Origin of the sequence: Chryseobacterium wanjuense, assembly GCF_900111495.1 — a bacterium.
GTDB lineage: Bacteria > Bacteroidota > Bacteroidia > Flavobacteriales > Weeksellaceae > Chryseobacterium > Chryseobacterium wanjuense.
Map to the genome: position 1 here is coordinate 2,075,138 of NZ_FOIU01000001.1, position 57,671 is coordinate 2,132,808.

52 protein-coding genes (1 of these 52 cut by a window edge) are annotated in these 57,671 nt (G+C 36.5%); 29 read left to right on the top strand and 23 right to left on the bottom strand.

Annotated elements, in window-relative coordinates:
- The first annotated feature begins 257 nt into the window (after positions 1-257).
- The 6 genes from BMX24_RS09260 (at position 258) to BMX24_RS09285 (ending at position 5,204) form a co-directional block, all read left to right on the top strand.
- Positions 258-1,202, top strand: coding sequence for a helix-turn-helix domain-containing protein (locus BMX24_RS09260; protein WP_089791824.1), 945 nt, complete (start codon positions 258-260; stop codon positions 1,200-1,202).
- 322 nt (positions 1,203-1,524) lie between these two features.
- Positions 1,525-2,796: a hypothetical protein gene (locus tag BMX24_RS09265; RefSeq protein ID WP_089791826.1), complete on the top strand. Its 1,272-nt coding sequence runs from the start codon at positions 1,525-1,527 to the stop codon at positions 2,794-2,796.
- 138 nt (positions 2,797-2,934) lie between these two features.
- Positions 2,935-3,165 carry a hypothetical protein gene (locus BMX24_RS09270; protein WP_089791828.1) on the top strand — a complete coding sequence of 77 codons (231 nt, stop codon included), beginning with the start codon at positions 2,935-2,937 and terminating at the stop codon, positions 3,163-3,165.
- 69 nt (positions 3,166-3,234) lie between these two features.
- The gene (locus BMX24_RS09275; RefSeq protein ID WP_228404763.1) at positions 3,235-4,173 is read left to right on the top strand and encodes a glycosyltransferase family 2 protein; all 939 of its coding nucleotides are present in this window, start codon (positions 3,235-3,237) and stop codon (positions 4,171-4,173) included.
- A gap of 222 nt (positions 4,174-4,395) precedes the next feature.
- Positions 4,396-4,821: a transposase gene (locus BMX24_RS09280; protein ID WP_089791830.1), complete on the top strand. Its 426-nt coding sequence runs from the start codon at positions 4,396-4,398 to the stop codon at positions 4,819-4,821.
- A 203-nt stretch (positions 4,822-5,024) separates the two neighbouring features.
- Complete coding sequence (locus BMX24_RS09285) at positions 5,025-5,204, top strand: helix-turn-helix transcriptional regulator (protein ID WP_228404809.1); 180 nt, start codon at positions 5,025-5,027, stop codon at positions 5,202-5,204.
- A 28-nt stretch (positions 5,205-5,232) separates the two neighbouring features.
- On the opposite strand, the gene BMX24_RS09290 is transcribed toward BMX24_RS09285, so the two are convergent.
- Positions 5,233-5,571, bottom strand: a complete 339-nt coding sequence (locus BMX24_RS09290; RefSeq protein ID WP_089791834.1) for a nuclear transport factor 2 family protein — start codon at positions 5,569-5,571, stop codon at positions 5,233-5,235.
- 115 nt (positions 5,572-5,686) lie between these two features.
- Positions 5,687-6,046, bottom strand: a complete 360-nt coding sequence (locus BMX24_RS09295; RefSeq protein ID WP_089791836.1) for a prevent-host-death protein — start codon at positions 6,044-6,046, stop codon at positions 5,687-5,689.
- Between the two features lie 315 nt (positions 6,047-6,361).
- Between BMX24_RS09295 and BMX24_RS09300 the strand changes: the two genes are divergently transcribed.
- The 4 genes from BMX24_RS09300 (at position 6,362) to BMX24_RS09315 (ending at position 9,423) form a co-directional block, all read left to right on the top strand.
- Positions 6,362-7,018: a CPBP family intramembrane glutamic endopeptidase gene (locus BMX24_RS09300; protein ID WP_089791837.1), complete on the top strand. Its 657-nt coding sequence runs from the start codon at positions 6,362-6,364 to the stop codon at positions 7,016-7,018.
- A 178-nt stretch (positions 7,019-7,196) separates the two neighbouring features.
- The gene (locus BMX24_RS09305) at positions 7,197-8,243 is read left to right on the top strand and encodes a glycosyltransferase family 9 protein (protein ID WP_089791839.1); all 1,047 of its coding nucleotides are present in this window, start codon (positions 7,197-7,199) and stop codon (positions 8,241-8,243) included.
- 13 nt (positions 8,244-8,256) lie between these two features.
- Positions 8,257-9,018 carry a lipopolysaccharide kinase InaA family protein gene (locus BMX24_RS09310; protein ID WP_089791841.1) on the top strand — a complete coding sequence of 254 codons (762 nt, stop codon included), beginning with the start codon at positions 8,257-8,259 and terminating at the stop codon, positions 9,016-9,018.
- 69 nt (positions 9,019-9,087) lie between these two features.
- The gene (locus tag BMX24_RS09315; RefSeq protein WP_089791843.1) at positions 9,088-9,423 is read left to right on the top strand and encodes a hypothetical protein; all 336 of its coding nucleotides are present in this window, start codon (positions 9,088-9,090) and stop codon (positions 9,421-9,423) included.
- A gap of 187 nt (positions 9,424-9,610) precedes the next feature.
- On the opposite strand, the gene BMX24_RS09320 is transcribed toward BMX24_RS09315, so the two are convergent.
- Positions 9,611-12,610: a LamG-like jellyroll fold domain-containing protein gene (locus BMX24_RS09320; protein WP_089791845.1), complete on the bottom strand. Its 3,000-nt coding sequence runs from the start codon at positions 12,608-12,610 to the stop codon at positions 9,611-9,613.
- 522 nt (positions 12,611-13,132) lie between these two features.
- On the opposite strand from BMX24_RS09320, the gene BMX24_RS09325 reads away from it, so the two are divergent.
- The 7 genes from BMX24_RS09325 (at position 13,133) to BMX24_RS09355 (ending at position 27,173) form a co-directional block, all read left to right on the top strand.
- Positions 13,133-20,545, top strand: a complete 7,413-nt coding sequence (locus tag BMX24_RS09325) for a non-ribosomal peptide synthetase (RefSeq protein WP_089791847.1) — start codon at positions 13,133-13,135, stop codon at positions 20,543-20,545.
- Between the two features lie 19 nt (positions 20,546-20,564).
- Positions 20,565-22,277 (top strand): hypothetical protein, encoded by a 1,713-nt coding sequence (locus BMX24_RS09330; RefSeq protein ID WP_089791849.1) that lies wholly within the window; start codon positions 20,565-20,567, stop codon positions 22,275-22,277.
- 108 nt (positions 22,278-22,385) lie between these two features.
- Positions 22,386-23,744 (top strand): cytochrome P450, encoded by a 1,359-nt coding sequence (locus tag BMX24_RS09335; protein WP_089791851.1) that lies wholly within the window; start codon positions 22,386-22,388, stop codon positions 23,742-23,744.
- 21 nt (positions 23,745-23,765) lie between these two features.
- A complete protein-coding gene (locus tag BMX24_RS09340) occupies positions 23,766-24,911 on the top strand; it encodes a tryptophan dimethylallyltransferase family protein (RefSeq protein ID WP_089791853.1) in 1,146 nt (381 codons plus the stop codon).
- The gene (locus tag BMX24_RS09345; protein WP_089791855.1) at positions 24,901-25,641 is read left to right on the top strand and encodes a glucose 1-dehydrogenase; all 741 of its coding nucleotides are present in this window, start codon (positions 24,901-24,903) and stop codon (positions 25,639-25,641) included. Before BMX24_RS09340 ends, BMX24_RS09345 begins: the two co-directional genes overlap by 11 nt.
- Before the next feature lie 29 nt (positions 25,642-25,670).
- Positions 25,671-25,865, top strand: a complete 195-nt coding sequence (locus tag BMX24_RS09350; RefSeq protein WP_089791857.1) for an MbtH family protein — start codon at positions 25,671-25,673, stop codon at positions 25,863-25,865.
- A 228-nt stretch (positions 25,866-26,093) separates the two neighbouring features.
- Positions 26,094-27,173: a YncE family protein gene (locus BMX24_RS09355; RefSeq protein ID WP_089791859.1), complete on the top strand. Its 1,080-nt coding sequence runs from the start codon at positions 26,094-26,096 to the stop codon at positions 27,171-27,173.
- Positions 27,174-27,241: 68 nt separating this feature from the next.
- On the opposite strand, the gene BMX24_RS09360 is transcribed toward BMX24_RS09355, so the two are convergent.
- Positions 27,242-27,880 carry a 4'-phosphopantetheinyl transferase family protein gene (locus BMX24_RS09360; RefSeq protein WP_089791862.1) on the bottom strand — a complete coding sequence of 213 codons (639 nt, stop codon included), beginning with the start codon at positions 27,878-27,880 and terminating at the stop codon, positions 27,242-27,244.
- A gap of 189 nt (positions 27,881-28,069) precedes the next feature.
- Here BMX24_RS09360 and BMX24_RS09365 point away from each other — a divergent pair, with 189 nt between their 5' ends.
- The 5 genes from BMX24_RS09365 (at position 28,070) to BMX24_RS09385 (ending at position 35,553) form a co-directional block, all read left to right on the top strand.
- Complete coding sequence (locus BMX24_RS09365; protein ID WP_089791864.1) at positions 28,070-28,558, top strand: RNA polymerase sigma factor; 489 nt, start codon at positions 28,070-28,072, stop codon at positions 28,556-28,558.
- An 83-nt stretch (positions 28,559-28,641) separates the two neighbouring features.
- Positions 28,642-29,478, top strand: a complete 837-nt coding sequence (locus BMX24_RS09370; RefSeq protein WP_089791866.1) for a FecR family protein — start codon at positions 28,642-28,644, stop codon at positions 29,476-29,478.
- Positions 29,479-29,566: 88 nt separating this feature from the next.
- Entirely contained in the window at positions 29,567-32,689 is a 3,123-nt protein-coding gene (locus BMX24_RS09375) for a SusC/RagA family TonB-linked outer membrane protein (protein ID WP_089791868.1), read from the top strand.
- Between the two features lie 11 nt (positions 32,690-32,700).
- Positions 32,701-34,434, top strand: coding sequence for a RagB/SusD family nutrient uptake outer membrane protein (locus BMX24_RS09380; protein WP_228404765.1), 1,734 nt, complete (start codon positions 32,701-32,703; stop codon positions 34,432-34,434).
- Positions 34,435-34,449: 15 nt separating this feature from the next.
- Entirely contained in the window at positions 34,450-35,553 is a 1,104-nt protein-coding gene (locus BMX24_RS09385; RefSeq protein ID WP_089791872.1) for a metallophosphoesterase, read from the top strand.
- A 96-nt stretch (positions 35,554-35,649) separates the two neighbouring features.
- Here BMX24_RS09385 and BMX24_RS09390 read toward each other — a convergent pair whose 3' ends face one another.
- The gene (locus tag BMX24_RS09390) at positions 35,650-36,633 is read right to left on the bottom strand and encodes a quinone oxidoreductase family protein (protein WP_089791874.1); all 984 of its coding nucleotides are present in this window, start codon (positions 36,631-36,633) and stop codon (positions 35,650-35,652) included.
- A gap of 154 nt (positions 36,634-36,787) precedes the next feature.
- Here BMX24_RS09390 and BMX24_RS09395 point away from each other — a divergent pair, with 154 nt between their 5' ends.
- Both BMX24_RS09395 and BMX24_RS09400 read left to right on the top strand, forming a co-directional pair.
- Positions 36,788-37,384, top strand: a complete 597-nt coding sequence (locus BMX24_RS09395) for a Crp/Fnr family transcriptional regulator (RefSeq protein ID WP_228404767.1) — start codon at positions 36,788-36,790, stop codon at positions 37,382-37,384.
- A 138-nt stretch (positions 37,385-37,522) separates the two neighbouring features.
- Positions 37,523-37,885 (top strand): nuclear transport factor 2 family protein, encoded by a 363-nt coding sequence (locus BMX24_RS09400; protein WP_089791877.1) that lies wholly within the window; start codon positions 37,523-37,525, stop codon positions 37,883-37,885.
- Between the two features lie 530 nt (positions 37,886-38,415).
- Here the strand turns inward: BMX24_RS09400 and BMX24_RS09410 are convergent.
- The 8 genes from BMX24_RS09410 to BMX24_RS09445 all read right to left on the bottom strand — a co-directional run bounded on the left by BMX24_RS09410 (position 38,416) and on the right by BMX24_RS09445 (position 44,603).
- Complete coding sequence (locus tag BMX24_RS09410) at positions 38,416-39,276, bottom strand: hypothetical protein (RefSeq protein WP_228404770.1); 861 nt, start codon at positions 39,274-39,276, stop codon at positions 38,416-38,418.
- Positions 39,277-39,333: 57 nt separating this feature from the next.
- On the bottom strand, positions 39,334-40,182 hold the full coding sequence (locus BMX24_RS09415; protein WP_089791883.1) for a hypothetical protein: 849 nt from the start codon (positions 40,180-40,182) through the stop codon (positions 39,334-39,336).
- Between the two features lie 9 nt (positions 40,183-40,191).
- Positions 40,192-41,106 carry a hypothetical protein gene (locus BMX24_RS09420; RefSeq protein ID WP_089791885.1) on the bottom strand — a complete coding sequence of 305 codons (915 nt, stop codon included), beginning with the start codon at positions 41,104-41,106 and terminating at the stop codon, positions 40,192-40,194.
- Between the two features lie 76 nt (positions 41,107-41,182).
- Positions 41,183-41,551: a transposase gene (locus BMX24_RS09425; protein WP_089791887.1), complete on the bottom strand. Its 369-nt coding sequence runs from the start codon at positions 41,549-41,551 to the stop codon at positions 41,183-41,185.
- Positions 41,512-41,958: a transposase gene (locus tag BMX24_RS09430; protein WP_089791889.1), complete on the bottom strand. Its 447-nt coding sequence runs from the start codon at positions 41,956-41,958 to the stop codon at positions 41,512-41,514. The genes BMX24_RS09425 and BMX24_RS09430 overlap by 40 nt, the downstream gene beginning before the upstream one ends.
- Before the next feature lie 84 nt (positions 41,959-42,042).
- Positions 42,043-42,843 (bottom strand): hypothetical protein, encoded by an 801-nt coding sequence (locus BMX24_RS09435; protein WP_139176806.1) that lies wholly within the window; start codon positions 42,841-42,843, stop codon positions 42,043-42,045.
- Between the two features lie 20 nt (positions 42,844-42,863).
- Entirely contained in the window at positions 42,864-43,769 is a 906-nt protein-coding gene (locus tag BMX24_RS09440) for a hypothetical protein (RefSeq protein ID WP_089791893.1), read from the bottom strand.
- Between the two features lie 18 nt (positions 43,770-43,787).
- Entirely contained in the window at positions 43,788-44,603 is an 816-nt protein-coding gene (locus BMX24_RS09445; protein WP_089791895.1) for a hypothetical protein, read from the bottom strand.
- A gap of 502 nt (positions 44,604-45,105) precedes the next feature.
- Here BMX24_RS09445 and BMX24_RS09450 point away from each other — a divergent pair.
- A complete protein-coding gene (locus BMX24_RS09450; protein ID WP_089791897.1) occupies positions 45,106-46,716 on the top strand; it encodes a tetratricopeptide repeat protein in 1,611 nt (536 codons plus the stop codon).
- Positions 46,717-46,721: 5 nt separating this feature from the next.
- Here the strand turns inward: BMX24_RS09450 and BMX24_RS09455 are convergent, their stop codons facing one another.
- Both BMX24_RS09455 and BMX24_RS09460 read right to left on the bottom strand, forming a co-directional pair.
- Complete coding sequence (locus tag BMX24_RS09455; RefSeq protein WP_089791899.1) at positions 46,722-47,525, bottom strand: helix-turn-helix domain-containing protein; 804 nt, start codon at positions 47,523-47,525, stop codon at positions 46,722-46,724.
- A gap of 81 nt (positions 47,526-47,606) precedes the next feature.
- Positions 47,607-48,650, bottom strand: coding sequence for an SDR family oxidoreductase (locus BMX24_RS09460; protein ID WP_089791901.1), 1,044 nt, complete (start codon positions 48,648-48,650; stop codon positions 47,607-47,609).
- 289 nt (positions 48,651-48,939) lie between these two features.
- Between BMX24_RS09460 and BMX24_RS09465 the strand changes: the two genes are divergently transcribed.
- The 4 genes from BMX24_RS09465 (at position 48,940) to BMX24_RS09485 (ending at position 51,646) form a co-directional block, all read left to right on the top strand.
- Entirely contained in the window at positions 48,940-49,728 is a 789-nt protein-coding gene (locus BMX24_RS09465) for an SDR family oxidoreductase (protein ID WP_089792865.1), read from the top strand.
- 6 nt (positions 49,729-49,734) lie between these two features.
- Positions 49,735-50,181, top strand: a complete 447-nt coding sequence (locus BMX24_RS09470; protein ID WP_089791903.1) for a DUF2147 domain-containing protein — start codon at positions 49,735-49,737, stop codon at positions 50,179-50,181.
- Between the two features lie 306 nt (positions 50,182-50,487).
- Positions 50,488-50,730, top strand: a complete 243-nt coding sequence (locus tag BMX24_RS09480) for a hypothetical protein (RefSeq protein ID WP_228404772.1) — start codon at positions 50,488-50,490, stop codon at positions 50,728-50,730.
- Between the two features lie 13 nt (positions 50,731-50,743).
- On the top strand, positions 50,744-51,646 hold the full coding sequence (locus BMX24_RS09485) for a helix-turn-helix domain-containing protein (protein WP_089791908.1): 903 nt from the start codon (positions 50,744-50,746) through the stop codon (positions 51,644-51,646).
- Positions 51,647-51,822: 176 nt separating this feature from the next.
- Here the strand turns inward: BMX24_RS09485 and BMX24_RS09490 are convergent, their stop codons facing one another.
- The 8 genes from BMX24_RS09490 to BMX24_RS09530 form a co-directional block, all read right to left on the bottom strand.
- Positions 51,823-52,575: an SDR family NAD(P)-dependent oxidoreductase gene (locus BMX24_RS09490; protein WP_089791910.1), complete on the bottom strand. Its 753-nt coding sequence runs from the start codon at positions 52,573-52,575 to the stop codon at positions 51,823-51,825.
- 206 nt (positions 52,576-52,781) lie between these two features.
- Entirely contained in the window at positions 52,782-53,372 is a 591-nt protein-coding gene (locus BMX24_RS09495; RefSeq protein WP_089791912.1) for a Crp/Fnr family transcriptional regulator, read from the bottom strand.
- A 136-nt stretch (positions 53,373-53,508) separates the two neighbouring features.
- Entirely contained in the window at positions 53,509-54,759 is a 1,251-nt protein-coding gene (locus BMX24_RS09500; protein WP_089791914.1) for a hypothetical protein, read from the bottom strand.
- Between the two features lie 582 nt (positions 54,760-55,341).
- A complete protein-coding gene (locus BMX24_RS09510; RefSeq protein ID WP_089791918.1) occupies positions 55,342-55,704 on the bottom strand; it encodes a hypothetical protein in 363 nt (120 codons plus the stop codon).
- Between the two features lie 29 nt (positions 55,705-55,733).
- Positions 55,734-56,681, bottom strand: coding sequence for a caspase family protein (locus BMX24_RS09515; RefSeq protein WP_089791920.1), 948 nt, complete (start codon positions 56,679-56,681; stop codon positions 55,734-55,736).
- Positions 56,681-57,082 (bottom strand): TIR domain-containing protein, encoded by a 402-nt coding sequence (locus BMX24_RS09520; protein ID WP_089791922.1) that lies wholly within the window; start codon positions 57,080-57,082, stop codon positions 56,681-56,683. The genes BMX24_RS09515 and BMX24_RS09520 overlap by 1 nt, the downstream gene beginning before the upstream one ends.
- An 11-nt stretch (positions 57,083-57,093) precedes the next feature.
- Entirely contained in the window at positions 57,094-57,651 is a 558-nt protein-coding gene (locus BMX24_RS09525) for a TIR domain-containing protein (RefSeq protein ID WP_089791924.1), read from the bottom strand.
- Positions 57,652-57,661: 10 nt separating this feature from the next.
- A protein-coding gene (locus tag BMX24_RS09530) for a hypothetical protein (RefSeq protein ID WP_139176808.1) crosses the window boundary here: on the bottom strand, positions 57,662-57,671 show its final stretch. Its footprint extends 764 nt past the window's final position; 10 of the gene's 774 nt are visible here — the last part of the coding sequence; its start codon lies off the right edge, out of view — the gene reads right to left on this strand; it ends in the stop codon at positions 57,662-57,664.

Sequence of the window (57,671 nt, forward strand, 5' to 3'; positions counted from 1 at the left end):
TGCAATATACATAGCCAATGAAATATCTTCTACAAGGCCATTGACAAGATGTAATACCTGTGTAATATCAGCTTTTTTTGAGAAAAAGAAAACTCATGATAGTTTTGCCAACAACAAATCATTAAGAAGAGTTTTATGCAACTCAGATTGGAATAAGAATTTTAAATCAGAATATGCCTTGTAATTTCGGAATTCGGATGCAGTCAAATTTCTCAAAACATTTTTAATTGAAAACTAACTAATCATTAATTTCATTCATGAATAAGCAATATATCACCTATCAGGAAAAAGAAAGATTAAAAAGAGAATTTGTTCATAAGTATCTCCTGCTTATGATCATCATTTTTCTTATATATATGTTGATTTATACATTTATTCAATACAATAACTTCCTGGCTTACTACATTGCCGGAGGGTTGGTTCTCACTTCTACAGCTTATCTCATCGCCCGAAAAAGCAACAGTCTGGATAAGTTTGTGCGCTGTTATTTCATCTTATCTCCCATTTATATCATATTCATCATGGTGTATTTCTGGAATGTCTCCGTCATGAGTTTTGTGTGGCTTTTACCCCTCCCGCTTGGTGTTTATATATTTTTCCCTACTAAAAAAGATATCATTGCATTCACTTTATATGGTCTGTTCATCATCATTGCGGAATATATTATTGTCTATTTCTTTAGTTTTTCACTCACCATTTCCAGGCAAAGTATTGTCCTTACCGACACATTATTAATAGTTTCCAATATACTTATCATCTTGCTAGAAATTTATTATACCGATAAAATAAGAAAAGCAGAGTTCTTCCTGCAATTTGAAAAAAAATATCTGGTAAGAACAAAGAATTCAGAATCTGAAAGTTATCATCAGTTATTTGAAAAAATAGAAGAAGTTGTGAAAGGAAAAATGCTCTTTAAAGATGACAAGTTTAATATTTCAAAGCTATGCATCGAATTGGACGTCAACAGCAAATATATCGCTAAAGCCCTGAGAGCCAACAACTACTCCAACTTCAATACCTTTTTGAATTTCCACAGGATTAATCATGTTAAAAAGCTTCTGGAAGAAAGCAACCTGCAAAGAATCACTTTAATGTATATCTACACGGAAGCGGGATTTTCTAACCAGTCTACTTTCAACCGGGTTTTCAAGCAGTTTGAAAATATGACTCCCTCAGAATACATCGCTATGAAACACGGGTAGATTTCTGTTTACTCTCATATCATTTGAAATAAATATTTACTACTGATTTTAAATAGTTTATTCAAGTTGATCATACAAACAATTAAACTACAAATTACATACATTTTAATAACTTAATTAAAAAATTGATTACCAGCACTTTAAAAGATAAAATGATTTCTGAAATTGATTACCAGTCGCCGATTTTGATTTATTGTACAGAATAAATTTGCAACAGTAATTCAAACACAAATCTTCTATGACACATCCGCCTTAAAATTTTTAAAAAACAAAAAAACTCAACGAATAAACATTCATTAAAAATTAAAAAAATCATCAATACATGAAAAAAATAAAATTATTATTACCATTTAGCGTATTATCAGTTGCTGCATTTGGGCAAGTAGGAATAAACACTTCAAACCCTCAAGGTATCTTTAATATAGATGCAGCAAAAGACAATGCAACTACCGGAGTTCCTACAGCAGCACAGCAAGCCAATGACTTCACCGTAATGCAAAATGGAAGTATAGGAATCGGAACAACAGCTCCCCATGCTTCTGCAATTTTAGATATTACTTCTACCAACAAAGGAATCTTGGCTCCCAGAATGTCATTGTCATCACGTACAGATGTCACTACGGTTCCAAATCCTGCAGTAGGATTATTAGTATACAACCTGGGTACCCAGCCTACTTTTACTTACAAAGGATATGTTTTCTGGAACGGAACAGAATGGAGATCATTCGATAATTCTTCTCTGGATGTTGGTACTGTAGGAGCATTAGCATGTAATTCGGTTTCCCTTACTCCCAATACCTATGCATCCGGTGTTCCGTATACGGGAACAATGAGCATTCCGTATACCGGTGGTAACGGCGGTGTATATCAGAGCCAGACGATAGGACCTGTAAACGGACTTACTGCTACGTTAAACGGAGGAAATTTTGCAAACGGCTCAGGAACCCTCAATTATACCATTTCCGGAACCCCTACTGTCAGCAGCCCTTCTACGACTACTTTTACGATTACTATTGGAGGTCAGACCTGTAGTACTACCATTGGCGCAGGCAGCTCAATTTCCGTAGGACAAGAGGTAAACTGGTCTGGAGAAGCACCTGCAAATATCGGTAGCGGAGGACTAGACGAAACTGCATCTATTCCAACGAACTACCTTAGTAATTATGCAGCGGATGTTCCTGTAATGGATGGAATGAGATTTGATTTTTATTTTATAAACAATGTCACAGGTGCTGGTACAATTTCGGCTATACCGCGTCTGGTAAACGTTTCCGGAGGTAATTTAAAAGTTAACTTTTCTGCAATGTCTAGTGTTCAAAACTATGGATCCAATAACGTATTACTAGGACCAAATCAATTTATTAACCTGGATGACGGTATCTACAACGGATATGGATTAAATATGACGACAAGCAGTGTCCCTGCGAGCTATACATCACCTTCTACAAGTCATACAGAAATAGAAACTGTGGATCTATGGGTAAATAATCATTGGTACAGAGCCAATTATTATCCTGTGATAGATAACAATAATACAACCACACCATCCGATGATATCAGGAGAATAGCTATTTCTATCAAAAGACTTAAATAGATCATTCATAGACAAGCCCCCAAGAAGATTCCTGCTATACAGTATTTAGATTCTGTACAAGCTTGGTTCCGACGTAGAATGGTCTGTTGTGCCCCCATAACAGACCATCTACAATCTTCATGACCAGAAGGAAATAATATGAAAAAGAAAAACCACTATCAACATTTAATGGGTAGAGATAAAAAACAAATTGTTTACGAAATGGGACAAGAGTTTAACTTTTATCCGAATAATATCTGGACTTATATCATAGATAATGGCTGGTTCGGGAGAAAAACAATGTTATTATTATTTTTTAAAAGTGAAAAAGTTTACGAAATCAAAGTAAAAAATTTCTATGGAAAAATTGCCCGGTTATCGGAAGATTAATTGCAGATTATTCCCAAAAAAACATAATAATCATATCACGAAATTCAATCAGTTCCCACTTTTTTATTGATGAAAATGAAAATCTCTGTAGTCATTCCTGTTTATAATGCCGAAAAATATGTTGCCAATGCCGTAGAATCGGCCTTACAGTTTCAGGAAGTATGTGAAGTGTTATTAATAGAAGACGGATCACCGGATAATGCCTTGCAGGTTTGCCATGATCTCGCGGAAAAATACGACAGAGTAAGATTATTTCAGCATCCCGATAAAAAAAATCACGGCCCCGGAGAAAGCAGGAATTTAGGAATAAAAAACTCTACAGGAGATTTCATCGCTTTCCTGGACGCTGATGATTATTACCTTCCCAACCGGTTCAACGCTGAAAAAGAACTTTTCAAAGAACCGAAAGTAGAAGGTGTCTACGGAGCATTAGGAGTACAGTATTATACGCAGAAGGCAAAGGAGCAGTATTACAGCATTTTTAAAAATCGCCTGACAACGGTCTATAGGAAATATCATCCAAAGGATGTTTTGCCGGGACAGCTGAATATGCTGGGAAGTTTTGGACTTTTCACGCTTGATGCCTTAACGATCCGGAAAGAAGCTCTGCTGAGGAAAATAGATTCTCTATTCAAACCTCATCTGAGATATCATGAAGACACAGAATTCCTTTTCCGATTGTCCTTTTATCTGGATCTCTATCCCGGTATTTTAGACAAAGCTATTGTCGTAAGAGGTGTTCACGAAAATAATAGAATTACCAAAGTAGATACCAAAAAAATAAACCCCGCTTCTACCAGAATTTTATTATGGAAAGAGATCAGGGATTGGGTGGAAAAAGAAAATGAAATTCACGATGATATCAAACTGCACATCAGAAGAATGCACCGCAGCTTTGAGATCGCCAATGCACCGACATTAAAAAAGTGGAAAATGATTATAAAATTTATTTTTAAAGACTATTACAGCATTCGTTCAGGTCTTTATAATATCAATTTCAGACAATAATTGATTTTCTTATTTAATAAAAACAGAAAGGTTAAAAGTACTTTTCATCTGAAACAACACAAATTATGATTTCGCAAATTTTACGATTCTAAAAACACAACAGGTGAAAAGAAAGGAGCCGTATTCCCTGACGGCTCCCTTAATCTTTGAAAGGAATTTTAAACTTTTTCCTTAGCATTTGTTCAAAAAAAAGTCAGAAAATATCAAACCTCAGTCTATATTATGTTATTTAAAAATATTCATATCGGTGAACTCATAGATAAAAGAGTGAAAGAAACAGAAACTTCTATTGATAGAATTGTTAATTTTTTCCAATGCAATGAAGAAGATATCACAAAAATGTACCTCAGCAAGTCTATAGATTCGGAATCTCTTCTAAAATGGAGTAAACTGCTGGGTTATGATTTTTTCAGGATCTATTCGCAGCATCTTTTATTATACTCGCCTCCATCTTCTCCCGATTTCCATCAAAAGACAAAACAAAAGGAAACCGAACTTCCAACGTTCCGGAAAAACATTTATACCATTGAAATTATTGAATTCATCTTAGAACTATTAAAATCTGAAGAAAAAACAAAAAAACAAATAATAGAAGAATATAAAATCCCTAAAACAACACTTTACAAATGGATTAAAAAGTATTGGTAGTTTCAAATTTTACTATCCAACTTCGTTCGACTGTTTACTAATCATCCCTGGGTAAACAGCTTTCAAATAGTCATTTTCAACTATTTTATTTGACGTGTTATTAGTTGGAGCCCTTTAAATCTTTGTATTTAAAGGGTTTTTGAATTTAAAAAAGCATTCTTAAAGTATTTTAACAGTAATAATGATATATTAAAAGACCACAGATTCTTACCACCAACGATCTTCGAATTTGTGCATTGATTAAATTAAATCTCACCAACAAGGAAATCGTACAGTATGAAAATATTTCTGTACGTACCATAGAAACAAAAAAATACAGAATTAAAAAGAAATTAGGACTCGACACCAATACTGATCTTAATAAATGGATTATGGATTTGTAAAATGTAATGGTTCCGAATCTCAAAATCATTATTTTTCGACAACGAAAGCTTTCAATTCAGCCATCAGTCCGTTTTCAAACTTCCAGACGTCGCAGTAATCGTATTCTGTCCATTTGTCATTTTCACTTAGGCTTATTTTGCCTACAGCCGTTACGTAATCTCGTTCTGCAATCATCAAATCAACGTCAAACTTTGGCGGTATTTTGTAAGTTTCGGACAAGTATCGGCGTACTTCTTCTTTTCCCGAAAGTACTCTGTCTCCGACGAATATCCATTGTACCGAATCTGTGCAGAATGTAAGAAAGGTTTCATGATCACCCCGCGATATTGCGGCATTTGCTGTTTCAAGAACTGTTTTGTTATTCATAAGGCTGGTATTAATGGTGAAAAATCATTTGATAAATGAATACCAAATAATCCTGCCTGTAAACGTTCAAAGGCTATGCCGATTTTATTTATAAAATTTCCTGGCTAATAAAAAATTAGGTAAGCTGATAATTGGCGATCACAAGGCTTAAAATAAAATGAACATAATTCTGCTCGGCTTCCTGCCTGTTGATCAGTTTATTTTTATATTCATAAGAATTCAGAACCTGTACCAATTTCTGGTAAACGTCAAAGTCTTCCCCTTTAATTTTCACCCTTACATTACCGTCTCTTTTGTGAATAAGGTTGTTGTCAAGCGTCCTTACCTTAAACAAAACGTTGTATAATGTAGGGTTGAAATTCATCCGCCCCAAGTATCTTTCAATTATATTAACCTTGAAAGCATCAAATACGATTGTATTAAAAACAATATTAGATCCGGGTTCCTGCGTATTGAGCTCAAGAGTATAGTTCATAAATTTAAATTTACTACAAATTTAGTCAGAAGATGAAAACATACAAAACAAAAATGCCCCTGAAATGTACCATTTATTTTAAATATATGGTAAAGCCTTTACTATTAGGCGAATATAGAGAGAAAAAAAGATATTATGCTTAGACTATTATTTTGAAAATGTTTTCGTTTTAGCTCTTTATTTTTTTTAATTTTATTGAATTATAAATAGTAAGATATTAATTTAGAACATGTTTAACGAATAAGCGCGGTTAAAAAACGCGCGGCAAATATAATAATTTGCTTAAGACATTAATTCAAAAATTATAAAGTAAATATGAATAATAAAATACTTAGAACAATCAAAGATGTGAGCGTAATAGGTTTCCTATTGCTTTTTCCTCATTTTGTTCCTTTACCTTTTTATTCATATGCTGTTGTCTGCTTTCTTTTCATCTGGTTTTTGCTGCGTAACGAAGGAAATACATTTCAGGATATCGGACTTTCCGGAAACGGATTTACCGGAAAAGCTGTTCTAATAGGCATAGCTTCGGCTTTATTCTGGCTCGGTTTCATGCAATTGGCTTATATTCCTTTTATAAAACATTTCTTTGTTGTTCCGGATTATACGGAATACAATTTTATCAGAAAAAGCATTTCAAATCTGCTCATGGTCATCGCTGCGGCGTTGCTCATAGGCGGGTTTTATGAAGAAGTTGTGTTCCGCGGATACATTCAGAATCTGTTGGAAAAAAGATTTTTCAGGAAATTTGCTGTGCTGTGGAGCATCATTATCACAAGCGTATTGTTCGGGCTTTATCACTGGCAGCAGGATATTTTCGGTATCGTATCGGCTGTTTTAGGGGGACTTTTCTGGAGTATTTTATATAAAAAATTTAATAATAATCTTTGGATTACTATCGTTTCACATGCCATTTTCGACACAATATCATTGATTCTTATCTATATAGACAAATTTGGAAATTGGTATTGACATATTCACTCCATGATAACTCACGAAATATCCATTATTAAAAGGTTAATCAACATCTTTTTCAATAATTAATATCTATCACTCATATAAACAATTGTGATTAAAATTTACGTTTAAATAACTAATTCGTAATATAATTTTAACTAAATTGTCCTCTTTTTACTTAATATTCTATTTTATGAAAGTTCCTAAGAGTGTTAACGCTATTAGAAGGTCTGTAATGCGGAATTTGACCAAAAACATTGGAAAATCAAATTTCGATATCAATAATAAAAATGATGTTGCGATAAAGAAGATATTGATATCCAGACCCAATCACAGGCTGGGAAATTTACTTCTCCTCACGCCACTGGTACAAGAAGTCATCAACACTTTTCCGGATAGTAAAATCGATCTGTTTGTGAAAGGGGGCATCACTCCCATCATTTATCAAAACTACTCCAATATTGACAAGATTATCCAGCTTCCCAAAAAACCCTTTAGCAATCTTTTAAAATATATAAAAGGCTGGTTTGTCATTAAAACAAAAAAATATGATCTGGTGATCAATGCCAATTTTGGTTCATCATCGGGAAGATTATCGACCCTTTTTGCCAACTCAAAATACAAGCTGTTTGGTGAATTTGATGAAGCTTTTTCCACGAAACATCCAGATTATCATCATTCTGCTAAAAATACAGTCTACAATTTAAGACAATTTTTATTACAACTCGGAATGCCAGAAAACACCGGTGAAATCCCGTCTTTGGATTTGAAATTAACTGATGCAGAACTGGAAGCCGGCAGGAAAAAACTTGCTGACCTGGTGAAAAACGACAAACCTACGATCTGCCTTTTTACCAATGCTACGGGAGAAAAATGCTATTCCGAAGAATGGTGGGGAAAATTTTACAGTCAATTGAAACAGGAATTTCCGGATTACAATATTGTGGAACTTTTACCTGTTGAAAATATATCGAAACTCAATTTTACGATTCCGTTTTTTTACAGCACGGATATCCGTGAGATGGGTGGTTTTATTGCTGCTTCTGCCCTATTTATCGCCGCTGATAACGGGGTAATGCATTTGGCAAGTGCCTCCGGAACACCTACGGTCGGGTTGTTTTCAGTGACTGATGAGCGTGCTTATCAACCTTACGGCAACAGAAGCTTTTCCGTGAATACAGGCCAGGTAGACAATAATGCTATCATGAATTTACTGCGTCAGACTATAAACCATATTTAATTTTAATAAAGATATGAAATCGATTTTTGCTGAAGATTTATCTCAATTCAAATATGATATTCTCCGTATTTTAGAAAACTTCAAAAACGACGGAACCCTTATTGGAAACGGCTCCAGGAATATTATTAAATTCTTTGATTTTAATGGTTTGATTTTAAATTTCAAATCCTTTAAACAACATAATATTATCAACCGTCACGTCTATAAATTTTACCGAAAATCTAAAGCCAGACGTTCGTTTGAATATGCGCACCTTCTTTTAAGTAAAAATTATTACACGCCAAAACCTATCGCGTATGTTGAAAATCATGATTTTATTGGTTTAACATCCAGCTTTTACATCAGCGAACAACTGAAGGATTCATGGACACTGACAGAGGTTTTGGGCAACCATTCGTTTCCTGACAGGGAAAGAATTATTAAAGAATATACGCTGCTGCTGTATCGTCTGCATAACGATGGCATTCAGTTTCTTGATAATTCTCCCAACAATTTTTTGATCCGAAAAGAAAATGATAAATACTGCATTTACATGGTAGATTTGAACAGGATGAATTTTCACGAAAATATTCCTCTCGACAAACGCCTGAAAAATTTTGCCAGATTAACTACCGATCCGGATATTATAAAAATCATTGCTGATGAATACGCCCGGTTATCCAACAACTCCCCTGAATACTGCTCTAAAAAGATCATCGAAGCAAGTAATAAATTGCTTTTGAAACGCAAGGTCAAAAAGGTGTTGAAGTTGTATAAGCGGGTGATAAAAATATAGGAACTCTGAGGAACACAATAAAGAAATTTTCTACCTTTAACGCTAAATCAGGTTTAAAAACTTATCATTGTGGATAAAGAAACAGCAATTTATATCAGAAATTACTTTAGTAACTTAATGACTGATCGTGAAAAGTTTGCGTTAAAGCATCATATGTACACTTTCAAATCAGCTGACAATCATATTATGCGAAATCTGATGTTAGAAAAAGGATGGATTAGTTCTGATCCTGAAGTAGTCAGCCTTTTACAAAACGGCTACGAAGAATTTGAATTAAATGTGGCAAAACGAATCATGACCGACACACCGGAAAAAGTATTTTTCAACAATTGTCCCAAATGTAATAAGCTTGCACGCACACCTTATGCAAAACAATGCAGGCATTGCGGATATGATTGGCATTAATAATTTGATTTCAAAAGATTTAATTATAATAAAAAAAGCTGCCTCATTTTTGAGACAGCTTCTTTTTTACAAATATAAATTATCTAGATTTTTGATTTATTAATCTAAGTTTAAAGTTTCGTCAGTTCGAGTGTTTTTCGCAATGAAATGACACTCGTTATTATCAATAGAGCCTTCCGAAATCAAATTATTTACCAATAACTTTAAAATTACTATTCAAATTTTCTCCTGAAACATTGAGTATGTAGTTTCCTGATATTTTTTTGTTGGCAATATTTAAATTAAAAACTCCCTGTCCGTTGGAATTTATTTTTTCCTTTACAATAATTCTTCCGGCCATATCAATTAATGTCGCTGTTAAAGTTGATTTTTTATAATCAGGAAGCTGAATAAAAATCTGGTCTTTCACAGGATTCGGATAAACCGTTCCGGCATTTTTGCTGATACTGAATTCTTCATTTCCCAATACCGCCTGATTGTATAAAGCATATATTTCCGTTGCAGACAATGCATAATTGAACATTTTAAGCTCATCAAATGCACCTTTATAGGGAGCCGGCGCGTTGGCGGTTGACAAAAATTCAAGTTCACCGATGTTTCCGATGATAAGATCACTGGCTTCACCTATGCCTGTAACAGCCGTTTCGTCTCCTTCAGTACTTAATGCACCATTGGTATAAATTCTCATTTTATGTGCAACGACATCTCTCTGAATCACGACATGCACCCAGTTGCCCGTAAAATAATTGGCTATTGGTGAAGTGATTTCCTTTTTCGTCACATCATCATCGATCGCATATCGCAGCTGACCTCCTTTGATCTCTACATTAAAACGTTTTCCTGTTGCTCCTGTTGTCGTATTTTTAGTAAACGAACCTTTACATAATACATAAAGACTTGTAGAGGAAGACGATGGAATCATGCTTGTCGGTGCTTTCATCCAGTAAGAAACAGTAAAAGATTGATTATCAAATGAAATCTGATTCTGATGAGGAATACTTGCGATGTACATATTATTTGGTGAAGTGGCCAGATCGAGGGCATTGTTTTCTTTTCCGGCTACTCTTACATTGGCATTATCATAGGCTACATCTAATGTTCCGTTGTTGGCATAAGAAGATACATCTGCAATCTGTGCTCCTGCTGAAGGTGCTTCTGCAAATGGCCAGTTCCCCACCAGGCTCGGTGTCAATGCACGGAAAGTCCATACGTCTCCCGTTACAGAACCGAGCGAATTGGAAGCATCAATTCTCCAATAATAATTGGTTGTAGTATTTAAACTACTAAGCTGATATGACGGTGTCGCACTATAAGGAACCGTAGCGATATTATTTAAATTAAGAGGATCTGTTCCGAAATATACCGTATATGTCGTTGTGTTTGGACTTCCTGTCCATTTTAAAAGCAGGTTGCCACTCGATAATTCTACATTGGTATTATTATTTGCAGGAATTGGATTTACCGCTTTTGTAGGAGCTGATGGAATCGGTGGTGTCGTTACGGAAACGTTTGAAGTATAAACAGAAGATTCTGTAGCGTTTGTTGCTTTCACCCTGTAATAATATGGAGTGTTTGGTGTTAAACCCGTATCATTATAAGTCGTGGTATTAGCTCCAAGTGTTGCAATAACTGAAAAAGTAGTACCATCCGTAGAACGTTCTACTATATAATTGGTTTCATTGGCGGCATTATCACTCCAATTCACCGCTAAAGAACTGGCAGCCGGTGTTATTGTGGTAAGCGCATTAGTGAAATTCAGATTCGTTGGTGGAATAATAAAATCCGGAGGAATTGCATTCGGTAAATTATTAATATAAACCTCAATATTCAGATAAGGAGCATGCGTTGTGCTTACTGCCAAAGCATCAAAAACATTCGGGTTCAGGCCATTGGCCGTTTCCCAGGCATCCGGCATTCCGTCATTATCCGTATCCAAAGGAGCCGGCGCTCCATAAACGTGCCCTGCCCCACCATTGGTAAAGCCAAATTGAGTCGTTAAATCTGTCTGTACATACACATAAGTTGCAGTCGTTCCTTTTGACATCAGATCTGAAATCATCAAACCGTCCACCTGATCCCTTCTGGGATACGATGCACCTGCACCTGAAATAATTTTATCGTAGGCAGCCTGAGCAGTTAATGTCGGATTTTTCATAGGATAATCATATGGCGTTGCCAGTATTGCTGCCGGATCTCCCACAGGATATCCTGTTAAATCCTGAGGAACTAAAGTGCCATCTAAAGCTCCGTTTTTGTTATTGTCAAAATAATTTCCGGAACCATACAAATTGAAGTTGGCATTTCCTACACTAAATGGTGTAGTAACCGTACTGCTTGTATTGGGACCTCCGATAAAATAATTATTAATGATATTGGCAAAAGAACTTCCCGCTGAATCTCCTCCCATAATATATGCCTCACCGGATTGTGTGTGTCCATAGGTATTTCCGTAATTTCCCCAATTGTAAACGACGTTGTTTACAAACTCGTTGATTCCTTTTATTTTATTATTACGGGTTTTGTTACAGATGTATAAATTTCCGATCAAACTTATCTTCCCGCCCGGAGGAGGCTGCATCAATCCTCCCGCAGAGTGATTGTGACGGTGCATTCCCTGTCCTATAATCGAGTTCTGAATCGTTATATTATCCGGACTTGTCCCATTATTGTCCCAGTTTACAGAAAATACTTCGTCTGTTCCCCACGTAAAGGTCATGTGATCTAAAATAATATTGGCACCGTTGGCTATTCCTGATGCATCCTGATTTTGGGATGTCCCGCCATAACGGATACGGAGATACCGGGCAATGGTATTATTGGCTCCTGTAAAGGAAACTCTTGGTCCCAAAAACACGATTCCTTCTCCCGGAGCTGTTTGTCCTGCAATCGTTGTATTAGCCGCTACAGCAACAACTGACTGTAAATTAACAATCCCTCCAACTTTAAATATCACAAATCGCCCCGGCTGACTCACCGCATCCCGGAATGATCCCGGACCGCTGTCATTCAAATTGGTAACCAGATAAATCTGAGGATTTGCAGCACCTCTCGCTCCCGTTGTATATCTGCCAAAACCGGTCGCTTCCGGAAATGCCAATGTCTGCGCACTCAAATCTATAGAGGATAATGATAATCCACAAAATAGCAATGATGTAAGAGTTTGCTTAGATAGTAATGGTTTTTTCATGAGATTAATTTTGTGTTAACTAATCTACCCACAAACACAAACAGAAGCATCCTGCACCATCCTGTCTATTATCTATATATCAATTCATTACAGTGGTATCGGGAGAAGAGAACAGTATTTCTTATCATGAATATAACAAATTTTAGTACTGATTTTCGGTGGAAAAATTTTGGCTTGTTGTTGTGGTTAACTTTATTTTGGTTTAAGCGGTTAAATTTTTAAATTAATACTCTCTGCAGACAATTTATATGGAATATTTATTCACTATGACAGGTTTTGGAAAAAAAACGATTTAAGAGAAAAACGATCATAAAAAAAAAAGATCATTTATTAATACTATTTAAAATTTAAATATTTAATAATCAACAATTTAAACAATCAAAAATTAACATTTAATGGTAAAAAAAACTTCCATGCATTAACGCCAATTAACATAAAAAATTAATAAGCATTAAATAGGTAAGTATAGATTTGTTATAAAATATCACCACGAAAGGAATAATTAATCTTAATTCAAATGCCATGAAATCGTTAAAAAAACACTTCAATGAAAAAACTGTAGTTAAGCAAGAATTTTCACAGATTAACACAGGAAAAAACCTCATTTTCAACTTTGAAAAGCAGGTTAAAAAAAATCCAACTGCTGTTGCCATTATAGACGGCAATACAAAAATCTCCTATTTAGATTTGGATATTCTGTCGAATCAATTGGCAAACCAATTACAACGTAAAGGAGTGCAAGATGAAGAAATCATTGCCATTCTTTTACCCAGATCTGCCCAATATATTATTTCTGTTTTAGCAATAATTAAAACCGGGGCTGCGTATTTACCCTTACATCTAAGTGAGTCTGAAAGCAGATTAAAGCATATGATAACAGAATCAGCATGCAAGCTAGTGATCAGTAACAGAGATGATTTTGACTGGAAAAACAGGGTAGAAATTGTAAATGCAGCAGAAATACTACATAAAGAAAATTCTATCGAAGAACAGTATACCATTTCAAAAGATATACATCCTTCCCAACTTGCTTATGTAATGTACACATCCGGATCTACCGGTACCCCAAAAGGAGTATGCATCACCCACTATGCAATAGCCAGCTTTGCCGCAGATCCTCTGTGGAATGCTGAAAACCAATCAAAGGTGTTATTTCACTCCCATGTTGCTTTTGATGCTTCTACTTTTGAACTTTGGGTGCCTTTACTCAACGGAGGAACCATAGTTATAGCCAAAGAAGATAGTTTTAATGTAGATTATTTAGTAAAGCTTATTGCCAAAGAAAAAATAACCTCCATATTTCTTACCACCATGCTATTCAATCTCTTAGCCCAGGAGAAAGGTGTGCATTTGTGTGACGTAAACCAAATTCTGTTTGGTGGTGAGCAATGCTCAGAAGACTGCATTGATAAAATGAGGCAAAAACTACCTGATACTGACATTGTTCATGTGTATGGACCTACAGAAACGACCACTTTCTTCAGTGCTTATCTTATTCCCTCTGATGAAATATTAACCACGGTTCCTATAGGAAAACCTATGGATAAAATGTGTGCTTATATTTTAGATAATGATTTCAAACCAGCTAGGGAAAGGGAAATTGGTGAATTATATATCTCCAGTGCCGGTCTGGCCAGAGGATATCTGAATCAGCCAGGTCTTACGGCAGACAAGTTTTTACCCGATCCATTCAGTTTGAATGGAGCCAGAATGTATCGCACAGGGGATTTGGTATATAGAAATGAAAATGGTGAGCTTGTATACATTGGAAGAATAGATCAGCAGGTAAAAGTACGGGGATTCAGAGTGGAATTGGGAGAAATAGAAAAAGTTCTTCAGTCTCACCCCAATGTATCGCAATCTTCAGTAATAGCCCAGAAAAGTGAAAATGGAAATCAATTACTGGCGTATATCGTTCCGGATTATAGTGTTGAAGCGAGCAGCAGCCAGCTAAAAGAAGAGCAGATTTTAGAATGGGAAAAAATCTACGATGAAGTGTATCAGGACTTTGATTTGACCAGCGAAAATAGTGAATTTGTTGGCTGGAACAGCAGTTTTGACGGAAAACCCATCGCTCTGCCCCATATGCATGAATGGCTAAACATGACCCTAAAAAGAATTAAAAAACTTAATCCTGAAAAAGTTTTAGAAATTGGAGTTGGTACGGGAATGCTGTTGAAAAACCTTTACGAAGAAACCGAAATCTATTGGGGAACAGATTTATCTGAAAAAACAATCATCAAACTAAACAGTTTTTTTGAAAAAGAACCAGTACGCTCCACTCAGGTTAAATTATTTCATCAATTGGCAGACTCCATAGATACGCTTCCAAAACAAATGTTTGACACCATCATCATCAATTCCGTCTGCCAGTATTTTCCTGATGTGAACTATTTTGTCGATGTCTTGAATAAAGCAATGGATTTGCTATCACCTTCAGGCAAAATATTCATAGGAGATATCCGGGATTTGAGATTGCAACGTCATTTCTATACCGAAATTCATCTGCATAACAAAAAAATCACGGCCGAGGCACAGCTTATAACAGCCATTGAACGTGATATGATGATGGAATCGGAGCTGCTCATTTCCCCTGATTTCTTTGCTGTGTGGAGTAAAACAAGATCGGATATCGGCAGTTTTGAAACAAAACTTAAAGATGGAATTTTCATTAATGAAATGTCACAGTATCGCTACGATGCCGTAGTGTATAAAAAATCGGGAAAAGAGGAAAAATCATTATGCTGCGACAAAAAAATTCTGGATTGGGCGCACTGTGATTTTCAGCAAGTGGAAAATATTATTAAAGAAAATAAAACAGATTCTTTATACATAAAAGGAGTTCCCAATGAAAGAATTGCTGCCGTTTTAAGAGCCACCGACAAGCTTTCTAACAATGAAAATTTGGAGGCCATTCAGGATGCATACGCTCAATGTGTTAAAACTGAACCTCAACTAGCAGAATTTCAAACGTTAGCTGAAAAAAACAATTACGAAATGTCAGTCGTACATCCTCAGTCCGGAAACTGTGCTTTTGTTGATCTTGTTTTTATTCATAAATCTCTAGAAAGTCTTTCTTATTCAAAGCTTTATCAGAATGAGAGTTTACCTGGCAATCTAACTACCTGTGCCAACTACCCTCCTATTTCACGTAAAATAAACCAGCTGCTTATTCAGATAAAAAATCATTTGCAAAAAAAACTTCCCGAATATATGTGGCCCAGCACAATTATTCCTATAAACAAAATGCCATTAACGTCCCGAGGAAAGATTAATAAAGATTCGCTCCTGGCTTTAAGTGTATACAAAAACTCCGGAGGAAGAAAAGCAAATACCTATGTTGAAGCAATCGTATGCCAATTATTTGGTGAAGTTTTAGGCCTATCTGAGATATCACTTGATGATCATTTTTTTGAAATGGGAGGAAATTCATTGTCTGTAATCGTTTTACTGAATCGATTCCGAGATGTGCTGAACATTGATATTCCTATTAAAATATTTTTTGAAAACCCAACTCCTGCCATGTTGATTAAGAAATTAGATTTCAACTCGGAAATCAGTTTTCAATTACACAAGCAGCAAAGACCGAATGATATTCCTTTATCTTTTTCGCAACAACGGTTATGGTTTCTCTTTAATCTCGAAGGAGCCAATGAAACCTATAATATCCCAATGGCTATTAAGCTTTCCGGAAAATTAAGCAAAAAAGATTTGACCAATGCACTGAATGATGTGATAGAACGTCATGAAAGTTTACGCACCATTTTTTATGAGAAAGAAGGTGTTCCTTATCAAAAGATTCTGAATGATGTCTGCACAGATATTGAGATGATGAATGTAGACAAAATAAGCCTCCAGAGCTCCATCAACGAATCATCCGGTTATGTTTTTAACCTATCCGAAGAAATTCCTATCAAAGCAAAATTATTTTGTGTAGACGATAATACACATATTTTGTTGGTTATTATCCATCATATAGCATTTGACGGCTGGTCTTTGGCTCCTTTTTGGAGAGACCTTTCCATAGCTTATTCTGCGTCTTTGAATAACCAGACACCGGATTGGAATGCCTTGCCTGTACAATATGCAGATTATGCGATCTGGCAGCGTAATACATTTCAAACAGAAATGGAAAACAACTCTACCATCGACCGGCAGCTTAATTACTGGAATAAGAATTTAGACAATCTGCCAGCTTTGGTGTCTCTTCCCTGCGATTATTTCCGGCCTGCAAAACCAGCTTATAAAGGAATGCGCAAAACCTTTGTTATTCCTTCTAAACTTCACAACGATTTGGTGTTGTTATCTAATAATCAGAATGTAACATTATTTATGACCTTACATGCCGGTTTATGTTGTCTGCTGAACCGCTTTAATGCCGGAACAGACATTGTGATCGGAACTCCGGTTGCAGGTCGAAAAGGCTCCGGAGTTCGGGATTTAATTGGCTTTTTTGTAAATAATCTGGTCTTACGAATAGATACTTCTGGCAATCCTAGTTTTCAAAATTTATTAAAAAAAGTAAAAGAACAGGATCTCTCAGCATATGCCCATCAAGACATACCTTTTGAGCGCCTGGTTCAGGAGCTTAAACAATCAGGAACTACAAGTTGGCATCCGTTGTTTCAAATTGTATTGGCATTTCAAAACCAGCCTCAGCCTCAGATTAATTTTTCCGGGATAGACTCAGGATTTGAGTTGATGGAAAATAAAAGCTGCCGATTTGATCTCGTTATCAATTTATTTGCCGAAAACCAAACTGAAAAGGATATAGAAGGATTTGTTGAATACAATACAGATCTTTTCAAAGCAGCGACTATCGATCATTTCATTGAAAGCTACATCCTTCTTTTGAAAAGTATTGTAGAAAATCCGGAATACAAAATCGATGAACTTGATATTAATAGTAATGGATTAAAAAATTTATATAAAAAACAATCTGTTACCTGTGAAGAAGAGCATTTTGCTTCTTTATTTCAAAATCAGGTTAGTTTAACACCTCATGCAGTTGCTTTATCACATGAGAATGCAGCTCTCACTTATAAAGATCTAGGCAGTGCCGTTAATACACTTGCCCGTCTATTAATTTCAAAAGGAATAGGTCCGGAACAAGTAGTAGCCGTCTCGATTCCCAGATCATTAGACTGGATTATTGCCACGTTGGCTATACTGGAATCTGGTGCTGCTTACATGCCTATAGACAGCCAATTTCCGGAAGAACGCATCAATTATATGCTTGAAAAATCCCGAGTTTCCCTTTTATTGACAACAGCAGATCTTGTCCCTGTGTTTTCATTTACAGATAAGGAAAAACTTGTTCTGGATGATCCGGAAACCTGTAAGACATTGAACAGTTTATCAAATTCTAAAATACAGCCTTCCGAATTGTCAGCTCCGTTGCTTGTATCCTCCCCTGCCTATGTGATTTATACATCAGGTTCTTCCGGCACGCCCAAACCTGTAGTTGTTACCCATAGCGGGATTAGCCAGATTATGGATGCACAAAAAAGACAATTTAAGCTCAATGAATCAAGCCGGGTGCTATTATTTGCCTCACAAAGTTTTGATGGATTCTTTTGGGAATTATGCAGTTTATTGTCAGGAGCTCATTTGGTTGTAGCTAATGCCGAACAGTTAGTAGCAGGAAAAACGCTAGCCGAAACAATAAGTAAAAATAAAATTACCCACGTTACACTGCCACCCGCAGTACTCAATCTGATGGATAATGAGAAAATGAGCGATCTGAAATACATTATTATATCCGGTGAAGCACCAGGCGGTAAATTGCTTTCTAAATGGGTACACAACAGAACCATAATTAATGGCTATGGCCCTACAGAATCTACCGTATGTACAACATTAAGTCTTCCATTATTACCAAACACAATACCCGATATCGGGCAACCGATTGTAAATACTTCTGTTTATGTACTGGACGAGTTTTTACAACCCGTTCCTCCAGGAGTTTGCGGAGAGCTATATATTTCGGGTTCAGGATTAGCGCGTGGCTATTTGGATGAACCGGCAATGACAGCTGAAAAGTTTTTACCCAATCCGTTTGGAAATCCCGGTTCGCGAATGTATCGTACCGGAGATTTGGCCAGATGGACGGCAGACCATCATCTAATGTTTATGGGTCGTGCCGATAATCAAATAAAAATAAGAGGATTCCGCGTTGAACCTAATGAAATTGAAACGGCTCTTGAAACACATCCTCTTGTAAAGAAAGCTGCTGCTAAACCAGGGAAAGATATATTGGGAAATAACCTTTTAAAAGCCTATGTCACCATCTTAGATGATAAACAAGATCCATCAACTTTAAGCCCTGAAAAACTGCGTGCTTTTCTGAAAAAAACGATCCCTACTTTTATGATACCTGCAGTAATTTCTATCGTTGATGATATACCTTTAACTACAAACGGAAAAATCAATTATCAGGCATTAATAGACAATGATACAGAAAAACAAAGTGATAAAACCCTTCCTTCAACGACTACGGAAAATAAATTGCTTATCTTATTCTGTCAATTATTAGACCTTACAGATATAGGTATTGATGATAATTTCTTTGAACTAGGCGGCCATTCGCTTTTAGGAGCAAAGCTTATCAGTGAAATTCATAAGGAATGGTCTCTAGAACTGCCTATAGGAATGCTATTTCAATATCCGTCTATTAGCGAATTAGGTAAAATAATAGATACATCATTTGGTGGAAAAAACAAGATATTTCAGACTCCTGTATCTCTATTAAAAAACGATGCAAAAAGAGCAGATTCTCTATTTATCAATGAAAATATTCCTGCATATACTATTGATAGAGAGCCGGAGTGTATCTTGCTAACCGGTGTTACCGGATTTCTTGGAGCGTTTTTACTAAACTCTTTGTTAGAAAAATATAGTAAAGCTGTTATCTACTGCCTTGTTCGTGAATCTTCCCTACAAAAAGCTAAGCAGCGTATCGTTCAAAATTTATCACGCTATAACTTAAATCATCTGTTAAAAAATAACAGAATTAAACCTCTTTGCGGCAACCTGTCCTTGGATAGCTTAGGACTTTCTTCTGAAGATTTTGATGAAATGGCGAATAAATTAGACTGTATCTATCATTGTGGAGCGAAGATAAGCAGTGTAAGTTCTTATGAGGAATTGAAAAAAAATAATATCAAAGGAACTTATGAAATTATACGCCTTGCTTCTCATTTAAAAATTAAGCCGGTACATTATATTTCAACCCTTGCTGTGGCGTTCAACAATCATGATCCTGAAAAAATACTTCCTGAAGATAAACGACTAAAAGCAAATGAAATTATATCCAACGGCTATACACAAAACAAATGGGTGGAAGAAGAGATGCTTCTGTCTATTCATAAAAAAGGGCTTCCTATTTCTATCCATCGGCCAGGGCGTATAAGCGGCTCATGCAAGACCGGCATTGGAAACCCAAATGATGCATTCTGGCAATTGGTCGCTGCAATGTTAAAAATACAGGCCGTTCCTGTCTTTAGAGAAGAACAGAATCTTTATATAGACCTTATTCCGGTGGATTATGCTGCCAACTTGATTGTTCATTTTTCAAGTGACCGTAATTTCAGTGGTAAAACTACGAATCTGTTTCATCAGGTAAAATTTTCTCTCATTCTGGAAACACTTCGGGATATGGGATACCATTTAGAAAAAATAGATTTTCAATTGTGGAAAGACAAATTGAGACATTTTGCATCTCAAAACGAGAACCTGAATTCATTACAGAAAGCTCTTTTACTAAGTGATTCTCTGGAAAGTATATTCAAATTTTCAGGGGTAAACTATTCTACCGACAGAATAAAAAAAGAAATACAACAGAATAAAATCAAACTTCCTAAAGTGGAGAGACAATTACTCACATCATATATAAAGCACTTTATCACAACAGGATTTTTTCCTGATCCTAAATAAATCAATAAAAATCATTATTATGAAAACAAAATTAAATTCCACAGTCAAGTTATTACCTTCCAGCAAAGAAGATGATAAACTTATTATGCAATTTGTTGATTTTATTATCAATTCAAAGCTGCAGATGAGCGCTTCCATTTATGAGACCGCGCTGGTAGCCTCTATCAAAGATGCAGATAACAAACCTTTGTATCCTGAATTACTTGCACAAATGATTACATTACAAAGTAAAGAATGGCGTAATTTGTCGATCAGAAAAGAATCTGCAGTAAGTCATCAAGCCTTTTTATGCACCTTGGTATTAGTAAATGCATTGCTAAAGTTTAATACTAATCAGGAACATGATGAATGTATCGGTAAAGGCATACAATTTATCCAGAAATGTATCCCCATTATTAAAGATGATACGATAAATTTTGTAGGTTCAGAAATGATTATTCCGGCTCAAATAGAACTATTAATTGAGCAGACAAATGGCAGAACAGACTTACTTCACCAAGAAAATATTCCCATATTAAAAAGCTTATTATCGAATTATGAAAGTATTCGGAAATACAAATTGGATAATTTTTCTATGAAAAGACCAAGCGCAACATGGTTTTCATTAGAAGCTTTGCCCGAAAATCTTTTGGATATAAATATTTTAAATCATTTTATTAATAAAAATGGGCAGTTTATGTCATCTCCTTCGGGAACAGCTGCTATATATAAAATGAACCCGGATCCGAGAATTTTAAAATATTTTGAAGAAGCCAAAAATGCAACCGCTAATAAAGGCTTACCCATCACCTATCCTATGAATATTTTTGAAAGTATTTGGATCATTGGAGCGCTTATTAATTCAGATTTTTCCAATCAGTTCATTACCAAAAACTTCAAACCTCTTCTGGACATGATCGAAGGAAATTTTTCAAATAACGGAACGGGCTCGGCAAAAGACTTTCCTCCGGATTGTGATGATACCTCAAGAGCGGTTTTCAGTTTCAGCTATCTGAATGTGAATTCTAAATATACAGTAGAAACATTAAAACAATGGTATGTAGAAAATGGAAAATATTTTAAAACTTACCATCACGAAAAAGATGCATCGATGAGTGCAAATGTACACGCGTTACAAGCATTTCTTGAGAGTAATGATGTTTCCAAAACCGAAAAAGAACATCTCTGGGACAGCATTCTTACTCTCCTTGAAAATAATGCCATTAAAGAAAGTCCCACGAATATCTACTGGACAGATAAATGGATGAGTTCTCCACTTTACACTGCAGAAGGCGTTATCTATACGATCATTAATTATCAGGATCAGTTTCCTCAAAGAAAAACGAATATCCACCACAAAGCAATCAACTGGATACTTACCAGACAAAAGGATTCGGGAGGATTTGAGACGTATGCAGAATATGGCCCAACGATGGAGGAAACTGCATATGCTTTAATAGCCTTAGTTCACTATGTACGATATTATAAGGATCAGGAGATATTACAAAATGTTGAGGAAAATACCGCATTTGTACAAAAATTACGGGTAAGTATTAAGAGAGGTTTTTCGTTCCTTGAAAAAAATAAAGAACAGATCATGAATATTGACGCTCACCCACCTTTATGGACGTGTAAAGCTTTATTTACTCCTTATAAAATATCAATATCTTATGTTTTAGGAGCGTACTTTCTTTCAAAACATTTTTTAAGTCAGGAAGAACTGAATCTTCAGAAAAACAGTCTATCAGCATAAAATAAAAGATAAAATTCATTAAAATTCAATCAAAAATTGAACAGGATGGGTTTTAGAAAAATTTTATAATATGCTCTTGAACTTAATTTTAATAAAAACATTATTTCTATGAAAAAACATTTTTTTGTTGCTATAACTAATGAGAAAAATGAATTTTCCGTGATCAGTGAAAACGCTTTTCTTCCAAAAGGCTGGAAAAAAATCTCTGACATCGGCGATTTGGAAACCTGCATTAGTTTTCTGCAAAATACGTGGGAAAATTTAGGAAATAACGGACGGTGTCCTGTCTCATTTCCTATCCACGGAGTAGATTATACCCGTCTCGAGATCAATCCTCTTCAGAAAGAATTGCTTCGACTGAAACGGTTATTATGGATTCGGCCTCCTTATGGAGATAGTGCCTGGCTGATTTCTAATTACAAGGATGTACGTTCTATCCTAAAAGATCACCGCTTCAGCAGACAGCAGTGCCCGTTTCATAATGAATCGAGATTAACTCCGCATCCATTAGACACCAGTATTATGGGGATGGATCAGCCCGATCACACCCGGATTAGGAGTGTTTTAGATTCAGTATTTAATGTAAAAACATCCATGGATCTGAAAGGTAAAATAGAAAAATCGGCGCATGAATTGGTTGATGTATTAGAGACCAACTCCCAAGCCGATCTAGTGGAAGATTTCGTAATGCCTTTTTCGGGGATCACCATTTGTGAGCTTATGGGAGTTCCTTTTGAAGATCGTACGAGATTTCGGGTTTGGCTAGATTCATTTTCTAGCACTACCCTTCTGGATGCCGATCAGGTCGCTAAAAATATGGAGGCGATGCATAAGTACATGGCCGAACTGATAGAAATAAAAAGAAAAAACCTTGGAAATGATCTCATCAGTGGGCTTACAAAGGCAAACGAAGAAGGAAAATTATCAGACCGTGAGCTTATTGAACTTATTACGGTACTATTAATTGCAGGGCATGATACGGTTTCGGCGCAGCTTATGATTTCACTCTTCGTTATTTTAAGTGATACTGAACTCACAAGACAGCTAAAGGACAACCCTTCTTTATCCACAAACGCTGTTAAGGAATTATTACGATATATCCCTGTTGATGCCTATGTTACATTTGCCCGGTACGCAAAAGAAGACGTGCTTATGGATGATGGCACATTAATAAAAAAAGGGGAGCCCGTTTTGCCATCCATAATATCAGCCAATCAGGATCCTGAAGTTTTTGAAGAACCGGAATCTTTAGATTTAAATCGGAAAAAAAATCCCCATTTAATGTTAGGTGCAGGAATTCATAATTGCCCCGGAGGATTTTTAGGAATGATAGAAATTGAAATTGGAATCTGTACCCTATTCAAGCGGCTCTCGAAGCTATCCTTAGCCATATCTCCTGAAGATATTAAGTTCAGAGAAGGGCTACAGGTTCGCAGTATACACCAATTACCCGTTAATCTGAATTAATTATTAATAAAAAAACAAATTATGAACAAATCAGTACAAGATCAGGTATATTATACTGAAAAGTATATGGCCCTTCCGACACCCATTTTTAATGGTAAATTTTATTCACCAGAAATGTCTCTCCTAGACGTAGCCAAAGATAAATTAATACGTGCAACTGATGCATTGGATTTTCCAAAAGAACAGCAAAAAGAAATGCTGAAACTTATTGAGGAAATATGGGGGAAATATGACAATTATACAATAGGTAATCCACCATATCATTCATTTGGATCGGCAGAAGGCGCTCCCATCGAATTTCAGATCTGCTGGGATCCGGAAGGTCCCTCATTCCGCTTTGGATCAGATTCTTTTGCATTAGATCACTCAACTGAAAATAATGCTTCTGAGTTTTACAATACCACCAGAAAACTGTCAAATTATGAGGGTGTAAACTGCGAAAGCTCATTGGCTATGGAAGATTATTTTAAAAATGGAGGCAGATTTGGTATTGGCGGTCACGTGGTTCAATGGCGAAAAGGAGGAAAGCCTTCATTTAAAATTTATTTTCTGCATCAGCCGGATCAAGGAGATGAAAACTTAGAAAACGCTTTAAAACAACTCAATGCTATAGAGCCGTGGGAAGCTATTAAAGCACATTTTAAGAAATTAGGATTTTCCAGACCCATGTGTGGAGCACTTAGCCTGGATATGAAAGATCCTGATAAAAAATCAAGGGTCAAAATGTATATCGCTCATGATGGTCACACAGCGCAGGAAATTGATGAAATCTCAACAATTGCAAAAAATTACATTCCGGGAGCGTTCGAAAAAGCGATCGTTTCAACAACCGGAAAATCAAGAGATTGGGAACATCCGCCGGTAACTTATTTTTCTTTCTTTCCGGGTGAATCTGTACCTTCGGCATCACTCATTTTCATTCCATTAGCTGCAAATCTAGAAAATGATGCCGTAGCTATAGAGCGATGCAATGATTTTTTGGAGTTGGAAGGTGATCAAAAAAACTTTGTAAAAGGAATGAAAGAAGTGTTTAAGGCCTTCTCTCACAAACCTCTGGAGGACTCTAAAACACTTAATTTCCTGGCTTATATTCCCGGGAAACAGTTCTCACTCAATATTGGCCCCGGAATTTTTGATAATCTTAATTTACAAAATCATGATCTATAATGGTTTAAAGGGAAAAGTAGCGATCGTTACTGGCGGATCAGGCGGTATTGGGCGAGCTGTTGTCAAAAGGTTAGCCTACGAAGGTGTTTCGGTATTGTTTACCTATTTTCAAGGTAAAGACCGGGCAGACGAACTTATTTCAGAGCTTGACAACCGGCAGGTAAATGCGATCTCTGTTGATATAAGCAGTCTTTCGGATATAAAAAGAATGTTTGATCTCGCCGAATCGGAATTTGGAGGTGTTGATATTTTAGTAAATAACGCTGCCCATCTGAGCACAGGCATGATTGAGGAGATTACAGAACCTGATTATGAGTATCTGATGAATGTAAACGTTAAAGGTTCTCTTTTTTGTATACAACAAGCTATAAAAAACCTGCGAAACAAAGGAGCCATCATTAATATTTCATCTGTAAATACCGTTCTTCCGGAACCTGCTGCAGCTCTGTATTCTGCGAGTAAAGCGGCTTTAGAACAATTTTCGTGCATTGCAGCAAAAGAAATTGCAAGCCGGGAAATCACTGTAAACTGCATTTCCCCAGGACCTGTAAATACAGATTTATTAGTAAAGCATAATTCTCAGGAAGTCTTAAAACAAATTGCAGCCCTGACACCGCTGGGGCGTATAGGCGAACCTGAAGATATTGCAGAGATTGTCACTTTTTTGGCAAGTTCCGGAGCACGTTGGATTACCGGTCAAAACCTGCGTGCAAGTGGTGGTTTAGTTTAAATAATCATTAAATTAAAAAAATACATCTTATGAATACTGAATTTACTTACAATGTCGTCATCAATGACGAAGAACAATACTCTATCTGGCCCGCACACAAAATCCCCCCAGTAGGATGGAAGATTGTAGGCAAGGCAGGCAGCAAATCTGAATGCTTAAATCTTATTAATAAAAAATGGAAAGATTTGAGGCCTTTGAGTCTGCGAAAAAAATTATTAGAATAAATACATTCAATATGTGATAAGAAAAATTAGGAATAGTGTTAAGTAAGGTATAATACTAAATTCTGGTTGTTATTTATTTCAGTCTTTTCCACTTTTTTTTAGTGGAAAAGGCTATTCAAAAATATCTTTCTGTATTGATGAGAATATGGGTATTCAAAAAATTTAGATTTGACTACAAATACCTGACAAATGTATGATAATTACTGATGAATATATAAAAGAATTATTATGAAAAAAGAGAGTCATCAAAATAACATTTGTGAAGCTAATGATAGAGAAGAAGAACTGTATATTCCTGAGGCTAATCTCAATCGTATCGCTGTTATAGATACTGTTGCCTGTAAAATAGTAAGATATATTTTAGTAGATGACATTCCTGTTTTGCCGTTTGGAAGCCGGCCAACATTACTTGTTGCGATCCCGGACGGATCAAAAATTTACAGTGACAACTTTGGTCTCATTACTTCCACCGTCTCGGTAATTAACAGATTGACTGAAACTGTGAAATCTGTCATTATCAACAGCCTTCCTCTAGGTATATTTAATTCTTCAAATGGTAAAGAACTTTATATAACGGAAGAAAATCACAGAATTGAAGTTATTTGCACAGAAACTGACGAAATTGTTCGTTGTTTGCATTTTGAGAATATTCCTACAGCTTGTGCCTGTGGATCTAATGGGAATTTGTATATAGGATTTGCAAATGGAACTTTAGGTGTTTACAATTCCTTTTCAGGAAATATGCTTTGGCAGCCTTTATTTTCAGAAGGTACACGCCCATCCGTTTGGCTTACATTAAATGCTGATGAAAAAAAACTTTATGCAGGCAATGCAGATGGTATCGAAATCATTGATACCGCAAATTGGAAGCGCATCAAATCAATTCCGATCCGTGAAAAAGACGCCCAACACAAGGAAATGCCTTGCTCGTTCACGGCGTTTCTTTCTCCTGACGGGAAAAAACTGTACGTAACTTTGACAAGCAACCCCGGAGTTACCGTAATTGATATGATTACTGATAAAATTATTAAAACAATTGAAACAACAGGATTGGTAACGGGTATTGCTTTCAGTTCCACAGGGAAAAGGGGCTATTTCAGCGAAATTGTACCAGGTATGTCTGTTTCAAAAACAATTGAAAAGGCAGTATTAGAAGCATCTTCGCAAAGATCTGAAATCACTCCTACAGGACAGGTAACCATTTTCGATACTGAAACCGATGATATAATCGGAAAGCCTATTATCATTGGTTCTGCTGCGGGTATTCCTGTGTTGGTTCCTTATATCAGTTCTTATTTAATTTTTTGAATAATCGAAATTATTAGAATTTCCTGACAGAATATTTCATAACGGAATGAGTATTAATGCAGTATAGCTTAGAAATAAACCCTCTTGAAAAGGATTTCTTTATCCAAAATTTCCACTTTTTCAGACGCAATGTTACTCATATAGTCTTTATGAACAAGAATTTCCTTTACAAAAAATTTTTTGCTATCAATTAAACATTGACTGTTTAAAATTTCAAATGAATCCAACGGTATCGTTAGTCCTCTGCTATCAGCTTTTATTACAGCTTCTTTTTTGGTCCAATAGCTGAATAATGATTTAATTTTATCCTCAGAATTCTGTATTTCATAAAATTCTCTTAAGGTCATTTGCGATTGAAAATCCCAATAATTGATTCCCTGATTCAGAAATTCTACATCAATGCCCACCGGAAAATCTGCTATTACGCACACAACCAAATCGTTGGAATGAGAGATATTAAAATGAACATTCTCCCCTTTTAATAGAGGCTTATTATTGCTTGACATATCAATATCAAATTGATCTATACTATAATAATCATTCAATCCATCCTTCAATAAAACCCTTCCCAGTAAAGACAATTGAATATCCTGCCACCTTCTAAGTTTCATAATTTTATTTTTAAAACTTTCGGAGCAAGTATCCAGGTATCTGCTCAATAAATAATTGTGCTTATGTTCATCAATAAATGTGTATAAAACTATCATTCCTTCTTTATTAATAATATTCCTAAAACTATAAATTGAGCTTATTTTTAGGAAAAAATCTGTTCACATAGGGTTAATTTTAAGTGAATATCCATTACATACCCCAAGTTAAATTTAATAAATATTTGACATTAGCCCGACACGAATTGATTACTTTTGCCATGCATTGAAACCGTACAATGCTGTATAATGGAAAATTTTAAAAAAATATATTTAGATTACAAACATCAAATATACTTTTTTGTCAAAAAGTTTATTTCCAATATGGAAGATGTGGAAGACGTCGTTCAGGAGATTTTGGTACATCTCTGGAAACATTCTTCTTCACTTCAAGATCCCAAGACTTTAGAATCTATTATCTTCAAAACGGCTCAGCAGGAAGTTTCTAATTTTTATCGAAAAAACAAAATGATTTTCTCCTTTTCAGATGAAACTTTGATAAAAGATGAAGCCGATTCGGAAAAAACGGATTACGAATTTAAGAAAGAGCAATTAAAAAAAATACACAGCCTTCTCGAAGATCTGCCTGAAAAAAGCAAAACGTTTTTTTACAAAAATAAATTGGAAAAAATAAGCTATACCCAGATCGCAAAAGAAAATAATATCTCAAAAACCGCCGTAGAAAAGCAGGTGAATAAAGTTATCCGATACATAAAGACTAACTTAAATTTATTTTAACTAAACATTAATCAATATAAACAAATTATTAAATCCACCTCCTTGGGGTGGATATTTTTATTTTACCGCGTAAGTATAATTGTATGAAAGATTATCAAAAACACTTTGAAAAAGTTTGGAAAACCGTCTCTGAAGAAAAACAGGAAATGGATGCTGCCACCGATTCCCGAATCTGGAGAAGAATAGAAGGGACAATCAGGCGATATCATCAACGAAAATATTCCTGGATGGCTGTGGCGGCTATTCTGGTTCCTTTATTCGGGATGCTGTTTTTTTATAAAGATTTTGATTTAAAATTAAAAGAAACGAAAAATACTTTCCCGACATTGGTGTTGCAGACCAACGAAGCTTCTAAAACGTTCAGATTATCCGATAATAGCGTGATTACTTTAGAACCTTACAGCAAATTATCCATAGATGAGGATTTCGGGAAAAAGTACAGGAATGTAAAATTTCAGGGAAAAGGTTTTTTCTCGATCGCAAAAGATAAATCGAAACCTTTCATCGTAGAAGCAAGAGATTTTAATGTTGAAGTATTGGGAACGAAATTTTTAGTTGATGAAAAATCCGAAGAAAAAAAAGTGCAACTGCTTGAGGGAAAAGTAAAAATTGATCACAACGGCAAGCTAACCTATCTTCTTCCCAACGAAAACTGGAGCTCATCCCCCACAAAAAGTGATTTTCATTATTATGCTGTGAACGCGATGAGATCTTTCACTTTTGAAAATACAACTTTTGAAGACGCCGTAAGTGAAATCGAAAATACCTACGGAACCAAAATCACCTATCCAAAGAAATTTGCTAAAAACGAAGTATCTGGCTCATTCTCAGGAAATCTGAAAGAAATTCTTGCCATTATAAATTATCCGTTTAACCTAAAAACTGTTTTTAAAAATGAAAATGAAATAACACTTTATTAAATAAAACAGCACCAATAATGTGGCGTTATCAGTGCTTGTAATTAATTCAAAAACTCGCTAAAGAATAATAAATTAATTCATCAAATTTATGAAAAAAACTGCAATTTCTATTGCTTTACTCGTAGCTGTGGGGCTACCGGTGCACAATTATGCACAAACCCAGGCTGGCACACCTGTAGCAAACAATCAAAGGCAGGTATCGCTGGTCAAAATCCTTAAAAAATTAGAAAAATCTACCAATACCAAATTCTTTTATTCTGCTTCAGATTTTAAAAATATCTGGGTGGATGAAAGCAAAATCAACTATTCAGCATTAAAGCCAAGCCTGGATTATCTGAAAAAGAGTGTTCCTTTAGAATATCAAATTCAAAACAACACGGTAACCTTCAGGAAATTAGCCTCAAATAATTCTTTCACCGAAAATAACATACAACCCAAAAATGACACCATCAATCAGCAGGAAAAAAAGATAGAAGAAGTTGTGGTTGTCGGGTATGGTACGCAAAAAAAATCTATCATAACAGGTTCAGTATCTGTCGTGAAAGGTTCAGTAGCAGAAGGACAGCCGGTACTTTCAGCCGGAAATATTTTACAGGGTCTTGCACCGGGCGTTACGGTGACTACACAGACAGGCGCACCGGGTGGTGATGCCGGGAATATCAGGATCAGGGGGATCAACAGCTTTGGAGGCTCCGACAGCAATCCTCTTTTTATTATTGATGGTGTTGCAGGAAATATTAATGATATCGATGTCAATATGATCGAGTCTATTTCCGTTCTTAAAGATGCTGCTTCTGCTGCCATATATGGTTCCAGAGCAGCGGGTGGAGTTATTCTTGTCACGACAAAACGTGCGAAAGGAAATAAGCTGACCGCGCAATACCGCGTGTACACAGGGTGGCAAAGAGCTACAGCAATACCAAAAGTTACCGATGGACTTACCTATATGAAGGTATTTAATGATGCCAGCATGAACGACAATGGTACAAAAATCTACAGTGATGACGCGATCAATGCTTTTTCGGAAGCCTACAACAAAAATCCCAGCAATTATGACTGGCAAAAAGCAATCCTTCAGGGAAGCGGATTCTTGCAGGATCATTATTTTTCGTTGTCAGCGAAATCCGGAATTATCAGTGTAGCACCGTCATTTGGATATTCTAAACAGGAAGGTATTATTAAAAATACCGATTTTACAAGGTTTACCTTCCGTAATAATATGGATATTACCCCGAATGACCAATGGAATATCAGAATGGATTTATCATTCGTAAATAAAGACAGAAAACAGATCGCCGACGAAGGTACCATCTGGAATTATCTTGGGAGAATGCCTACCAATATTCCGATTTATTATGGGAATAACTATTCGGACGGATGGGTAAAAATTAACCCGGTCGGTTTTATCGAAAACGGCGGAAATCGTAAACAAAATAATATAGAATTGATAGGAAATCTAAGTGTTTCTTACAAACCTACAGATTGGCTGACATTAAAAGGTCTTGTCGCACCACGCTATCTCACGACCAACATCCATCTTTTCAGAAAAAGTGTACCCACCTATTACGAAGACGGAACTGAAGCAGGCGCCGCTAACACCTTTACAGAACTTACAGAATCTGCAAGACGCCAGTTTTACGGCACGTATCAGTTTCAGGCCAATGTAAAAAAAGATTTTGGCAAGCATAGTTTTGAGCTTCTTGCCGGAACTTCAAGAGAAACGTATAATGAAAAAATATTATCGGGATACAGGAGAGATTTTCTCTACGATAATTATGAAGTGCTGGACGCCGGTGCAGATAACGAGACCAAAGATAATGGCGGCTCAGAATACGAATGGCTGCTGGTTTCTGCTTTTGGGAGATTCAATTATAATTACAATCAAAAATATTTATTTGAAGCTAATGTAAGATATGATGGAACTTCAAGGTTTATCGGGAAAAACCGCTGGGCATTTTTCCCTTCATTTTCTGCAGGATGGGTGGTTTCAAGAGAGAACTTTTTCGAAGGTTTAAAAGGGACAATCAGCCAGCTAAAACTGAGAGGTTCGTGGGGGAAATTAGGAAATCAGAATATCAGTTCTTCTTACTATCCTTTTTCAGAGCCGTTATCGTTGGGAAGTACTTCTATGAACGGAGTTGTGTATCAGACGATCCAGCAGTTAATCATGTCTAATCCCGATTTGAAATGGGAAGAAACCACCATGTCAGGAGTCGGTATTGATGTATCCTTATGGAAAAAATTAGACCTTACTTTTGATATTTATAATAAAAAAACCGACGGAATTCTTTTAAGATTAAATACCTCTCAACTTACAGGGCTACAGGCACCCGTTCAAAACGCTGCCGTTGTAAGCAACAAAGGATGGGAAATCGGTGCTCAGTATAATGAAAGATGGGGAGATTTTAAAATGAATATCGGGTTTAATCTTTCTGACGTGAATAATAAAATTCTTGATATGAAAGGTCAGTCTTCCGGAACAATTCTTCGTCAGCAGGTTGGTTCATCAGTGAATTCTATTTATGGTTTTATCGCTGACGGTTTATACCAAAATCAGGCGGAAATTGATGCCGGCCCGACACAATTCGGAACTTTAAAGCCTGGAGATATCAGGTACAAAGATATTGCGGGAGCCTTTGATGCCAATGGTAATCCGATTGGGGACGGAAAAATCACCGATGCCGACAGAACCATTATCGGAAGTACCGTTCCTAGATATACCTACGGTTTTAATATGGGTCTTTCCTGGAAGGGTTTCAGATTATCAGGATTAATACAGGGTGTCGGAAAAGTTGATGGCTATCTCGATTCTCATTATGTCATTCCTGCGGTAAACTCAAGTGCCGTAAAACCTTGGCAGCTCGATTACTGGAGTCCCGAAAATACCGATGCCCAGTTTCCTCGTGTTTCTCTTACCTCTACAAACAATACCCAAAATTCTACCATGTGGATGAGAAGTGCAGCCTATATGCGTCTTAAAAATGTACAAATCGGATATGAATTGCCTAAATCTTTTATTGAAAACACATTCCTCGAGAGTATGTACATCTACCTCAACGGACAAAACCTTCTGACTTTCACCAAATTCTACGAAGGCTACGACCCGGAAATCAATTACAATGCGGGAAGTACCGACGGCGTTGCTCTGGGAGGCGGAAACTATTATCCACAGGTAAAAACATTCTCATTCGGTATTGATGTTAAATTTTAATGATAAAAAAAATGAAAAACTTTTTAAAAATATTTTTATTAATCATAATCACTTCGTGCTCAAGCTCGGATATGGATTTAGAACCACTTAACGGACCAACATCCGGAACCTTCCCTGCCTCTTATGAAGAAGGGAAAATGGGACTTTTTGCAGCGTATAGAAACTTAAGTACTTTAGATGCCGCCAGTACTCCGATGTGGCACGTGATGGATAATATTACGGATATCGGCTATGCAAGACCGGGAACCAATTACACATCCCCTATCACAAGTTCTCTTACCACGACCAATGCATTGGCCATAAAACCTTGGGAAGTTCACTATCAGACCATTGCAAGATGTCACGCCGTACTCGATAAACTGGATGGAATTGCAGGAATTACCGAAGCACAAAAAGCAGAACTTGGTTCGGAATTAAGATTTATCCGAGCTTACTGCTATTCTCAGCTTATTGAGCTTTACGGAGATGTTCCCCTACTAAAAGCATCAGTTACATTGAATAATGCCAATGTTCCCAGAACGCCTGTTGCAGAAATTCAGCAGTTTATTATTGATGAGCTTGGAGCTGTTGCCCCTCAGCTTCCGATCTCACAATCGCAGTTTGGAAATGTGCGCGCATCCCGTATCGCAGCCTTAATGCTAAAAGCCAGAGTCGAGCTTTATTCTAAGCAATACGCAGCAGCGGCGGTTACTTCAAAACAGGCTTTAGATGCAGCGGCAGGGGTTTATAGTTTGACACCATTTAATGCTTCTGTGAATTACGCAGGTAAAGATCATACCGTAGGAGAGCCGGATCCTAGTAATATATTTGGCCACAGCGGTTTTTCTAACAGCAAAGAATGGATTTGGGTTGCCGAATACAACATTAATGTACCCGGATATCTTCATAATCAGCAATATTATGCAGCATCCCGTTTGGGTAAAGGAGTTTGCTACTGGGGGCCGACTCAAAACCTTATTGATTCTTATGAAATGACAGATGGTTTATCCATACTAGAATCTCCTTTGTACGATGAAACAAACCCGTTTAAAGACAGAGATCCGCGTCTTGATATGTATGCTGTACGACCACATTCAAGATATTTGGGATACCAATTTGAACCGAATACATCTTTCGTAAAAATCAACAATTACTGGTCAGCCGGAGCGCCAACACAGGTTGCCAATGCTGATGCTACCAATGCCTATCGCTCTTTCAGCGGGTATCTTTGGAGAAAAGTGGTGGATATTGCTGATTTTAATTCTACTTCAGTAAGTGGAAATTCAGATTTAGGTGTTGGAATTTTCAGATTACCGGAATTACTATTGATTTATGCAGAAGCAAAAATTGAGTTGAATCAATTGGATAATTCTGTTTATGATGCGATCAACCAGATTAGAACACGTGCAAAAATGCCACTTTTAAACCCCGGAATGTCACAAGCTAAATTGAGAAAAGCCCTTCGATACGAAAGAAAAGTAGAATTGGCCAATGACGGACTAAGATGGTACGACATAAGACGTTGGGGCATCGCCAATACCGTGATGAACGGATATTTATACCTGAACCGCAACGCAAACAACTGGACAAAATCTGCCATAACAGGCTTTGATGAAAGTGCAAATCCTATCTATAATCAATCTCAGGCTTCGGTATATTTCACGACGCAGCAAGTGGTTTATAAAATCAATAAAGATGAATACTGGCCGATTCCGCAGTCTGAAATGGATGCAAATCCTAATTTAAAACAAAACCCCGGATATTAATTATAAAAAGAATATATGAAGAAGAATATATCACTATTGCTTGTACTGCTTTCTGCAGTACTTTTTGGACAGGAAAAATTTCACGCTCCAAAATTAGACAACGAAAAATCCTGGAGTATCATTCTGATCCCGGATACACAAAACTATGTAAAATGGAATCAAAATCAGCCCATTTTAGATCTTATGGTAAGATGGATTGAGGACAATATTTCCACCCTCAATATTAAAATGGTTTGCCAGGTTGGAGATTTGGTGGAACATAATAATATTCTTAATCAGGGATATGACGGAGATCAAAGTGCCGATGATCAATGGAAATCGATACAATCAATTTTGGGAAGATTGAACGGAAAAGTACCTTATGTAGCAGCAACCGGAAATCATGACTTCAGTATTAATGAAGAAGGCAGAAGATTTTCCCGTTATAACGAGTTTTTTCCTTCTAATTTTAATCGTTTAAATCAGAAATATTTAGCTCAAAACTTTTTTAATGATGCTGGAGCTCCAAGCATGGAAAATTCTGTTTTGGAACTTAAAGGATTAAATGGCCAAGACTATTTATTTTTAAGCCTTGAATTTGCCCCTAGAAATAAAGCGTTGGAATGGGCTAAAAAAGTGCTGGATATGCCTCAATACAAGAATCATAAATCAATTTTAATCACCCACGCTTTTCTGAATGAGAAAGACAAGAGAACGGATAAAGAAAATTCATGGTTTATGTACGAGCCTTTTCTGGTAAACAATGTTCCTCAAAAGTCAAAAACCATCGCCCTTCCGGAGTCTAATAACGGTGAGCAAATCTGGCAAAAACTGATACAGCCTTCTCAAAATCTTCAATTGGTACTAAGTGGCCATATCTCTGGTGAAGGTTTCCGTGTAGATTCTAATAAATATGGAAAAAACGTAAACCAGATGCTTTTTGATATGCAGAGTGAAGGCGGAGGTCATCGTAATGGCAACGGCGGCGACGGCTGGCTCAGAATTATTGAGTTTTATCCTGATAATAAAACGGTAAAAGTGAAAACCTACTCCCCTCTTTTCGGGATTTCTCCCGTTACTCAGAAAAATGCTTATAAGACGGATTCCAGAAATGAGTTTGTTTTTAAGTTTTCGGAATGATGATAGAGAATGATTAAAAATAAAAATCTAGTACAATTAACATACAGAGGAGGCCAGCTACAGCCTCCTTTTCTTTTGCTGTAATTTAGCATATCGTTAAATATGAAATATTATTGAACCCTTAGTACTCCCTGATTCAAGATCCTGATGAGCTTTTGCGGCTTCTGCCAGAGGATAAATTGTAGGATTAATATCTCCCAATGTACCGTTGCGTAATGCTTCAAACATATCTGCTGCAGCAATATTCACACTGGCTTTGTCCGGAAGATAGCTTCCCAACGTAGGACGGATCAACTTGATTTCCTTCGCATTTAAAATTTCATTATTAATTTCCGGTGTTCCTGAAGAAGAGCCGAATAACACGACGGTTCCGCCACTTTTGACCACTTCCAGAGATGGATTAAATGTTGCCTTTCCGACCCCATCAAAAACAGCATCTACTCCATTACCTTTTGTAAAACTTTTTACAGATTCAATTAAATCTTCTTTGTCGAGGGCAATAACGTGATCGATTCCGTTATTAAGTACATAGTCTTTCTTACCACTGCTTCCGACTGTTCCTATCACTGTAGCTCCCAAAGCTTTTGCCCATCTGCTTACCAATGAACCGACTCCTCCTGCTGCCGCGTGCACCAATATTACATCTCCCTGCTTTACCGGATATGTCTGTTTAATAAGCATTCTTGCGGTAAGACCTTTCGCCATAACTGCAGCTGCCTGATCAAAAGATACATCCTCCGGAAGTTTTATCAGTTCTGAGGCATCAATCAGTCTACGTTCTGCGTAAGCTCCCAGCGAGAAAAAATAGCCCACTCTGTCACCTGCTGCAAACTCTGTCACGTTTTCACCTACAGATTCTATAACTCCTGCAGCTTCGACACCGATGGTTGCAGGAAAGTTGCTCAACGGAAAACTTCCATTCCGAAACATAACATCCACAAAATTGAGTGCTATTGCTTTTTGTTGAATTAGCACCTGATTTCCTGTCGGTTGGCCAATTTTTTCTACATCATATTCAAGTACTGATGGTGAACCCTGTTTTTTGATCCGGATAACTCCGCTTTGATTATTTGTCTCCATTTTTTTTTAATTTTTAATTAATTTTAATAGGACAAAGTTGCATCAAGCCGAAAACATATACATTGACAAATGCAGTAACTTATTCTTGACATTTATCAATATGTTTAAAAATTTTCTTATTTTCATAGTATTATTAACCATTAATACTTTTCCATTGGCTTCAGTATCCTTTGAACCACTTTATACTTATATTGAATCTAAGTCTGCACTTACCTTAAGTGATGAAGAAAAAACATTGATTCAAAATACATTTAAACCCAAGCATCTCCGCAAAAGACAATATCTCTTACAGGAAGGAGACATCTGCAAGTATATGTCCTTTATCGTAAAAGGCTCCGGGCGAATGTTTTCGGTGAATGAAAAAGGACAGGAAAACATAATGCGCTTTGCTGTTGAAAACTGGTGGCTCGGTGATTATGAAAGTTATAATTTCAGCACCCCTTCACTTTATAATATTGAAGTTCTGGAAGATTCGGAAGTACTTATGGTCGAACACGGAAGTATGCAGGAACTCATGAAGGCTATACTGGCGGTCGATCTGATGATCAAAGAAATCGACAGAAGAGGAGCAGTGGCCACCCAAAAACGAATCCACTCTTCGATCAGCCATAGTGCCGAAGAACGTTATGATACCCTCATTAAAAACTATCCGGAATTTCTGAACCGTTTTCCACAAAGTATGATTGCTTCCTACCTTGGGATTTCACCTGAAACACTGAGCCGAATCAGGAAAAATATGCTGAAAAAATAATTCTGATGTCTCTGACTTGACAAAAGTCAATATTATTTCTTAATAAAAATCATCGTTGAAATGTGATGGCAACTCTTAATTTTACCATTGTAATTTTAAAGAATAACAACAATTAAATAACATTAAGAACCAAATATTATGAACACATCATCAACCCTTCTACAAGACAGTTTATTATTAATCTGGAACAATCGCAATTCAGCTGAAAGGATAGCTTTAATGGAAAAGATCTATGCCTCAGATATTACATTTTATGAAAGTAATGACAGTGAACCCTTTGTAGGAAAAGAATCCATTGATCAACTTATTCAGACACTCCAAAAGGACTGGCCTTCCGGTTTTGAGTTCACTCTTACCGACACTCCAAAATCAAATCATAATGTACAACAGATCAGTTGGCAACTGGGGATCCCAGGTCAGCAACCTGCTGCTACGGGTATGGACGTTGCCATCATTGAAAATGGTAAAATCAAAGCTTTATATTTATTCTTAAGACAATAACGTTTATATTTTTGAACTTTGTTTTATCAATTTATTAATGTACTTCTACAAGGGAAACATCTGTGTAGAAGTACATTTTTATTAGTTGTATTAATGTCAATTCGTTGCGGCAAATTAAAGATGAATATTTTCCATTTGTCTGCTCTATTTTCTGTATAATATTTATTATTTCCATAATGAATCTCTCGTAATTTTTTTCTTTAATTATATTTAAAAAAGCTTTCAGATAAAGCAGGACTGCTTTTGATATTTCCATTAACATTTATAGATTTTTTTTCGCTTTTGATCCTATAAATTTTGGAGATAGTTGTGAATAAAAACCTATGTCTTTAAAGTACCGAAAAAATCAAACAGAAGCCCCAAAAGAACAACTAATATGTATTTTGTAGAAAAAAATTACTCGTGTATAGAAAAAACTACAAAAATTATAAGTAATTAAATATTTATTGACTTTTTTGAATTATAATATATTCTTAATAAGAACTTTCATAATTCATATGCTTCACCAGAAGGAAAATTTTTATCACTTTTTACTGTTCAACTATAGTTAATGCATTATAAATTCCATTTCCTGAAGTGTCAAACTGACTTATTGTACCGTCAAACGCAACTGTAATCCAGGTAAAGGGTCTTAATTTATCTCCCTTGTTTAAGTAGACACTTACCGTACATGCCGAACCTACCGGAACTGCATTAGGGCTTGCTCCTGTGTCTGAAGCATAGCCATTATTTGTTTTTACCCTTTGTGTAATCGTACCGGAGGAATTTCTGACCTCCCAAATAGCCTCTGTTTGATTATTTCCTCCGGTATTTACCTGGCTGGATTGCAAAGCAAAAGTAAAAGTTGCAAAGTAAACACCCGCTCTGGGCGCAATAAATTCACCTGTAGACGGATTAAAATTAGAAGTAGGCACCCCCGAATCTGAATCTAATTTCTCTGTCCAATTCGTAATATAAGAAGACCTACGCTGAACGATGCCCGACTTTGTCCCTAATTCTGATGGTACTGTACTTTCAAATACGTACGTATCCTGAGTTGTCTTACTTGCCATTACTACAATACGGGGTTTTCCTTTTGGAAAAAAACTGATCCAATTGGTGCCATCAGAAAACTCAAGGTATCCCTTTACACCTATAGCTGGACTAGCGATATAACGCAATGCACCTGCCCCGGCCTGAACCGCAGTTTTATCCGTATTCCCCACCGCTATCGAGCCATTTATGCCGCTGCGCAGGTCTATGGCTACTTTCGGGTTTGTAACCAGTACTCCGATCCTACCATTCTTATCGATTATGACATTTCCTGCATCTGTTTTAATTTCGACAGGATTTATAGGATCCTGTACTCCTATTCCTATCTGAGCTTTGAGCTGAGTCACAAAAAGTAACATGACGATACCAGCTTTTAATAATCTAATCTTATTTTTTAATTTCATCATTTCTAAATTTTACAGTTCACTAATGCTTACATTATTTAATCTAGCATCATTCAGAGTATTTCTTGCGCTTCCTATATTATGCTTGATACTGAACTTTATTGTATCGTCTTTTTTAAGATTAAAAATAGCATTGCAATTACCGCTGATATAATTACTTACCGAACCTGCCTGAAATGCAGGATAAGAATTCACAGTCTTGAATACCGGAATATTCTCAGTATTCTGGTTGCTTTCTATTGCGGTTTCTATAAATGTATTTTTAGGAATATTTCCGCTTGCTAAGGTTATACTGAAAGAAACCAAATAGAATCCATCACGTGGAGCTTTAAAAATACCATTGGCAGGATCAAAATCTCCTCCCGCCACGGTTCCCAGATCCACAGTTTCTGTCCAGCCACTTATAAAGGTTGAAACAGAGCTTGAAATACTCTGAACAGAGCTTTTATTTGCATTGACAAGCGCCTTAGTGGGTGGAGCAAGTGGCAAAGAAATCCATTGCTCACCATCAGAATAATCTAAAAAACCACCCGCATTGTAACGTAAGGCTCCGGCTCCCGCTTCTGCAGCCGTTTGGGTATTGGTACCAATGCCAATAATGCCCTCATTATCTGCTGATCGAACATCCACTTTAGTTACAGGATTTAATACTCCCACTCCTAATCTTCCTCCCGAGGTTATTACTACATCATTGGATAACTTTGTGGCGTCCGGTATAGCACCATTGTCTTTTCCGGCATCTATATGTAGCGGGTGTACAGGATTGGGCGTAAAAAAACCTACCTGTCCGCTCATTTTGCCTGCAGAAAAAATTAAAACATACGCCAGTAATCTATATTTCATATTATCTCTATTTTTCATAATCGATTTTTAATGTTCAATAATGGTGAGATTATTAAATCCATCATCAGGATTTGCAGGATCCGATGAATTACTTGTAACTCTAAGTGAAACAGCACCTGATGAAAGATTTTGATATAACCTGGTCACCACCTTCGTCCCCGCAGCTAAAGTAAGCGTAACAGTACTTGAACCTCCTGCCTGCGTGGATCTTGTAGAATTGGCATCATCTGCAGTACCAGTCATGGACTGGCCGAATGTTTTATATACACTGGCCAAAATATTGCCAGTTACAGGATTATAGAACTGTGATTCTACCCTGGAACCATCATTGATAACGGTACCAGTAAAATTAAAGGTCAACAGAAAAGTGTATGTTCCGTCTCTGGGAGCTGTAAATTCACCTGTACCCGGAGTAAAACTATTACTCATATCACGAATAACATTCCAGTTTGTAATGACAGTAGCCGAACCCTGCGGTATTGATTGGCTTGTTATTTTACGCACAACGACTACCGCTTTTTGAGGGGCAACGTAGGCTTTATTCCAAACCGAGCCGTCCGATACTTCAATTTTTGCTCCTACCGGTATACTCGCCACATCATACCGTACTGCACCTGCACCTGCCGCGGAGGCAGCCATTGTCGTGGCACCTAAGCCCACTGCATTTTCCGTATCCGACGACCTCATGTCTAATTTTACGATGGGATTGAGAACACCAATACCCATAAATCCATTGGACTTACTGATCATAAGATCATTGGCAACTTGTGATCCCGTTGGTGTTCCGATACTTGCATTATCTCTGGCTCCATCTACGTGTAATGCTCCTTTAGGATTTTCGGTACCGATTCCGATCTGAGCATAGAAAAAACCAGAACAACAACAAAAGATTGAGAGTATTAATCTTTTATTGATTCCTTTATGTATTTGTATTAACGTCATTGATTATTGTTATTGTTAATTGAGAAATTCTTCATTGTATATGTGTTTAAATATGTTTTAGCGAAAAACTGAAATCTTACACCAAAAACTGGGTTCTCCATTTCATTATGGTATTCCGGCTCAATTTAAAATGCCTGGCAAGCTGAGAATTATTCAATTTATTTTTTTTCTGATATTCTAATATTTGAAAAATTGTCGACTTACTGTAAGATCTGTGGCTCTGGTTAAACTCCCTGTTTTCCTTGGAGTTGTGACTGAAGAGAATCTCATTGATCTCTATAATATCGAGTGTTGACAGGCTGCCTTTGGATAACAACTGATTACAGACGTCTTTTTTCTCGGGATATTTCAAATTAATAAGGTCGGTGTATATTCTTTTATAGTCAGGCCTTTTTCCTTCCTGCCCTATTCTTGTTTTTGTATGGGATGATATTTGTTTATCCATTTATATAAAGTCGTTTTGGGAATTTTATATTCTTCTGTGATTTGTCTTTTTGTTTTAGTACCATTTTCCATCTGTTCTAATATAAAATCCACGATCTCTCTGGTGTAAATATTTTTCCTGTAATACGGAAGTAAGGATTTTGCATTTGTCACACTATTATAATGAGCATTGGATTGGGGAGCATATAAGATCAGATGTTGTGAATACACCCTGAAAAAATCGTACTCCAGCAAAGTACTTAGTCTCAGCAGTGTTTCAGTATCCAGGGATTTTTGGGATTGCATTGTCTCCCATTCCTGGCCGGTACATTTTAAAAATTTACATATCCGGAGTGCATCCATCCTTTTTTCTTCAACTCGCTTGCTCACAAGATCTCCTATATGGATGTTTTTAAGGTCAAGAATCATGTGCGAAATATTTTTTATTGCTTTTTAATTGGTGCGATATGAAAGTCAAGTTTCCTCTTGTTTTTATAGAATAATTAACCTGACTTACAATATTCTTTCAACACTTACGCTGCTTTCAGGTGTTCCACCAAAATTGTAGCTGCTGATCGACCATGATGAGCCATCCAGCACCAGACGAAATGTTATATCATTATTGACATCCAGGAACAATACACCGTCGGCAGAAGCAAGATAAGTTCCTACATTGATAAAGGGCGATGCTTTACCGGACATATATGCTTTCTCTACCCCATTGACAACCACAACAATAGTGATTCGGGCTCCGTTAAAATCAAACCCGGCCGTAAAACCACTGAATAATACATTGAAGTTGATCCTGTATAGCCCTTTCTGTCTTATCCTGAAAGTTTCAGAATTTCTCACAACAGATAAATAATCAGAAAATTGGGAACTGTTGCCGGGAACAGAAAATTTCAGATTATCAGAGCTGCAGAGCTGCAAAAGCTGTCCGAAAAGATCAGAAGTTGAAAGGCAGGTCATATTGGTACTGTTAATACTCGCCCGTGTCCAGGTTGTGGAGCTGTTTTTGGTATTGAATGCATTTTCCCACTTTGTTCCGTCATAAACCCTGGTAATGCTTTCTGCTTTATTGTACATCAGCATAGCTTCCATCGATGCATCATCATCATATTTATCAGGTTGTGAAGCGTTGTATTTCGGTAGTATCGTTTCATTTTCTGCAACAGGAAATATGAGTACTTTTTGACCGGAATTCCGAAGTTCCAACTGAGTATGACTGCTCGAAACCGATGCCCCTCCTATGGCAATCTGAGAATTTGCCAAGAAGAACCCCAACGAGCATATTATTGTTAAATATTTTTTCATGTGTTTAATTATTATTGGGATTATCTTAATTTTTGAATACTGATAAAGGTTTCTGTATGATCCACGGAATTTGAAAAGGTAGACAATACAGAATCCGTATTTACGGCAGCCTGAAGCCTGATCCGTGAATTCGCAGGCAATGTGACCGAGGCAGATACGCTGGCACTTTTATTTCCTCCCTGTCCCAAATCGATAAAAACTCCTCCGTATAGCCTGGTTTCTTCAAATGCCAGAGTAGACCAGGTTGTTCCGCCGTCATAGCTCACATCGATACTTACCCAAAATGTAGCATCCTTCCCTAGAGAACCTAACGAAAAGCCCTCAAATCCGGTCACTCCAGAAATATGATAGAGTCCGGCTTGCGGAATCTGGATAACATTATCACTGCCGTTTGTTGGCATTGTTGTACCGAGGTTATTCACCAATAGCTGAGACCTCGCTATCACAGGAGAAAGTGAAATGGTCTGCTTGCTGTTGCTGCCAAAAAGCGCTAAAACACTGCAGGTACTTATCGTAATAGGTGTAAACGGCGGAAAAGGATTGGGCACTTGTATTCCGAGACAATTCCATGTTTTGGAAGCACCGGCTTTTCTTCTTGTAAGGAAAGGATTGTACCATCCGCCAAGCTGAAGTGCAGGAATCCAGGTTGTACCGTCATATTTATAATACTGCTTGTCTTCTTTATTGTATAAAACAGCTCCTTCCAAAGCAGGTTCATCATTAAAATAATCTTCAACCGTATTATTATACAATGGAAAAGCGGTAATATCCTCTGCGCGGGTAAAAATAACACCTTTGGTGGCATCTTTTATATCCAGTAAAGCATTTGGATGAGCAGAACCAGCAATCTTGGAGATCATGACCTGCGCATCAGAAAAAGTTGCAACCATTAAAGCTGCAGCCAATATGTATATTTTAGAATGCATATTATAAAAATTAATGGTTTATAGAACAATTTTTTCGAAGATCAGCTCACCTGTACCGTAGGTATTATTGTTTTGAAAGCTTGTTGATGAATTCACCAGGGGTGAAAATCCTGACTGCATAAAACCTTGTAAACGGAATTTTTCACCTGCATTAACCTGCAGAACGATAGATCCGTTAAAAACAGGCGAATATCCGAGGTTATCATTATCACTTGTAAAAGATTTAGAATCAATCGTTGAAAATACAGTAGGTGTTGCAACAGCTGATTTTTGGAGTCTCAATTGAATCTCATCTGTATTCAGTCCGTTGAAAGTTGCATACGATCGGTAGGTAATCCTGTACACCCCTGTTTCATTTACAGTTACAATATTCGACGCCAGGGAAAGATGAATAAAGCTTCCCTGAAAATCTAAACTTCCATTACTGACAAGCGGTATTATTCCGGTAGCCGTACAGCCATAAGGAGGCAGAAATCCTCCGTTACAAGAAAGATTCAAATTGGAAGATCGTGAAAAATGAGCCAAATACTGCGGCCTGATCTCAACGACATAATTATAGATACTGGACCAATTGGTTCCGTCATGTTCATAAACAGTCGCATTGGTTTTACTGTATGCCACCGCACCTCTGTAGTTATTATCATTATCAGGGTCTGCAGCATCGGTAATTTGTGAGACAACAGGCAACAGCACTGCTTTTGAGGGAGTGGAAGATTTTACATCCAGAATCGAATTTTTATGAGGTTCATGATCGGAAGGATCAGGAGCGATAGCTATTTGGGCCTGCCAAAAAGCTCCATACATAAATAGTGAAATAAAATAGTGTTTTTTCATCTTGATTTTTTTTAATCAATACAAACGTAGATCGGATCAATTCCTTTTTTTCAAAAGCAAAAGGTTTTTAATCATTGTTTAGTGTGTGTGTTTTTAGAATCTGTCTATTTTAGGAAGACCCGAATAATTTTTTGATTGAATTATGCTGCAATGTTAGATACTTTTAGAAGAGAAATCAAATGATAGGCGTTGTAAATTCGGAAATCCCAACTTGAAAAATATTAATTGAAAATTGTCATACAATTCATATTTTACATCATTACCAATCAAAATAAGTCGTATTTTTAACAGTAAAGAGTATCTTGTAAAAAAAGTTGTATTTGTATAAAAAGCACAAACAGTAATCTAGAAAAAACGGCAGCCTTTAAAAATATTTAAACACTTAAAAATCAATATTTTAAACCATAAAAACAACGTTATAATTTCGGAATTCATTACATGCAATACCATAAGTAACAAGTTAAATAGTTTTAAAATTGCAACCCTAAAAAAACTCAACGAAATGATGCTGATAAAAAAAATTATTCTCTTTTTGGCATGCACGATTCTCAGCTTCACAAAAGCACAGAACTATACCGAATCTCAAATTGATGCTGAAATTAAAAAAGCCAGAATATTGTCGATCAATAAACCCAATAAAAGTATTGAGCTTTGCACAAAAATATACCGTATTTCTAAGGATATGGGGTACAAAAAAGGGATGCTGGAATGCAATAATATCCTTATGGCAAAACTGTATGATGCCGGTGATTTCAAAAAGGTTGTTGATATCAGCAGAGAAGCAGAGACGCTTGCCAAAGAAATAAATGATAATGTGACATTATCAAATACGTACAGGCTTAGAGGTGCTTCTTACACGGAATTGGGGTTTAATGATGAATGTCTGAAAGAATTAAAAAAAGCTTTGCGTACCGCCGAAAAAATTACATCAAAGAACGATAAAAATTATTTAGAAGCACTTATATATACAGGATTTGGAAGTTATTCCGCTCACATCAACGCACCGATGGACTCTCTCATCTACTACGCTGAAAAAAGTTTAAAAAGCACCATGGCTATTTATGAAGATAAAAATTTTGTTACTAAAAAATATTACAACCTTGCTGTATCTTATATGAATTTGGGAATGCTGAGTGTTGCGACCAACCGCATTAAAGATGCAGAAATGTACCTGTCGAAATCTCTGGAAATATCCCAAAACGAAAAATATCTTGTTAATAAAAATATTGAAGTGACTGTTCTCAATGAGTTTGCATGGTTGTATTATGATCAAAAAAAATACAAAGAAGCAGTTCGTTACGCAGAACGGGCAGAAGCTTTGGAAAAACGGATCAGTATTCCCTATATCCGCAGGGATATTTATGAAGTGTATTTCAAATCATATGTGGAACTGGGAGAAAAAGAAACTTCCAAAAAATATATGAATCTTTACACGAAGCTCAATGACAGCCTCGTTAATGTTGAAAAAAAGGCGATCAACACTCCTGTGAAGCAGATTATGAGTGAGCAGGGAGAAAGTTATACAAACAATATCCAAAGAATTATACTCATTGCATTAGGCCTGCTTATCTCTGTATTGGCCGTCGGTTGGTTTTTCTGGAGAAAAAACCAAAATAAAATTCATGAAAAATATAAAAATGTTATTGCAAATCTTAAAAATGAAGCAGATGCAAAACAATCCGGATTTACGTTAGCCGAAACTGATGATAAGGTCGCAGAGAATACGCTTAGTATATCTGAAGATACAACAACGGAGTTATTACGTAAACTATCCAAGTTTGAAAAATCCGAAAAATTTCTAAAAAAAGATACAAATCTCTCCTCACTTTCAAATATGCTGAATACCAATCCGAGGTACCTTTCGGAAATTATAAAACAGCACCGGGGCAAAAATTTCAATAATTATCTCAATGGCTTGCGGATACATTACATTACGAATAAATTATATGAAACCCCCGTTTTCAGAGAATATAAAATAAGTTATCTGGCAGAATTCTGTGGTTTTTCTTCCAGGGAAGTTTTCGCTGTTATATTTAAAAAGGAAACAGGCGTTACTCCTTCCTATTTTATAAACCAACTCAAAAAAGACAATGGCCAACCAGAAGTTGTATAAAAAATTCATCGGTTCATGTCGCTCTTTTGGATCAATTGCGTTGGCGGATGTCCGAACAGTTTTTTAAATGCAAAGGAGAAATGGGAGAAATTTTCAAAACCTAGATCAAGGTAAATCTCAGAAGGCTTTTTTCTTTTTTTATCGATAAGATAATAAGCTTCTTCCAGTCGTTTCTGTACAAGCCAATGCTTTGGAGTTGTATGAAAGATTTTTTCAAAGTCACGTTTGAAAGCAGATAGACTTCTGCCTGTAAGGTAAGCAAATCGCTCAATGCTCACATTGAACCTGTAATTACGGTTCATAAACTCCTCAAGGTTTATTTTCCCGGGATTGGTAAAGTCAAAAAAAACATTGGCAAGCTGCGGGTTTACCTTCAGAAGCACCAACAAAAGTTCGGTTTGCTTGACATTTAAAAACTGTTCATCTATGATTCCGTTATCATTAAAATAAGGAGTGATAGATTCCATAAAATTTTTGACCAGCTTATCTTTAGCCAATGGAATAATAGCACCGGTTGTTTTGTTCTCTTCAGCAATGAACCCATAAGTATCGTTGAAAGCTTTTAAAAAATCCTGTTCGAATAAAATAAATATCTTTTTGAAAGCACCCTCATCAGGCTGCTTGGTATATTTTGCCAAGTGGTTTCTTCTGCCTATACCATAATCGCCGGCTCGGATTTTATACTCCTTATGTCCATCATAGACAAGCATTGAACCCGAAATGAGATACATAAAGCAATGGTCGGGTATAAACTGCTCCGTACTGGGAGAAGGACTCATATAACAGGTGGCAATACTTGATTCTTTCATACTATAAATTTATTAATTATTATTTTGTGAGCTGCTTTAAAATTTTACGTGAAGCATATCAGTTATAATAACTTTCATTTCCTATTTTTTTATTAAACCTAGCTGTAACATAGAGTCTGCCGTTGCCATAATTGCGTCTTCATTGGAACGGGGCGACCAATTTAATAATTGCTTTGCTTTATCACCACTCGTTTCTGCATATTTACCAAGTAATGTAGCCAGCATCCGTAACGATGGGTTGAACTTGGCTGCTATCCTCACGATCCAGTTGGGCATTTCTTTGGTGGGAACTTTTGCTGCCACCTCACCTAGATTTTTCTTTAATATTTGAGCTATGTCGAGCATTGATAGCGCATTGCCCGTGGTAGCCAGAAATCTTTCGCCGTTAGCTTTCGGATGGGTCATGGCAAGCAGATGCAGATCAGCAACATCACGAACATCCACATAACAGCAATACACTTTCGGACACGCTTTTATCTCACCTTCCAGCATTCTTCTCACCACCTGATTGGAGTGGGAATAATCTGTTCCGAGTACAGGCCCCATCACCGCAACCGGATTGACCGTTGAAAGTTCAAGCCCACCACCCTCGTTATGTATAAACTCCCATGCGGCTTTCTCGGCAATCGTTTTTGATTTTTGGTAAGGATGAAGATTTCCTTTAAGATTAGACCAGTCTTTTTCAGTATAAGGTGTTGTACGATTCGTATTTCCCATACCCACAGCTCCATAGGCCGATGTCAAAACAACTCGCTTTACACCGGCAGCTCTTGCAGCTCTCAGAACCCTTAATACACCGTCTTTTGCAGGATTGATCATTTCATCCTCATGCTTATAATTAACAATAGGTGTTGGAGATGCTACATGCAGAACGTAGCTGCAGCCCTGCACTGCCTTATCCCAATTTTCATCTTTCGAAAGGTCGGCCTCTATAAACGAGAGATTTTCAAATAAGCTGATACCTCCTTTCTTTAGCATATCCTTCACCTCATTCTGCCTGTTAAGGGAGCGTAATGTTGCTCTGACTTTATAACCTTGTTCAAGTAACTTTATGATACAATGAACAGCAATGAAACCGGAGCCGCCTGTTACCAGGACGTTTACTCCATTATTTGAATTTGTCATTTTCTTTGAATTTATAGTACAAAGATCGCATGGAAAGCCAGTAGCTTGTTTTGCTGAAAAGTCCAAATGTATTGTCTTGAAAAGTCCATGAATCTTAAAAGGTTTATTTTAAATAGCAACAGAATGTAAGAGAATACTCCAATCTTCAATTTTTTTACTTGTTATTGCCGTAGGTATCTGAATCTATATTCCTTTTGACTACAACATTGCGACTTTACACTACACCCGTTTTCTTATGTCGTTGCAATTTTGCATTAAAGAAATACTATATAATCAAAAATCAAAAAAAATGGATTTAAAAAACAGTACAATACTGATTACCGGCGGTTCCAGCGGTATCGGCCTTGAAATGGTAAAACAACTCAGTGAGCAGGACTCGAAGATCATCATCACAGGGAGAAACCTTGACAATTTAAAGGAAACAAAAAAGAAATTTCCGGAAGTACACATATTCCAAAGTGATGTAAGTAAACCACAGGACATCGAAGAACTGTATAAAGCGGTCACCACGCAATTTCCTGAACTCAATATCATTATCAATAATGCAGGCCTCATGCGGTTGATCGACGTACAGGATCAGACACTTGATCTGGAGAACGTCAACCGTGAGATTGCCACAAACCTCTCCGGCACGGTTCAGATGACCCACCGTTTCCTCCCCCATTTGCTTCGAAAAAAATCGGCAGCAATTGTAAATGTTTCATCTGCTATCGCATTTATGCCTTTCACGATAGCTCCCATCTACAGTGCCACCAAGGCAGGGATACACGCCTACACACAGGCACTGCGGTTGCAGCTCGAAGAAACAAACGTGAAGGTTCTGGAAATCATCCCTCCCGGAGTGAATACCAACCTACAAAATGGCTGGGTCATTCAACCCAAGGAAAGCCAGATGATGGATGTCGATAAAATGGTAAATATCATTATCAAAGGACTATCCAAAGACAAAACTGAGATTATGCCTCCATTGATCCGCGTCATAAAATTGGCAAGCAGGCTTATTCCCGGATTGCTGATCAGGTTTGGTCACGGAGAATTTAAGAATTTTAAAAAAATCAATCATAACAATCAAAATTAATATCAAATGAAAAAATCGCTTTTAATAGTTATACTGCTTATGGTATCGATCGTATCATTTGCTCAGAAACTTCCCGCCGATAAAATCATTGGTGTGTGGCAAAGTATCGACTCTGATACCCAACTGAAATTTGAATTTTATAAATCAGGTGATAAATATTTCGGGAAATTATTATTTGCCTCAAATATGTATGAAGCAGATGGCAAGACCTTTAAAAAAGACTTTAAAAATCCTGATAAAAAATTACGGAACAGATCAAGATACGGTATTACCAATATCACCAATCTTACCTATGACGAAGGTGAATATACCGGCGGCAATCTTTACAACCCCGAGGAAGGAAGGAATTATCGTGTAAAAGCCAAATTGAAAAACGAGAATGAGATGGAGTTCAGAGGGTACATAGGAATCTCTTTATTGGGTAAAACAATGAAATTTAAAAAAGTAAAGTAAAATGAAAAATAATAATGACAAGCTATCGAGGTTTTGGTTCATTGTTTCCAATGCTCTGCCTCCCATAGGTTTTTTTCTGTATTTTAAACACAGGAACCAATATCCCAATAAGGCCAAAAGTGCCCTGCAAAGCGCTGCAATAGGAATACCCATTGCGCTGGTCGGGGGCTATATCCTAAACAACTATATCCTAAAATGATAAAGAATATAATTTCGTTGGCGCTACTGATCATTTCTGTGTCGCTAAGTTTCAAACATGGATGGGACACGTTCAATTATAGGAACAATCCCGAATCGGTCAAAATAATGAACGAGTTGGGTATAAATGAATCGTTCATTCCTTTCTTTGGTGTTTTGGCGGTTGCAATTGGAATACTGCTGCTGATACCAAGAACATTTTTCCTGGGCAATATGCTGAACGCAATTTCTATACTTTTGATAATGGCATTGGCATTACGCTCGGGAAACTACAAAATGGCTCTGATCGAGATCCCGTTTTTAGTGATGCCCTTATTGATGATCTGGCTTAAATATCCCTTTAAAAATTAATTATCTTTACATTATGGAAAAGTTTACACCATACAGAATTCAATCCATAGCCGAAATCCATAGGTTGATGGGATACGAAAAGCCGTACCATCCCCTCATTGGTATCGTGGATTTGGCTACGCTCCGGGATAATCCGGGTATCAATGCCGTGATTTTTGATCTGTATGTAATTGCACTCAAAAGAGGATGCGATAAACTCATGTACGGGCAGCAGAAATATGATTTTGATGAAGGGCTGATGGCATTTATGTCTCCCGGACAGGTACTAAGAGGCGAAGAAGGCGGTGTACCAAACAACCTGGAAGGATGGATGCTGTTTATCCATCCGGACTTTTTATGGAACACTTCGCTTGCAAATAAAATCAAGCAGTATGAGTTTTTTGGCTACGCGAGCAATGAGGCCCTGTTTCTTTCCGATAAAGAGGAGAAGCTCATCAATCTTATCATTGATAATATTAAGGGTGAATACAGATCCAACATAGACAAATTCAGCCAGGATGTAATCATTGCACAGCTTGAATTACTCCTGACATATGCTCAACGGTTTTATGAAAGGCAGTTTATTACCCGAAAAATAACCAACAGCAAAATTTTGGAGCGTCTGGAAAGCATCCTTGAAGATTATTACAGACAAGAGCTGACTGTAGGCCTACCTACAGTGCAATTTGTAGCCGAAAAACTGAATATTTCGGTAAAATATTTAGGAAGTCTGCTCAAACAACTTACAGGACGTAGCACGCAGGAGCATATCCACGAGAAGATCATTGAAAAAGCGAAAGAAAAACTTTCGACAACAAACCTGACAGTGAGTGAAATTGCATACGAACTGGGCTTTGAGCATTCGCAGTCGTTCAGCAAGCTGTTCAAGGCGAAAACCGATCAAACACCCTTGAAATTTCGGCAATTTTTTAACTGACGGCTTTCTATAAATCTATGATTTCAAAGGTTTTTATTGTTATGAATATGCTGGTTTTTCTGTACATCTATTAATTTAAATAAAAATGCCAAATGATTTAATTGTCACCTGGCATTTTTTGGCATTATAAAATTACTGAGATCAGATCATCTTCTGGTGATAATAATTAATTTACATTATTTTACCAGATAAGTCATACCTCCATCAACAAGCAGTTCGGCACCCAGCATAAATGAAGAGTCTTCGGAAGCAAGAAATACTGCAGCTTTTCCAATATCGAAAGGCTTCCCGATCCTACCAGCCGGTACAACATCTGCGAACTGCTGCTTTACAGCATCTACTTGATCGGCAGGAATAAACTTATTAAATGCCGGAGTATCCGTAGTACCAGGTATAATAACATTAGCCCTGATTTTTCTGTCTAAAAGGTCACTAGAAAGCCCTTTTGCCAGGTAGATTACAGCAGATTTTGCAGCTCCGTAAAGCGTAAAAGAAGCATAGGCACGGTGTGCTGCATTGGATCCGATAAGAATAATAGAACCACCGTCATTCATATATGACAAAGCTTTTTGAACCGTGAAATAAACAGCTTTCAGATTTAAATTCATTAATTGATCATAATCTGCTTCAGTGGTATTTGCCACAGTTCCCACCGCTCCGGCACCTGCATTCGGGACAAGAATATCTATTTTACCAAATTTTTCAGAAGTTGTTTTAAATATTCTTTCCAATTCTTCAACATTGGTCACATCGGCATTAATTCCAATAAAACCATCCCCAAGAAGCTTTAAGGAACTATCTAAAGTTTCCTGATTTCTCCCAACAATTGCCCCTACTGCACCTTCACTTTTCAATGCTTCTGCAATACCCAAACCTATACCGCTGTTACCTCCAGTGATCACTGCAACTTTGTTTTTTAATTTACTCATAATTGTACATTTTAAAATTTTCAGAAATTATGCTCTGAATTACTGTACAAAGGTATTTTGTCACCAGAAATGCATTCTTGACCTGTATCATTAAATACACTTGACAAAAGTCAATTCAAGGGCTTTGAACTGAATGAAATTATTTCACCGAAAAAAATGTAAATGGTATATTAAAATAGAATTAGAGAAGAAACCGACATTTAGGTTTATTTTAAATTTATTTTTTTCCTCAACCTACTCAGGGTTTCAGGAGACAAACCTAGATAAGAAGCGATGACATTAAGAGGAAAACGCATGAGAAAATGCGGATAATTTCTGACGAAATCTGCATAACGTTCTTCAGCTGTATAACTGATTGCGGCCTGCACCCTTCTTTGATTCGCGATTGCATGATTCTGCTTAACAACCTCCATCATCGCTGAAAAAGCCGAGATCGGTTTAAAAAACTCTTCAACCTGCGCATTTGTCACCTGCAACACTTCAAGATCCTCCATTGCTTCTATATTATAATGACTCGGTGTCAGTTGATAAAAACTTTCAAAATCAGCCAACCACCAGTTTTCAATACTTAATTTCAGGATATTTTCATTTCCTTCTTCATCCACAGAAAATGTTTTGGCAGATCCTTTCACAATAAAACCTGTGTATTTGCATACATCGCCCTCCTGCAGAAAATATTGTTTTCTTCTGAACTTTCTAGGCTTCATATGCGTCTCAATCACGGATTTCTCATCCTCAGAAAGAATTTCTCCGGACAGCTTTTGAATATAGTCGTAAAAAACTTCAAAATTGGACATTTACAAATATCTATTAATTTGCAATATACTAAGACGTGGTTTTAAAACAAAATCATTTTTAAAAGACATTAAAATAGAAAAGAGACAGTCTTTTGAGACTGCCTCTTTTATTAATAATCTTTAACACATATTTCTTCTATTCATATTTAGAAAAATCAACCGCAAATATGCATCGATTGACCTGACTTCCATTCTGTGCTCCGGCATTAGGTTCAAATTCCGTCAAACTCCATAAGTATCCATATTGAGATTCATAATAGAGAGATTCGGCTCCATAAGGCCAGCGGAAACGTACCGTATCATCGGCTCCATCGGTATAACGGGCTAATCTTGCATTGGAACCATAAGAATTGCTTGGTGATCCGGTACAAGAAAGCCATGTTCTGTTCCCTTTTCGGAAAACTCCTTGTATTCCGTGAGCGTGATTATCTGTGAAAAGGCTGTTCTTTGGAGTAACTGCCACAATTCCCGTATTTTGAAGTGTTCCGTTTGCATCAACAGGAAAACCGAATACTTGAGGAACAATGCTTGCATCGGCACTGCCCGCATAGTACTGTCCTGTCCAGAACTGCGTTCCTTCATCATTGACCTGAATGGTAGAGAAAGGACTAGCATTGTTGATCTTCTGGTATCCTATCTGAGGCAAAATATACCGGTAATTGAAGGCAAATAAATTACCGTTGGCATCTTTCCCACATTTATCATTGGTTGTGTCACCTGTACTTACTTCAATTATTTTATTCAAATCGAATACACGAACACCTAAATTGGTGCTGCTGAGATATATTTTGTCTTTAAAATAAGCAATTCCACCAGCATGTACATTCAATGGCGCATAAGAGCCATATTGTGAATAGGTTGTTGTACTTGCCGGAATATCTGGCTGCACCAACAGAATATGACGATACGTAAGATAAGTACTTGAACTCGGGCTAATGTCAATCAGAGTGATGCGGGAGCCTTTATACTCAGCGTCATCTTTTGCATACCAACTCACCAACAGATAACGAACTCCATTTTTGGTAAAACCCGCAATTCCCTGGGGTCTCCAGATCGATGTCGTTTCATCATCGGTATTCCAACGGATTCCTCTTACTCTGTTTTCTTCAGGAATATTGAATCCGTAAACCTCGGTGTAAGCATTTCCGCCTATAGCCTGACGGTTTTTATCGATCTGAGATGGGTTTAGAAAGCCAAAGCCAGAGTTGATGTAGGAGCTTGTATCTACATAAGCATTCACACTTACGTCCGCAGCCGTTTTATTGGCATTTGTTTTTGAAGAAACCTCTTCTGCCATTGAAGTTGAGGAAATTTGATCGTTCTGGCATCCGATGGCCGTCACCGCAAGCATAAGCATCCATCCAAGGAATTTTTGTCTTTGAATCATGATTAATTTAATGTATTTAATAGTTTTTTGAATTGCTTGCGAAGCTATCGGATTCTCTTTTTATTTATATCACATAAGCGTTAATTATGTATTAAATTTATGATTCCGGCACCACTTAAGGATTATTTCAAAAGGGATGATTTGTTTTCTTCAAAGTAGCTGATCTTACTCTTTTTTATAAAGAATAGCAGGTGGTAAACTTAATGGTTTAATAATTACTTTTGTTACCACTTTTTGCTAGATGTATAATCGTTAGACTGCCTATTGGTCGGGATTTCTTGAGTTTTTCATGTCCCATTTTAAATTTTACGAATGGGTCACGAAATAGGACATATAAATAGTGACCTATTTTGATTTTTTTTGATACTAGCGCTAAAACAAAAACCGCTGTAAACATAAATGTTTACAGCGGTTCAGCTTATTTTGGCTTCTAACCTTGCGGAGAGTGAGGTAAAACCACCTATTCTCTAAATCTCTTTATTTATCGACATTTCCTGAAATTAAGATTCAGCTACTCACCGAATTACTCACTTCTAAAATGTAGGTTTTTGATTCGTTTTTGTTTAATCAAAAATAAGAAAATTAATTGATAATTTTAGTTGTTTTCCATGTATTTAATTCAAATAACACCGCTGAATCTCCAGAATTGTTCCAAACAAAACTTTCTAATCCCCAATAGAATATATAACGTGTATTTTGTCCACTATTAATACTTTCAGACTTATTAATCCCTTTTTTTGTATAAAGAACAATCTCATCACCTCGTTTTACATCTTTGGAAGGAAACCAATATATATGTCTTAGTTTGTTTGAGATTTTATCTGGAGTTACAAATGTTGTATCGCTGACAAGATAATAACTAATATTACAATTAGAAAGGATTAAAAACTCAATTCTTTCAGTATTATGTCCAAAGTCAATTACTTTTTTTATACTTATATTCATAATTGTCTACTTATATGGTAATTAAAGTTTTATATCCTATCTTGATTAACAAGATTCCAATAATGTTCACCTAATGCCGTAAGCTTACACGCTTTTGATTCCATTGCAGCAAAATACATATGTTCAGCATCAATTGGAACTACTAGATTTACTCTATTATATTTTTGCATAATTGCAAACTTTTCACAATTATCTTTATCAGGGTTTTCACTTTTAGGTTCGTATGAGGGGTCAAGTTTATGCTCAGCCTTATTATTAAAAAGCTCGGTAATCTTTCTTAGATCTGGTAGTGTAATTGAAGGATTCAACATCCTTAAAGTAATAAAATTTTTGACATTGGATTTAAACATTGGTCTTTGTTTCCATGCACCTAATGATTGATCAATATGTGCATATACACTTCCCGGGGTAATATGACCAAGAATATTTGCAGCACCACCATTTAATGCATCTACTAAAAGGTTAGTAAATAACCCATGCCCATTTACCTCACTAGCATACTGATCAGCGGTAGAAGCTGTTAAAATAGTCATTCCTTCAGAAAGAAATATACTATTGCCAATATTGGCAGCACCTAAATGTCCACTATGACAACAATCTAAAATTATTACTTTATTTTTTGCTTTAGAATTATTTGCCATGTCTATTATTTCTTTCATGGAAACCCCATCGTCACCATCTTCACATTCTGAAGTCACTAAATAACCTCCTGTGTCTTCCAAGTGTCCATGACCCGAAAAATAAAATAATGCTACTTCTGAATCATCCTTAAACAGTTCAGAAATATAATGTTTTAAGTGTTTTTTTGTAATAGATGTATTTTCGTCAACAGCAGTATCAAAAAAGACGTCGAAATTTTTTGTAAAATCAGCATTTCTTTCTAATGCATTCTTTACCTCATAAGCATCATCAACACAACCATGTAATGATTTATGATGAGCATAATAATTTACTCCAATAATTAATGCTTTTTTCATTATCCAAAACTTTTAATTGCATCTACTATTGACTTTCCATTCCACCCGACGATGATATCGGCACTGTCTTTGACCACTTTAGAGGTTCTTTCTGCTCCCCACGGTTGGACAGCGATAATTTTTTTACCCATAGCTTTTGCTAATTCTATTTCCTTGTTAATCCATTTGCTGTAAGTAGCGTACATTCCTGCTAAAATTATAATACAGCTTGTTCCTTTAATTTTCAATTCAATAGCTTCTTTTAACTGTTTGTCTGTTCCATTTGTATGAATCGGATCATGTTTAGGAACCGAATGATCATAATAATCTAGGCCTTGAGCATTAAGCAGTTTCATAATTTGATCGTAATAATCACTATAAGCCCATGAGTGGCTTATAAAAAGTCTGTAAGTTTTGTTCATTTTTTTATATTTTATTTAAACCATTTTTCCATGGTCATATAGTTATTTGCGTTTTCGTTAATCCATAAAATTTTATTACTCGAGAAATTATTCTTTACTAAACCACTAACAGATTCCTTTGTTACGTACGGATAAACAGACAAAAATTCTTGACCATTAAAAGTGGATTTTTCGTAATCAGTAATCGGAAGAATGGCACATCTATGTGTTTCTCCATCCATATAGCCAAGCTCCCATGGCATCCATTTAGATACCGAGGCATTTTCAGATGTAGCATAAATAAGAGATTTGGATTGCTGCATTCTTCTCCTTATTAATGAGACAGTCTCTTTATCTACATTAGCTCTGCTCAGATGTGGATCTATAATCCAATCAACATAAACAGTATAACCCATTGATGCCAGCTCAATAAATAACCCTTTGATATATTCCTTATCTCTATAGCTATGAGATAAGAAAATGTCAAAATGAGTTAAACTTTTGCTTTCATTCAATGTCTGAGAAAAGGTTCGGTTACCTATTCTTTCACTTTCTGATAAGTTTCTTAAATAACTTTTTGTGTAAAACATTGTTTAAATTTTAAATTAAT

Coding starts and splice junctions, on each gene's coding strand:
- BMX24_RS09260 (WP_089791824.1), top strand. CDS start 258: ATGAATAAGCAATATATCACCTATCAGGAAAAAGAAAGATTAAAAAGA.
- BMX24_RS09265 (WP_089791826.1), top strand. CDS start 1,525: ATGAAAAAAATAAAATTATTATTACCATTTAGCGTATTATCAGTTGCT.
- BMX24_RS09270 (WP_089791828.1), top strand. CDS start 2,935: ATGAAAAAGAAAAACCACTATCAACATTTAATGGGTAGAGATAAAAAA.
- BMX24_RS09275 (WP_228404763.1), top strand. CDS start 3,235: ATGAAAATGAAAATCTCTGTAGTCATTCCTGTTTATAATGCCGAAAAA.
- BMX24_RS09280 (WP_089791830.1), top strand. CDS start 4,396: ATGTTATTTAAAAATATTCATATCGGTGAACTCATAGATAAAAGAGTG.
- BMX24_RS09290 (WP_089791834.1), bottom strand. CDS start 5,571: ATGAATAACAAAACAGTTCTTGAAACAGCAAATGCCGCAATATCGCGG.
- BMX24_RS09295 (WP_089791836.1), bottom strand. CDS start 6,046: ATGAACTATACTCTTGAGCTCAATACGCAGGAACCCGGATCTAATATT.
- BMX24_RS09300 (WP_089791837.1), top strand. CDS start 6,362: ATGAATAATAAAATACTTAGAACAATCAAAGATGTGAGCGTAATAGGT.
- BMX24_RS09305 (WP_089791839.1), top strand. CDS start 7,197: ATGAAAGTTCCTAAGAGTGTTAACGCTATTAGAAGGTCTGTAATGCGG.
- BMX24_RS09310 (WP_089791841.1), top strand. CDS start 8,257: ATGAAATCGATTTTTGCTGAAGATTTATCTCAATTCAAATATGATATT.
- BMX24_RS09320 (WP_089791845.1), bottom strand. CDS start 12,610: ATGAAAAAACCATTACTATCTAAGCAAACTCTTACATCATTGCTATTT.
- BMX24_RS09325 (WP_089791847.1), top strand. CDS start 13,133: ATGAAATCGTTAAAAAAACACTTCAATGAAAAAACTGTAGTTAAGCAA.
- BMX24_RS09330 (WP_089791849.1), top strand. CDS start 20,565: ATGAAAACAAAATTAAATTCCACAGTCAAGTTATTACCTTCCAGCAAA.
- BMX24_RS09335 (WP_089791851.1), top strand. CDS start 22,386: ATGAAAAAACATTTTTTTGTTGCTATAACTAATGAGAAAAATGAATTT.
- BMX24_RS09340 (WP_089791853.1), top strand. CDS start 23,766: ATGAACAAATCAGTACAAGATCAGGTATATTATACTGAAAAGTATATG.
- BMX24_RS09345 (WP_089791855.1), top strand. CDS start 24,901: ATGATCTATAATGGTTTAAAGGGAAAAGTAGCGATCGTTACTGGCGGA.
- BMX24_RS09350 (WP_089791857.1), top strand. CDS start 25,671: ATGAATACTGAATTTACTTACAATGTCGTCATCAATGACGAAGAACAA.
- BMX24_RS09355 (WP_089791859.1), top strand. CDS start 26,094: ATGAAAAAAGAGAGTCATCAAAATAACATTTGTGAAGCTAATGATAGA.
- BMX24_RS09360 (WP_089791862.1), bottom strand. CDS start 27,880: ATGATAGTTTTATACACATTTATTGATGAACATAAGCACAATTATTTA.
- BMX24_RS09365 (WP_089791864.1), top strand. CDS start 28,070: ATGGAAAATTTTAAAAAAATATATTTAGATTACAAACATCAAATATAC.
- BMX24_RS09370 (WP_089791866.1), top strand. CDS start 28,642: ATGAAAGATTATCAAAAACACTTTGAAAAAGTTTGGAAAACCGTCTCT.
- BMX24_RS09375 (WP_089791868.1), top strand. CDS start 29,567: ATGAAAAAAACTGCAATTTCTATTGCTTTACTCGTAGCTGTGGGGCTA.
- BMX24_RS09380 (WP_228404765.1), top strand. CDS start 32,701: ATGAAAAACTTTTTAAAAATATTTTTATTAATCATAATCACTTCGTGC.
- BMX24_RS09385 (WP_089791872.1), top strand. CDS start 34,450: ATGAAGAAGAATATATCACTATTGCTTGTACTGCTTTCTGCAGTACTT.
- BMX24_RS09390 (WP_089791874.1), bottom strand. CDS start 36,633: ATGGAGACAAATAATCAAAGCGGAGTTATCCGGATCAAAAAACAGGGT.
- BMX24_RS09400 (WP_089791877.1), top strand. CDS start 37,523: ATGAACACATCATCAACCCTTCTACAAGACAGTTTATTATTAATCTGG.
- BMX24_RS09410 (WP_228404770.1), bottom strand. CDS start 39,276: ATGTTACTTTTTGTGACTCAGCTCAAAGCTCAGATAGGAATAGGAGTA.
- BMX24_RS09415 (WP_089791883.1), bottom strand. CDS start 40,182: ATGAAAAATAGAGATAATATGAAATATAGATTACTGGCGTATGTTTTA.
- BMX24_RS09420 (WP_089791885.1), bottom strand. CDS start 41,106: ATGACGTTAATACAAATACATAAAGGAATCAATAAAAGATTAATACTC.
- BMX24_RS09425 (WP_089791887.1), bottom strand. CDS start 41,551: ATGGATAAACAAATATCATCCCATACAAAAACAAGAATAGGGCAGGAA.
- BMX24_RS09430 (WP_089791889.1), bottom strand. CDS start 41,958: ATGATTCTTGACCTTAAAAACATCCATATAGGAGATCTTGTGAGCAAG.
- BMX24_RS09435 (WP_139176806.1), bottom strand. CDS start 42,843: ATGAAAAAATATTTAACAATAATATGCTCGTTGGGGTTCTTCTTGGCA.
- BMX24_RS09440 (WP_089791893.1), bottom strand. CDS start 43,769: ATGCATTCTAAAATATACATATTGGCTGCAGCTTTAATGGTTGCAACT.
- BMX24_RS09445 (WP_089791895.1), bottom strand. CDS start 44,603: ATGAAAAAACACTATTTTATTTCACTATTTATGTATGGAGCTTTTTGG.
- BMX24_RS09450 (WP_089791897.1), top strand. CDS start 45,106: ATGATGCTGATAAAAAAAATTATTCTCTTTTTGGCATGCACGATTCTC.
- BMX24_RS09455 (WP_089791899.1), bottom strand. CDS start 47,525: ATGAAAGAATCAAGTATTGCCACCTGTTATATGAGTCCTTCTCCCAGT.
- BMX24_RS09460 (WP_089791901.1), bottom strand. CDS start 48,650: ATGACAAATTCAAATAATGGAGTAAACGTCCTGGTAACAGGCGGCTCC.
- BMX24_RS09465 (WP_089792865.1), top strand. CDS start 48,940: ATGGATTTAAAAAACAGTACAATACTGATTACCGGCGGTTCCAGCGGT.
- BMX24_RS09470 (WP_089791903.1), top strand. CDS start 49,735: ATGAAAAAATCGCTTTTAATAGTTATACTGCTTATGGTATCGATCGTA.
- BMX24_RS09480 (WP_228404772.1), top strand. CDS start 50,488: ATGAACGAGTTGGGTATAAATGAATCGTTCATTCCTTTCTTTGGTGTT.
- BMX24_RS09485 (WP_089791908.1), top strand. CDS start 50,744: ATGGAAAAGTTTACACCATACAGAATTCAATCCATAGCCGAAATCCAT.
- BMX24_RS09490 (WP_089791910.1), bottom strand. CDS start 52,575: ATGAGTAAATTAAAAAACAAAGTTGCAGTGATCACTGGAGGTAACAGC.
- BMX24_RS09495 (WP_089791912.1), bottom strand. CDS start 53,372: ATGTCCAATTTTGAAGTTTTTTACGACTATATTCAAAAGCTGTCCGGA.
- BMX24_RS09500 (WP_089791914.1), bottom strand. CDS start 54,759: ATGATTCAAAGACAAAAATTCCTTGGATGGATGCTTATGCTTGCGGTG.
- BMX24_RS09510 (WP_089791918.1), bottom strand. CDS start 55,704: ATGAATATAAGTATAAAAAAAGTAATTGACTTTGGACATAATACTGAA.
- BMX24_RS09515 (WP_089791920.1), bottom strand. CDS start 56,681: ATGAAAAAAGCATTAATTATTGGAGTAAATTATTATGCTCATCATAAA.
- BMX24_RS09520 (WP_089791922.1), bottom strand. CDS start 57,082: ATGAACAAAACTTACAGACTTTTTATAAGCCACTCATGGGCTTATAGT.
- BMX24_RS09525 (WP_089791924.1), bottom strand. CDS start 57,651: ATGTTTTACACAAAAAGTTATTTAAGAAACTTATCAGAAAGTGAAAGA.